At 71.5% G+C, this 56,337-nt stretch carries 53 protein-coding genes (2 of these 53 cut by a window edge); 23 read left to right on the top strand and 30 right to left on the bottom strand.

The features are described 5' to 3' along the window. Positions 1-1,025: the 5' portion of an ATP-dependent 6-phosphofructokinase gene (locus tag IF89_RS0118860; RefSeq protein ID WP_030769032.1), read on the bottom strand. 1 nt of this gene lie to the left of the window's left edge; only the first 1,025 of its 1,026 coding nucleotides appear in the window; its start codon is at positions 1,023-1,025; only part of the stop codon is in view: it crosses the left edge, with 2 bases visible at positions 1-2. A gap of 274 nt (positions 1,026-1,299) precedes the next feature. On the opposite strand from IF89_RS0118860, the gene pta reads away from it, so the two are divergent. From pta to pyk, 3 genes are all read left to right on the top strand, one after another. Further along, on the top strand, positions 1,300-3,390 hold the full coding sequence (gene pta, locus IF89_RS0118855) for a phosphate acetyltransferase (protein ID WP_030769029.1): 2,091 nt from the start codon (positions 1,300-1,302) through the stop codon (positions 3,388-3,390). Positions 3,391-3,453: 63 nt separating this feature from the next. Then, positions 3,454-4,668, top strand: coding sequence for an acetate kinase (locus tag IF89_RS0118850; RefSeq protein WP_030769028.1), 1,215 nt, complete (start codon positions 3,454-3,456; stop codon positions 4,666-4,668). A 61-nt stretch (positions 4,669-4,729) separates the two neighbouring features. After that, positions 4,730-6,160: a pyruvate kinase gene (gene pyk / locus IF89_RS0118845; protein ID WP_030769025.1), complete on the top strand. Its 1,431-nt coding sequence runs from the start codon at positions 4,730-4,732 to the stop codon at positions 6,158-6,160. 106 nt (positions 6,161-6,266) lie between these two features. Here pyk and IF89_RS0118840 read toward each other — a convergent pair whose 3' ends face one another. The 4 genes from IF89_RS0118840 to IF89_RS0118825 form a co-directional block, all read right to left on the bottom strand. Beyond that, on the bottom strand, positions 6,267-7,544 hold the full coding sequence (locus tag IF89_RS0118840) for a hypothetical protein (RefSeq protein WP_030769022.1): 1,278 nt from the start codon (positions 7,542-7,544) through the stop codon (positions 6,267-6,269). Then, positions 7,534-8,121, bottom strand: a complete 588-nt coding sequence (locus IF89_RS0118835) for a DUF6114 domain-containing protein (protein ID WP_030769018.1) — start codon at positions 8,119-8,121, stop codon at positions 7,534-7,536. The genes IF89_RS0118840 and IF89_RS0118835 overlap by 11 nt, the downstream gene beginning before the upstream one ends. Before the next feature lie 108 nt (positions 8,122-8,229). Continuing rightward, positions 8,230-8,871 (bottom strand): DUF6230 family protein, encoded by a 642-nt coding sequence (locus tag IF89_RS0118830; protein WP_030769015.1) that lies wholly within the window; start codon positions 8,869-8,871, stop codon positions 8,230-8,232. Positions 8,872-9,520: 649 nt separating this feature from the next. Next, complete coding sequence (locus tag IF89_RS0118825; RefSeq protein WP_078628390.1) at positions 9,521-10,519, bottom strand: tetratricopeptide repeat protein; 999 nt, start codon at positions 10,517-10,519, stop codon at positions 9,521-9,523. A 250-nt stretch (positions 10,520-10,769) separates the two neighbouring features. Between IF89_RS0118825 and IF89_RS0118820 the strand changes: the two genes are divergently transcribed. Then, positions 10,770-11,393, top strand: a complete 624-nt coding sequence (locus tag IF89_RS0118820) for a TetR/AcrR family transcriptional regulator (RefSeq protein ID WP_030769008.1) — start codon at positions 10,770-10,772, stop codon at positions 11,391-11,393. A 175-nt stretch (positions 11,394-11,568) separates the two neighbouring features. On the opposite strand, the gene IF89_RS0118815 is transcribed toward IF89_RS0118820, so the two are convergent. The 4 genes from IF89_RS0118815 to IF89_RS0118800 form a co-directional block, all read right to left on the bottom strand. Continuing rightward, complete coding sequence (locus tag IF89_RS0118815; RefSeq protein ID WP_030769005.1) at positions 11,569-13,269, bottom strand: acyl-CoA mutase large subunit family protein; 1,701 nt, start codon at positions 13,267-13,269, stop codon at positions 11,569-11,571. 87 nt (positions 13,270-13,356) lie between these two features. Beyond that, positions 13,357-13,686: a DUF3817 domain-containing protein gene (locus IF89_RS0118810; protein WP_030769001.1), complete on the bottom strand. Its 330-nt coding sequence runs from the start codon at positions 13,684-13,686 to the stop codon at positions 13,357-13,359. A gap of 72 nt (positions 13,687-13,758) precedes the next feature. Next, the gene (locus tag IF89_RS0118805) at positions 13,759-14,268 is read right to left on the bottom strand and encodes a MarR family winged helix-turn-helix transcriptional regulator (RefSeq protein ID WP_030768998.1); all 510 of its coding nucleotides are present in this window, start codon (positions 14,266-14,268) and stop codon (positions 13,759-13,761) included. 21 nt (positions 14,269-14,289) lie between these two features. Beyond that, entirely contained in the window at positions 14,290-15,543 is a 1,254-nt protein-coding gene (locus IF89_RS0118800; RefSeq protein ID WP_107047309.1) for an MFS transporter, read from the bottom strand. A 90-nt stretch (positions 15,544-15,633) separates the two neighbouring features. On the opposite strand from IF89_RS0118800, the gene IF89_RS0118795 reads away from it, so the two are divergent. Both IF89_RS0118795 and IF89_RS0118790 read left to right on the top strand, forming a co-directional pair. After that, positions 15,634-16,629: an ArsR/SmtB family transcription factor gene (locus IF89_RS0118795; RefSeq protein WP_030768986.1), complete on the top strand. Its 996-nt coding sequence runs from the start codon at positions 15,634-15,636 to the stop codon at positions 16,627-16,629. 100 nt (positions 16,630-16,729) lie between these two features. After that, on the top strand, positions 16,730-17,794 hold the full coding sequence (locus IF89_RS0118790) for a glycoside hydrolase family 6 protein (protein ID WP_051807242.1): 1,065 nt from the start codon (positions 16,730-16,732) through the stop codon (positions 17,792-17,794). A 58-nt stretch (positions 17,795-17,852) separates the two neighbouring features. On the opposite strand, the gene IF89_RS0118785 is transcribed toward IF89_RS0118790, so the two are convergent. Both IF89_RS0118785 and IF89_RS0118780 read right to left on the bottom strand, forming a co-directional pair. After that, complete coding sequence (locus tag IF89_RS0118785) at positions 17,853-18,149, bottom strand: MTH1187 family thiamine-binding protein (protein WP_030768980.1); 297 nt, start codon at positions 18,147-18,149, stop codon at positions 17,853-17,855. Beyond that, entirely contained in the window at positions 18,146-18,490 is a 345-nt protein-coding gene (locus IF89_RS0118780) for a DUF3817 domain-containing protein (RefSeq protein ID WP_030768977.1), read from the bottom strand. The genes IF89_RS0118785 and IF89_RS0118780 overlap by 4 nt, the downstream gene beginning before the upstream one ends. A 187-nt stretch (positions 18,491-18,677) precedes the next feature. Here IF89_RS0118780 and IF89_RS0118775 point away from each other — a divergent pair, with 187 nt between their 5' ends. From IF89_RS0118775 to IF89_RS0118760, 4 genes are all read left to right on the top strand, one after another. After that, complete coding sequence (locus IF89_RS0118775; protein WP_030768973.1) at positions 18,678-19,316, top strand: AIM24 family protein; 639 nt, start codon at positions 18,678-18,680, stop codon at positions 19,314-19,316. Continuing rightward, the gene (locus tag IF89_RS0118770) at positions 19,316-19,966 is read left to right on the top strand and encodes an AIM24 family protein (protein WP_030768970.1); all 651 of its coding nucleotides are present in this window, start codon (positions 19,316-19,318) and stop codon (positions 19,964-19,966) included. The genes IF89_RS0118775 and IF89_RS0118770 overlap by 1 nt, the downstream gene beginning before the upstream one ends. Next, the gene (locus tag IF89_RS0118765; RefSeq protein ID WP_420706934.1) at positions 19,963-20,781 is read left to right on the top strand and encodes an AIM24 family protein; all 819 of its coding nucleotides are present in this window, start codon (positions 19,963-19,965) and stop codon (positions 20,779-20,781) included. Before IF89_RS0118770 ends, IF89_RS0118765 begins: the two co-directional genes overlap by 4 nt. A gap of 63 nt (positions 20,782-20,844) precedes the next feature. Further along, positions 20,845-21,321 (top strand): MarR family winged helix-turn-helix transcriptional regulator, encoded by a 477-nt coding sequence (locus IF89_RS0118760; protein ID WP_030768965.1) that lies wholly within the window; start codon positions 20,845-20,847, stop codon positions 21,319-21,321. 200 nt (positions 21,322-21,521) lie between these two features. Here IF89_RS0118760 and meaB read toward each other — a convergent pair whose 3' ends face one another. After that, positions 21,522-22,484 carry a methylmalonyl Co-A mutase-associated GTPase MeaB gene (gene meaB, locus IF89_RS0118755; RefSeq protein ID WP_030768962.1) on the bottom strand — a complete coding sequence of 321 codons (963 nt, stop codon included), beginning with the start codon at positions 22,482-22,484 and terminating at the stop codon, positions 21,522-21,524. Between the two features lie 75 nt (positions 22,485-22,559). Beyond that, a complete protein-coding gene (locus tag IF89_RS0118750) occupies positions 22,560-23,759 on the bottom strand; it encodes an acetyl-CoA C-acetyltransferase (RefSeq protein WP_030768959.1) in 1,200 nt (399 codons plus the stop codon). A 135-nt stretch (positions 23,760-23,894) separates the two neighbouring features. Here IF89_RS0118750 and mce point away from each other — a divergent pair, with 135 nt between their 5' ends. From mce to IF89_RS0118715, 7 genes are all read left to right on the top strand, one after another. Beyond that, the gene (gene mce, locus IF89_RS0118745) at positions 23,895-24,323 is read left to right on the top strand and encodes a methylmalonyl-CoA epimerase (RefSeq protein ID WP_030768956.1); all 429 of its coding nucleotides are present in this window, start codon (positions 23,895-23,897) and stop codon (positions 24,321-24,323) included. Positions 24,324-24,502: 179 nt separating this feature from the next. Next, positions 24,503-29,059 carry a polarized growth protein Scy gene (gene scy / locus IF89_RS0118740; protein ID WP_030768953.1) on the top strand — a complete coding sequence of 1,519 codons (4,557 nt, stop codon included), beginning with the start codon at positions 24,503-24,505 and terminating at the stop codon, positions 29,057-29,059. Positions 29,060-29,255: 196 nt separating this feature from the next. Next, entirely contained in the window at positions 29,256-30,194 is a 939-nt protein-coding gene (locus IF89_RS0118735) for a cellulose-binding protein (protein WP_030660359.1), read from the top strand. 102 nt (positions 30,195-30,296) lie between these two features. Next, positions 30,297-31,316: an ABC transporter ATP-binding protein gene (locus IF89_RS0118730; protein ID WP_030768950.1), complete on the top strand. Its 1,020-nt coding sequence runs from the start codon at positions 30,297-30,299 to the stop codon at positions 31,314-31,316. A 2-nt stretch (positions 31,317-31,318) separates the two neighbouring features. Next, complete coding sequence (locus IF89_RS0118725) at positions 31,319-32,095, top strand: ABC transporter permease subunit (RefSeq protein ID WP_030768948.1); 777 nt, start codon at positions 31,319-31,321, stop codon at positions 32,093-32,095. Positions 32,096-32,247: 152 nt separating this feature from the next. Further along, complete coding sequence (locus IF89_RS0118720; protein WP_030768946.1) at positions 32,248-33,363, top strand: ABC transporter ATP-binding protein; 1,116 nt, start codon at positions 32,248-32,250, stop codon at positions 33,361-33,363. Next, on the top strand, positions 33,360-34,196 hold the full coding sequence (locus tag IF89_RS0118715) for an ABC transporter permease (RefSeq protein ID WP_030768942.1): 837 nt from the start codon (positions 33,360-33,362) through the stop codon (positions 34,194-34,196). The genes IF89_RS0118720 and IF89_RS0118715 overlap by 4 nt, the downstream gene beginning before the upstream one ends. 20 nt (positions 34,197-34,216) lie before the next feature. Here IF89_RS0118715 and IF89_RS0118710 read toward each other — a convergent pair whose 3' ends face one another. Further along, positions 34,217-34,543: a hypothetical protein gene (locus IF89_RS0118710; protein WP_030768939.1), complete on the bottom strand. Its 327-nt coding sequence runs from the start codon at positions 34,541-34,543 to the stop codon at positions 34,217-34,219. Between the two features lie 230 nt (positions 34,544-34,773). Here IF89_RS0118710 and IF89_RS0118705 point away from each other — a divergent pair, with 230 nt between their 5' ends. Further along, positions 34,774-35,805 carry an LLM class flavin-dependent oxidoreductase gene (locus tag IF89_RS0118705; RefSeq protein ID WP_030768937.1) on the top strand — a complete coding sequence of 344 codons (1,032 nt, stop codon included), beginning with the start codon at positions 34,774-34,776 and terminating at the stop codon, positions 35,803-35,805. Between the two features lie 22 nt (positions 35,806-35,827). Here the strand turns inward: IF89_RS0118705 and IF89_RS0118700 are convergent, their stop codons facing one another. Next, positions 35,828-36,220: an SCO5389 family protein gene (locus tag IF89_RS0118700; RefSeq protein WP_030660337.1), complete on the bottom strand. Its 393-nt coding sequence runs from the start codon at positions 36,218-36,220 to the stop codon at positions 35,828-35,830. Positions 36,221-36,439: 219 nt separating this feature from the next. Between IF89_RS0118700 and nucS the strand changes: the two genes are divergently transcribed. Then, positions 36,440-37,111, top strand: coding sequence for an endonuclease NucS (gene nucS / locus IF89_RS0118695; RefSeq protein WP_030768934.1), 672 nt, complete (start codon positions 36,440-36,442; stop codon positions 37,109-37,111). Between the two features lie 64 nt (positions 37,112-37,175). Here nucS and IF89_RS0118690 read toward each other — a convergent pair whose 3' ends face one another. The 3 genes from IF89_RS0118690 to IF89_RS0118680 all read right to left on the bottom strand — a co-directional run bounded on the left by IF89_RS0118690 (position 37,176) and on the right by IF89_RS0118680 (position 41,338). Further along, positions 37,176-39,803: an ATP-binding protein gene (locus IF89_RS0118690; protein ID WP_051807238.1), complete on the bottom strand. Its 2,628-nt coding sequence runs from the start codon at positions 39,801-39,803 to the stop codon at positions 37,176-37,178. A gap of 190 nt (positions 39,804-39,993) precedes the next feature. After that, complete coding sequence (locus IF89_RS0118685; RefSeq protein WP_030153791.1) at positions 39,994-40,317, bottom strand: STAS domain-containing protein; 324 nt, start codon at positions 40,315-40,317, stop codon at positions 39,994-39,996. A gap of 172 nt (positions 40,318-40,489) precedes the next feature. Then, positions 40,490-41,338 (bottom strand): 3-hydroxyacyl-CoA dehydrogenase family protein, encoded by an 849-nt coding sequence (locus IF89_RS0118680; RefSeq protein WP_030768929.1) that lies wholly within the window; start codon positions 41,336-41,338, stop codon positions 40,490-40,492. A 215-nt stretch (positions 41,339-41,553) separates the two neighbouring features. Between IF89_RS0118680 and IF89_RS0118675 the strand changes: the two genes are divergently transcribed. Further along, entirely contained in the window at positions 41,554-42,126 is a 573-nt protein-coding gene (locus IF89_RS0118675) for a cob(I)yrinic acid a,c-diamide adenosyltransferase (RefSeq protein ID WP_030768926.1), read from the top strand. Between the two features lie 38 nt (positions 42,127-42,164). On the opposite strand, the gene IF89_RS0118670 is transcribed toward IF89_RS0118675, so the two are convergent. Then, positions 42,165-42,734 (bottom strand): hypothetical protein, encoded by a 570-nt coding sequence (locus IF89_RS0118670; RefSeq protein ID WP_043194112.1) that lies wholly within the window; start codon positions 42,732-42,734, stop codon positions 42,165-42,167. A gap of 161 nt (positions 42,735-42,895) precedes the next feature. On the opposite strand from IF89_RS0118670, the gene IF89_RS0118665 reads away from it, so the two are divergent. From IF89_RS0118665 to IF89_RS0118655, 3 genes are all read left to right on the top strand, one after another. Beyond that, positions 42,896-44,080: a sensor histidine kinase gene (locus tag IF89_RS0118665; protein WP_043194111.1), complete on the top strand. Its 1,185-nt coding sequence runs from the start codon at positions 42,896-42,898 to the stop codon at positions 44,078-44,080. Next, the gene (locus IF89_RS0118660; protein WP_030768919.1) at positions 44,077-44,730 is read left to right on the top strand and encodes a response regulator; all 654 of its coding nucleotides are present in this window, start codon (positions 44,077-44,079) and stop codon (positions 44,728-44,730) included. The genes IF89_RS0118665 and IF89_RS0118660 overlap by 4 nt, the downstream gene beginning before the upstream one ends. Before the next feature lie 136 nt (positions 44,731-44,866). After that, a complete protein-coding gene (locus IF89_RS0118655; RefSeq protein WP_078628389.1) occupies positions 44,867-46,768 on the top strand; it encodes a glycoside hydrolase family 18 chitinase in 1,902 nt (633 codons plus the stop codon). Between the two features lie 55 nt (positions 46,769-46,823). Here IF89_RS0118655 and IF89_RS0118650 read toward each other — a convergent pair whose 3' ends face one another. From IF89_RS0118650 to IF89_RS0118600, 11 genes are all read right to left on the bottom strand, one after another. Next, the gene (locus IF89_RS0118650) at positions 46,824-47,270 is read right to left on the bottom strand and encodes a DUF2550 domain-containing protein (protein ID WP_030768915.1); all 447 of its coding nucleotides are present in this window, start codon (positions 47,268-47,270) and stop codon (positions 46,824-46,826) included. A 163-nt stretch (positions 47,271-47,433) separates the two neighbouring features. Continuing rightward, positions 47,434-47,805 (bottom strand): F0F1 ATP synthase subunit epsilon, encoded by a 372-nt coding sequence (locus IF89_RS0118645; protein WP_030027381.1) that lies wholly within the window; start codon positions 47,803-47,805, stop codon positions 47,434-47,436. 141 nt (positions 47,806-47,946) lie between these two features. Then, the gene (atpD, locus tag IF89_RS0118640; RefSeq protein WP_030768913.1) at positions 47,947-49,389 is read right to left on the bottom strand and encodes a F0F1 ATP synthase subunit beta; all 1,443 of its coding nucleotides are present in this window, start codon (positions 49,387-49,389) and stop codon (positions 47,947-47,949) included. After that, entirely contained in the window at positions 49,389-50,306 is a 918-nt protein-coding gene (locus IF89_RS0118635; RefSeq protein ID WP_030768911.1) for a F0F1 ATP synthase subunit gamma, read from the bottom strand. The genes atpD and IF89_RS0118635 overlap by 1 nt, the downstream gene beginning before the upstream one ends. 20 nt (positions 50,307-50,326) lie before the next feature. Next, on the bottom strand, positions 50,327-51,922 hold the full coding sequence (gene atpA / locus IF89_RS0118630; RefSeq protein WP_030768909.1) for a F0F1 ATP synthase subunit alpha: 1,596 nt from the start codon (positions 51,920-51,922) through the stop codon (positions 50,327-50,329). 129 nt (positions 51,923-52,051) lie between these two features. Further along, on the bottom strand, positions 52,052-52,867 hold the full coding sequence (locus IF89_RS0118625; RefSeq protein ID WP_030768906.1) for a F0F1 ATP synthase subunit delta: 816 nt from the start codon (positions 52,865-52,867) through the stop codon (positions 52,052-52,054). Then, positions 52,864-53,397 carry a F0F1 ATP synthase subunit B gene (locus IF89_RS0118620; RefSeq protein WP_030768904.1) on the bottom strand — a complete coding sequence of 178 codons (534 nt, stop codon included), beginning with the start codon at positions 53,395-53,397 and terminating at the stop codon, positions 52,864-52,866. Before IF89_RS0118620 ends, IF89_RS0118625 begins: the two co-directional genes overlap by 4 nt. A 51-nt stretch (positions 53,398-53,448) precedes the next feature. Beyond that, positions 53,449-53,679: an ATP synthase F0 subunit C gene (gene atpE / locus IF89_RS0118615; protein ID WP_030768902.1), complete on the bottom strand. Its 231-nt coding sequence runs from the start codon at positions 53,677-53,679 to the stop codon at positions 53,449-53,451. A gap of 71 nt (positions 53,680-53,750) precedes the next feature. Further along, the gene (gene atpB / locus IF89_RS0118610; protein WP_078096321.1) at positions 53,751-54,587 is read right to left on the bottom strand and encodes a F0F1 ATP synthase subunit A; all 837 of its coding nucleotides are present in this window, start codon (positions 54,585-54,587) and stop codon (positions 53,751-53,753) included. 210 nt (positions 54,588-54,797) lie between these two features. Beyond that, positions 54,798-55,235: a hypothetical protein gene (locus IF89_RS0118605; RefSeq protein WP_030768898.1), complete on the bottom strand. Its 438-nt coding sequence runs from the start codon at positions 55,233-55,235 to the stop codon at positions 54,798-54,800. Between the two features lie 274 nt (positions 55,236-55,509). Continuing rightward, positions 55,510-56,337 carry the 3' portion of an MraY family glycosyltransferase gene (locus tag IF89_RS0118600; protein WP_030768896.1) on the bottom strand. It continues 507 nt past the right edge of the window, so only the last 828 of its 1,335 coding nucleotides appear in the window; the start codon falls outside the window, past its right edge; it ends in the stop codon at positions 55,510-55,512.

The raw sequence follows: 56,337 nt of genomic DNA, 5'->3' as shown, positions 1-56,337 counted from the left end.
CAGAAGACCGACTCGGCCTCGTACACGCGGCCCGCGGGGACCGTCTTCAGTTCGGTGACGGCGTGGGCGAGCGGGGCCATCACGATGTCGGTGCCGCGCAGGGCGGTCATGTTGCCGAAGTCGCCGCGGTGCACCGCCTCCACGGCGTGCCAGCCGAAGCGGGTGGCGAGGACGCGGTCGTAGGCGGTGGGGGTGCCGCCGCGCTGGACGTGGCCGAGGATGACCGGACGGGCCTCCTTGCCGAGGCGGTGCTCCAGCTCGATGGCGAGGCGGTTGCCGATGCCGGCGAAGCGCTCGTGGCCGTAGGCGTCGATCTCGCCCTTCTCGTACGGCATCGAGCCCTCGGCCGGGTGCGCGCCCTCGGCGACGCAGACGACGGCGAACTTCTTGCCGCGGGCGAAGCGCTCCTCGACCATCTTCACCAGTGCGTCCACCTCGAAGGGGCGCTCGGGCAGACAGATCCCGTGGGCGCCGCCGGCCATGCCGGACTCCAGGGCGATCCAGCCGGCGTGGCGGCCCATGACCTCGACCACCATCACGCGCTGGTGGGACTCGGCGGTGGTCTTGAGGCGGTCGATGGCCTCGGTGGCGACCATGACGGCGGTGTCGAAGCCGAAGGTGCGGTCGGTGGAGGAGATGTCGTTGTCGATGGTCTTGGGCACGCCGACGACCGGCATGCCGGCGTCGGACAGCATCCGCGAAGCGGTGAGGGTGCCTTCGCCGCCGATCGGGATGAGGGCGTCGACGCCGTAGCGGGTGGCCAGCTCCTGCGCGTTCTCGGCGGCCTCGTGGAGCCGGGCCCGCTCCATGCGCGCCGAGCCGAGGATCGTGCCGCCGCGGGCGAGGATGCCGCTGACGGCATTGATGTCGAGGGGGCGGAAGTGACCGTCGAGGAGGCCCTTGAAGCCGTCCTCGAAGCCGATGACCTCGTCCCCGTGCCCGACCACTGCGCGGTGTACGACCGACCGGATGACAGCGTTGAGGCCGGGGCAGTCGCCGCCCGCGGTGAGAACTCCGATACGCATCGTGCTGTGTCTCCTGCTCCTGGTCGTACCTCGCCGCGCCCTAGGGCGTCCACGGCCGGTCCGTACGTATGAAGGGCGTATTGGTACCGCCTGTCCGATTGTTCCACGGCCGCCGGGTGGGGCGCGCCCCGCGCGACTCGCCCCGGAGGGCCTTCGGCCCCTCGGACCGGGCCTTCGGCCCATGCGGCGCCCTACCCATTGGCGGAGGTATTGTCAAGAGGGCAAGCCCTTGGCAACCGGGTCGATCGACGACACCGAGAGACGGAGAGCACGCGTGACGCGCAGCGTGTACGTGACCGGCATCGAGCGGGGGGACGGCCGGCAGGTCGTCGAACTCGGGATCATGGAGCTCCTGACCCGGCAGACGGGACGGGTCGGCGTCTACCGCCCCCTGCTCCACGACGCACCCGACCGCCTCTTCGACCTCCTCAAGGCCCGCTACCGGATCGAGCAGGACGCCTCGACGGCCTACGGGATGGAGTACCGCGAGGCCTCGGCGATCCTCGCCGAGAAGGGCACCGACGAACTGGTCTCGCAGCTCGTCGACCGCTACCACCGGCTGGCGCGGGACTACGAGGTCGTGCTCGTCCTCGGCACCGACTACGCGGACACCAACCTCCCCGACGAGCTGGCGCTCAACGCCCGCCTCGCCAACGAGCTGGGTGCGGTGGTCGTCCCCGTCGTGGGCGGCACCAAGCACCCCGCCGAGGAGGTGCGCGCCGAGGCCCGCAACGCCCACCGCGCGTACGAGAGCCTGGGCTGCCACGTCGTCGCCATGGTCGTCAACCGGGTGGCCGCCGAGGACCGCGACCTGATCGCCGAGCGGCTGGCGGCCCGGCTCCCCGTGCCCTGCTACGTCCTGCCGGACGACAAGTCGCTGTCCGCGCCGACCGTCGCCCAGATCACCCGGGCGCTCGGCGGCGAGGTGCTCCTCGGCGACGACGCGGGCCTGGCCCGCGACGCCCTGGACTTCGTCTTCGGCGGTGCCATGCTGCCGAACTTCCTGAACGCCCTGACCCCCGGCTGCCTCGTCGTGACCCCCGGCGACCGCGCCGACCTGGTCGTCGGCGCGCTGGCCGCGCACGCCTCGGGCACCCCGCCGATCGCCGGAGTGCTGCTCACCCTGAACGAGCGCCCGAGCGCGGAGGTCCTGACGCTGGCGTCGAAGCTGGCGCCGGGCACGCCCGTGGTGTCGGTGGCCGGCAACAGCTTCCCGACCGCGGCCGAACTCTTCTCGCTGCAGAGCCGGTTGAACTCCGCCACCCCGCGCAAGCTGGAGACGGCGCTCGGCCTGTTCGAGCGGCACGTGGACACCGGCGAACTGCGCGGGCTGCTCTCGGTGGCCCGCTCCGAGCGGGTCACGCCGATGATGTTCGAGCACGAGCTGCTGGAGCGGGCCCGCTCCGAGCGCCGCCGCGTCGTACTGCCCGAGGGCTCCGAGGAGCGCGTGCTGCGCGCCGCGGACGTGGTGCTGCGCCGGGGAGTGTGCGACCTGACCCTGCTGGGCGAGGAGCAGGCGATCCTGAAGAAGGCCGGGGACCTCGGCGTCGACATCTCCGGCGCGCAGCTCATCGACCCGGCGACCTCGCCGCTGCGGGAAGGTTTCGCCGAGTACTACGCGCAGGTCCGCGCCCACAGGGGCATGACCGTCGAGCTGGCCCACGACGTGGTCACCGACGTCAACTACTTCGGCACCCTGATGGTCCAGCGGGGCCTGGCCGACGGCATGGTCTCCGGCTCGGTGCACTCCACCGCCGCGACCATCCGCCCGGCCTTCGAGATCATCAAGACCAAGCCGGAGGCGTCCATCGTCTCCTCGGTCTTCTTCATGTGCCTGGCCGACCGGGTCCTGGTCTACGGCGACTGCGCGGTCAACCCGGACCCGGACGCCGAGCAACTGGCCGACATCGCCGTCCAGTCGGCCGCGACCGCCGCCGCCTTCGGCGTCGAGCCGCGGACCGCGATGCTCTCGTACTCGACCGGCACCTCCGGTTCGGGCGCGGACGTGGACAAGGTGCGCAAGGCCACCGAGATCGTCCGCGAGCAGCGCCCCGACCTGGCGATCGAGGGACCGATCCAGTACGACGCCGCCGTGGAGCCGTCGGTCGCCGCGACGAAGCTGCCGGGGTCCGAGGTGGCGGGCCGCGCGACGGTGCTGATCTTCCCGGACCTCAACACCGGCAACAACACCTACAAGGCGGTGCAGCGTTCGGCCGGCGCGGTGGCGGTCGGCCCGGTGCTGCAGGGCCTGCGCAAGCCCGTCAACGACCTCTCGCGCGGCGCGCTCGTCCAGGACATCGTCACCACCGTGGCCATCACGGCGATCCAGGCGCAGGGCGCGCCGGGCCCCGCCTCGACCGCCTGACCCCGGCCCTCCGCCGCCTCCCCCCTCCTCCCCCACCGCCCGCCACAAGGAAAGACCCGCACCGTGACCGCATCGCGCGTACTCGTCCTCAACTCCGGCTCCTCGTCCGTGAAGTACCAGCTCCTCGACATGGCGGACCGGTCGCGGCTGGCCGTCGGCCTGGTCGAACGCATCGGCGAGGAGACCTCCCGGCTGGTGCACGAGCCGCTCGCCGGCCCGGCGGCGGCGGGCGGCAAGCGCGAGCAGACCGGCCCGATCACCGACCACGAGGCCGCGCTGAAGGCGGTGGCCGCCGAGCTGGCCGCCGACGGGACGGGCCTGGACTCCCCGGAGCTGGCCGCGGTGGGGCACCGGGTGGTGCACGGCGGCACGCGCTTCACCCGGCCGACGGTGATCGACGACGAGGTGCTCGCCGAGATCCGGAAGCTGATCCCCCTGGCGCCGCTGCACAACCCGGCGAACGTCACGGGCATCGAGGTGGCCCGCTCGCTGCGCCCCGACATCCCCCAGGTCGCCGTCTTCGACACCGCATTCCACTCGACGATGCCGGAGTACGCGGCGCGGTACGCGATCGACGCCGCGACCGCAGAGGCGTACTCCGTCCGGCGGTACGGCTTCCACGGCACCTCGCACGCGTACGTCTCGCGGGCGACGGCCGCGCTGCTCGGCAGGCCGGTGGAGGACGTGAACGTGATCGTGCTGCACCTGGGCAACGGAGCCTCCGCCTCGGCCGTGCGGGGCGGGGTCTGCGTGGAGACGTCGATGGGCATGACACCGCTGGAGGGACTGGTCATGGGCACCCGCTCCGGGGATCTCGATCCGGCGGTCGTCTTCCACCTGGCACGGGTGGGGGGCCTCTCGGTGGACGAGATCGATTCGCTCCTCAACAAGAAGAGCGGTCTGCTGGGCATGTGCGGCGACAACGACATGCGCGAGGTGCTGCGGCGGGCCGGCGAGGGCGACGAGAGCGCCCGGCTGGCCTTCGACGCGTACGTCCACCGGCTGAAGAAGTACATCGGCGCCTACTCGGCGGTCCTGGGGCGGGTGGACGCGGTGGCGTTCACGGCCGGGGTGGGCGAGAACGCCCATCAGGTCCGGGAGGCCGCGCTGGACGGCCTGGACGAGCTGGGCCTGGCGCTGGATCTCGAAGCCAATGCGGCGCGTTCCCCGCAGCCGCGGCTGGTTTCGGCGGATTATGCCCGGGTGGCCGTGGCGGTGGTCCCGACGGATGAGGAACTAGAGATCGCCACCCAGGCGTACGCGCTGGTTACCGAGTAGTCACTTGGACTTTCCACCAGCCGGAATATTCCGCTACGAAACAAACCGATAGGATCCAGTCATGCGCCGTTCCAAAATCGTCTGCACGCTGGGCCCCGCCGTCGACTCGTATGAGCAGCTGAAAGCGCTCATCGAGGCAGGTATGAATGTGGCCCGATTCAACTTCAGCCACGGGTCCCAGGCAGAACACCAGGAGCGGTACGACCGCGTCCGGCAGGTCTCCGAGGACACCGGGCGCGCCGTCGGCGTCCTCGCCGACCTCCAGGGCCCGAAGATCCGTCTGGAGACCTTCGCCGAAGGTCCCGTCGAGCTGGTGCGCGGTGACGAGTTCACCATCACCACCGAGGACGTCCCGGGCGACAAGTCCATCTGCGGCACCACCTACAAGGGCCTCCCGGGCGACGTCTCCAAGGGTGACCAGGTCCTGATCAACGACGGCAACGTCGAGCTCCGGGTGACCGAGGTCGAGGGTCCGCGGGTCAAGACCATCGTCATCGAGGGCGGTGTGATCTCCGACCACAAGGGCATCAACCTGCCGGGTGCCGCCGTGAACGTCCCCGCCCTGTCGGAGAAGGACGTCGACGACCTGCGCTTCGCGCTGCGGATGGGCTGCGACATGGTCGCCCTGTCCTTCGTCCGCGACGCCAACGACGTCAAGGACGTCCACCGGGTCATGGACGAGGAGGGCCGCCGGGTCCCCGTCATCGCCAAGGTGGAGAAGCCGCAGGCCGTCGAGAACATGGAGGCCGTGGTCGCCGCCTTCGACGCGGTCATGGTGGCCCGCGGCGACCTCGCCGTCGAGTACCCGCTCGAGAAGGTCCCGATGGTCCAGAAGCGGCTCATCGAGATGTGCCGCCGCAACGCCAAGCCCGTGATCGTCGCGACCCAGATGATGGAGTCGATGATCACCAACTCCCGCCCGACCCGCGCGGAGGCGTCCGACGTCGCCAACGCGATCCTCGACGGCGCGGACGCGGTCATGCTCTCCGCCGAGTCCTCGGTCGGCCAGTACCCGATCGAGACCGTCAAGACGATGTCGAAGATCGTGGCGGCGGCCGAGGAGGAGCTGCTCTCCAAGGGCCTCCAGCCGCTGGTCCCGGGCAAGAAGCCGCGCACCCAGGGCGGCTCCGTGGCCCGCGCGGCCTGCGAGATCGCCGACTTCCTGAACGGCCAGGCACTCATCGCCTTCACCCAGTCCGGCGACACCGCCCGCCGTCTGTCGCGCTACCGCGCCACGCAGCCGATCCTGGCCTTCACCACCGACGTCAACACCCGCAACCAGCTCACGCTGAGCTGGGGCGTCGAGTCGTACATCGTCCCGCACGTGGACACCACCGACGCGATGGTCGACCTGGTCGACGGCGAGCTGCTCAAGCTGGGCCGCTACAACGACGGCGACACCATGATCATCACTGCGGGCTCGCCCCCCGGCGTCCCCGGCACCACCAACATGGTCCGCGTCCACCACCTGGGCGGCGTCGCCCGCGACTGACGTCGCCGCGCCGCACCCGACTCTGCCGCACAGAGACCGAGGGCGGCACCCCGCAGTGATGCGGGGTGCCGCCCTCGGTGCGTACGGCGCCGCGGCGCCACCGGGTCTACTCCGGCGGGCCGATGTAGTTCTTCAGGCCCGGGACCGTCAGGGTCCCGCCGAACTGGCCGGCCTGGACGACCTTGACGTCCGTGAAGAACGCGAAGGGGACGTTCAGCGGCGGCGGGGTGTTCGGGGAGAACTCGATCGGGATCAGGCCGAAGAGGTTCCCCTTGAGGCTCTCGGTGTACATCGTCACCGTGGCCCCGCGGATCTTGGACGTGGAGCCGGGGCGGGACTTCAGGTGGGCGATGTTCCCGCCCTTGCCGACCGTCTGGTAGAGGTCCTTGATGTCCAGCGAGTCGGCGGTGAACTTCAGGACCTTCTTGGTCTTCCCGCCCGCCGTCTTCACCTCGACGATGCCGTGGTAGTCCAGCCCGTACAGGGTCAGCAGCGAGCTGTCGAGGTACCAGGGCTCGTCGGGCAGGAGCGGGATGCCGGGCTCCAGCTCGGCGTTGGCGAGGGCCTCGGCGTCGTGGGTCGGGCAGGGGAAGGGTTCCTTCCCGTCCGGATCCTTGTCGGCGCCGTCCTTGTCGGAGGTGTCGCCGGCCTTGTCCTCGCCGTCCTTGTCCTTGTCGGCCCCGGAGGTCTCGTCCTTGGGCTTCTTGACGGTGTCCTTGACCGCGTCGGGCAGTTCCTCGACCTTGGCGCCGGCCTGCTTGGCGGCGTCCCGGATCGCGTCCGCGGCCGGGTCCGGAGCCGGGTCCGACTTCGGCGGCGGCGTCGTGGACGGCGAGGCCGTGGGCGCCGGGGTCGCCGCGGGGTCCCCCGGGGGCCGGGCGATCCCGTCGAAGAGGTCCTTGATCTTGTCGCCGACGCCCAGCGGGTCCAGCGGGTTCGCGGACGTGGTCGGCGACGGCGTGGTGGTCGGGGCCGGGGCGTCCGCCGAGGGGGACTTCGTCGCCGACGGGGAGGCACTGGGCTTCGGCTTCGCCGCCGTGGACGGTGCGGGCGACGCGCCGGCACTCGGTGAGGCGCTCGGCGAGGCCGTCTTCGAGGGCGTGGGGGACGGGGACTTCGACTCCGTCTCCGCGGGCTCGTCCGACCGCGTCACGCACGGTCCGGGCGCGAAGGGGATTTCCTTGTCGTCGGCCACGGCCAGTTTGGGCGCCATGCCCATCCCGACGAACACGGCCGTCGGCATCGCCGCCAGCGCCATCGTCTTGCCGACGGGTATCTGGATCTTGTTCAGCAGGGACTTCCTGGGCGCCGCGTGTCGCGGGCCCGTCCTCACACGGGACTCTGCGCCTGGGGTCGCGCCCCGCTGCGTCTCGTCACCCCGCACTGTTCCTCCCGCCATCGGCGTGGGCAGTCGTCTGGCTCGCGTGTGCCGTCTCCGTCTCGCGGGGCCCCGCAGCGTCCGGGTCGCCCGCTCCCGCATCCGTCTTGGCCAGGGCGACCGCGGCCGGCTGCTGGGCCGCCGGCTGCTGGTGCGCCGGCTGCTCGTCCGCCGGCTGTCCGGGCGCCCACGACAGTGCGAGTGCGCCGCCGACGAGGGACAGGATGAAGCCCATCCCGAAACCGCCCAGGTTGGACACCGGCAGGGACACCAGGGCCAGCAGGATCGAGGCGACTCCGGCGAAGACGCGGATGGTCTGCTGGAACCAGAGGGCCAGACCCAGCGTGATCAGCAGTACGCCGATGATCAGTGCGCCTGCGCCGCCCGTGGTGGCCATCGCGAGGCTGACGTTGCCCAACCGGAAGTCCGCGTACGGGAAGTACGCGATCGGGAAGCCACCGAGGAGCGTGAACAGCCCGGCCCAGAAGGGACGGCGACCGCTCCAGGCATGGAAGTGGTAGTACACCACGGTGAGCCAGGCGTCGTCTTCTGCGCGAACGTAAACCGGGGCCTGGGGGTTCATGGACAACAGCTCCCTGGAAACGGTGGTACGGAGAACTCTGTGGAGCCCGGACGGGCGGGCGGGGACGGCCGTCGCCACCCGCCCGTCCGGTCAGTCACCGGGACGGACTCAGTCCTTGATGTCCTGGTAGCAGGGCTGGTCGCCACCGAGCAGACGCAGCTTGAGGTCGGGCAGCTTGAACGTGCCGGCCGTGGTCGCCCACGCCTTCTGGCGCACGTTCGTCAGGATGGCCTTGTCGGCGCGCTGCGAGAACGCGTACGGGCTGCTGACGGTGCCCGCCTGCGGCTTCGTCTTGTGGCTCGGGTCGCCGACCGCGACACCGATGTCCAGGTTCTTGAACTCGGCGTCCGTGTCGAGCTCCGCAACATCCAGGTAGATGTTGTCGGCGACGGCCGGCTTGCCCTTGTGGCCGGTGCGCAGCTGCAGCGTGATGTTGCCCAGCGGCGTCGGGGTCACCAGCGACTGGCACATGTTGGTGATCTCGGCGTGGCTGAACCCGGAGATGGTGACCGGGTGGTGCTGCGCCTTGCCCTTGAGGTCGTGCCCCTCGGCAATGCCGCCGTACTGGATGAGGTTGTCACCGTCGAGCTTGTCGGCCGTGACCTTGAAGTCCTGGCCGGAGACGCTGAAGGACGCCGCGAGGGCACCCTGCGCCAGACCCACACCGACCGCGGCGGTGGCCGCGATGCTCGGCACCATGACGAGCGCGAAGCGCTTCCATCTGGTCCCGCCACGAACCTGAGAACTCATTTCGTTCCTCCTTCTCGGACGTACATCTCCGGTCCGGGCCGAGCCCGTCCTGGGATGGGAGAAGTGCTACGTCCTCGGGAAGGAGCGCAGGCGGCCGGGCCGCGGCCGTGCCACGTCCGATACACCGGCGTTCACCCCCGAGCGACAACCACTGGGCCACGCGTTCGCGCAACCTGGAGGACAGGCCCCGCCGTACGGCGGAGACCCCCCTGTCCCGCGGCCGGTGCCACTGCCACCGGCCGGCCCGGTGGGGACCCTCCACCGCGGCTCCGAGTGAGCGGCTCTGCGGGAAGGACCGAGCGTCGCCGATCGTGGTCCATTCCCGGCCGGGGCACAAGGGGGTTCGTTACTGGCGGGTAACGGCCAGATAACCTGAATGCGGCGCGTTACCGTCCGTCCGCAACGGAGGGTGCCACCGGCGGCCATGACAGAACGGGGGAATCGTGAACACACCGGACAGTTCACGGGGTTCGATTTACTGCGAGTAACAGCGGCCGCAATTCCCAAGTTTTGGCAAAGTGCGGCCGCTGTTTATCCACGTGTCAACAAATCGTCGGCGGCTCCAATACGTCCCGGACCCCTCCCGGGACCGGCACGGAGCGGCTGTGGAGCCGGTCCGGCACCGGCCGGGAGCGAGGCGCGAGCCCGTTCAGAACAGCACGCGCGCCAGCGCCGTCCGCGCCGCGGTCACCCTCGGATCGTCCGCGCCGATGACTTCGAACAGTTCGAGCAGACGCAGCCGCACCGCATCCCGATCGTCACCGAACGTCACCTTGACCGTATCCACCAGACGCCCGAAAGCGTCCTCCACGTGACCGCCCACCAGGTCGAGGTCGGCCGCGGCGATCTGCGCCGCCGGGTCCCGCGGGTTCTCGGCGGCCGCCGCACGCACCGCCTGGGGGTTCATGTGCTGGACCCGGGCGAGCAGTTCCGCCTGGGCGAGGCCCAACTTGGCCTCCGTGTTGGCCGGGTCGTCCGCGAGCACGTTCTTGTACGCCTGCACCGCGCCGCCCAGGTCGCCCGCGTCGAGGGCGACGACGGCCGCCTCCAGCAGGGCGTCGTGCGGGCCGGCCGGGGCCTCGGCCTCGGCGGGGCCGGCGGGGGCCGCGGCGTTCGGGTCCACCTCGAGGCCGATGATGCCGAAACGCTCCTCGGCGACCTGGACCAGCTGGGCGAGGGTGTCGCGGATCTGCTGCTCGGGGGCCACCCCCTGGAAGAGCGGCAGCACCTGACCGGCGACCACGGCGAAGACGGCCGGGATGCCCTGGATCTGGAACTGCTGCATCAGCATCTGGTTGGCGTCGACGTCCACCTTGGCCAGCACGAGGCGGCCGCCTGCCTCGGTGACCAGGCGCTCCAGGAGCGGGCTGAGCTGCTTGCACGGCTGGCACCACTCGGCCCAGAAGTCCAGGACGACCGGGACTTCCGCGGAGAGCTGGAGCACATCACGTTCGAAGCCGGCCTCGTCGACGTCGACGACGAGCGCGGACGGCGGAACGGCGCCGGCGGACGGGGCGGCCCCGCCGCCCTGGCTCGCCGCGCGTGCCGCCTCGGCGCGGGCCTGCTCGGCCTTGGCCTTGGCCTCGCCGGCCGCCTTCACCGCGGCGAGGTCGACGACGCCGCTCATGGACATGTTTCTGGGCTGCATGCGTACATCCTCCCCCGTATGCGCGCGCCGACGAAAAAGATCGCGCGAATTGGCCGTGCCGCCGCTCCGCCGCGATCGTGTTGCTGGTGCGGCGCCGGGTCCCCACCTGGCGCCTGTAGCCCTTCGCGTGGTTGTCGCTCTTACGCTACGAGCCGTAGCGTAACTCCCCCCGAGGCCCTACGCGCCCCCGCGGCGAGCGTGATCTGAACCACAGCAGCCCGTTCGGCTACCGACGGGTATGGTCTCGGCCATGCGCAATGCCAGCCCCGGCCGCACCGGTCGCCCCCGCAGCGCGGCCGCGGACGCCGCCATCCTCGCCGCCACCCGGGATGCGCTGGTCGAACTGGGCTGGTCGAAGCTGACGATGGGCGACGTCTCCGCCCGGGCAGGGGTCGCCAAGACCACGCTGTACCGGCGCTGGGCGGGCAAGAGCGAGCTGGTCGTGGACGCCGTGGCGGAGCTCTTCGACTCGCTGGAACTGCCGGACCGGGGCTCTCTGGAAGCCGACATCGAGTACGTGGTCCTGCGCTTCGCGGAGCTGCTGCGGCGCCCGGAGGCCCGCACCGCCCTGATGGCGGTGGTCTCCGAGTCCACCCGGGACGAGGCCCTGCGCGACCGGATCCGGTCGGCGATCGTGGACCGGCAGAAACGTCTCGTCGTACTGGGTCGCGAGCGGGCCCAGGCCCGCGGCGAACTCCCCCAGGAGGAGGACGAGTTCCTCGCGGGCCGCACGACCGACCTGATCTTCGACGTGATCGCCGGCACCGTCGTCCACCGCGCCCTGGTGAGCTCCGAGCCGGTGGACGAGCTGTGGGTGGCCGCCTTCACCGCGCTGCTGATGCACGGCCTGCGCGGCCCGGCCGCCGCCGCCTGAGACCCGCCGCCTGCGCACTCCTGCCACCGCACGCCCCTGCCGCCGGCCCGGCCGGTTCACCCGGACCTGCCGGCCGCGATCCGCGGGCGGCTCCCCCGGCGGAAACGGGAAGGCCGGTCATGCCCCCACCGTACGGGGACACGACCGGCCCGGTGCGAACCCGGGGCGTCGGGGATCAGAAGCCCGGCGGCTCGGTGTAGACGCCCCACTCGTCGCGGAGCGTGTTGCAGATCTCGCCCAGGGTGGCCTCGGCGCGCACCGCGTCCAGCATGGCGGGGATCATGTTCGAGCCGTCCCGGGCGGCGTCCAGCATGGCCTTCAGGGACTCGGCCACCTTGGCATCGTCGCGGCGCGCCTTGCGGTCGGCGAGCACGCGGACCTGCTCGCGCTCCACCTCGTGGCTCACCCGCAGGATCTCCAGGTCGCCGGTGACCGACCCGTGGTGGACGTTGACGCCGACGACCCGCTTGTCGCCCTTCTCCAGCGCCCGCTGGTACTGGAAGGCGGACTCGGCGATCTCGCCGGTGAACCAGCCGTCCTCGATGCCGCGCAGGATGCCCGAGGTGATCGGGCCGATGGGGTGCTGCCCGTCCGGGTGGGCGCGCAGGCCGCGCTCCTTGATCTGCTCGAAGATCCGCTCGGCGTCGGCCTCGATGCGGTCGGTGAGCTGCTCGACGTACCAGGAGCCGCCCAGCGGGTCCGCCACGTTGGCGACGCCGGTCTCCTCCATCAGGACCTGCTGGGTGCGCAGGGCGATCTCGGCCGCCTGCTCGCTCGGCAGCGCGAGGGTCTCGTCGAGGGCGTTGGTGTGCAGCGAGTTGGTGCCGCCGAGGACGGCCGCGAGGGCTTCCACGGCGGTGCGCACCACGTTGTTGTACGGCTGCTGCGCCGTGAGGGAGACGCCGGCGGTCTGCGTGTGGAAGCGCAGCCACATCGACTTCTCGCTCTTGGCCCCGTACACCTCCTTCATCCAGCGCGCCCAGATCCGGCGGGCGGCGCGGAACTTGGCGATCTCCTCGAAGAAGTCGAGGTGTGCGTCGAAGAAGAAGGAGAGGCCGGAGGCGAAGTGGTCCACGTCCAGGCCGCGGGAGAGGCCCAGCTCCACGTAGCCGAAGCCGTCGGCGAGGGTGTAGGCGAGCTCCTGCGCGGCCGTGGCCCCGGCCTCGCGGATGTGGTATCCGGACACGGAGAGCGGCTTGTAGGCCGGGATGCCCTTGGCGCAGTACTCCATCAGGTCGCCGATGAGGCGCAGGTGCGGCTCGGGTTCGAAGAGCCACTCCTTCTGGGCGATGTACTCCTTGAAGATGTCCGTCTGGAGCGTGCCGTTCAGGACGGCGGGGTCCACGCCCTGGCGCTCGGCGGCCACGAGGTACATGCAGAAGGCGGGCACGGCGGGGCCCGAGATGGTCATGGAGGTCGTGACGTCGCCGAGGGGGATGTCCTGGAAGAGGACCTCCATGTCGGCGGCGGAGTCGATGGCGACACCGCAGTGGCCGACCTCGCCGAGCGAGCGGGGGTCGTCGGAGTCGCGCCCCATGAGGGTCGGCATGTCGAAGGCGACCGAGAGGCCGCCGCCGCCCGCGGCCAGGATCATCTTGTAGCGCTCGTTCGTCTGCTCGGCATTGCCGAAGCCGGCGAACTGGCGGATGGTCCAGGTCCGCCCCCGGTAGCCGGTGGCGTGCAGGCCGCGGGTGTACGGGTACTCCCCGGGCCAGCCGATCCGCTCGAAGCCCTCGTAGGCGTCGCCGGGCCGCGGCCCGTAGACCGGCTCGACCTCGTCGCCGGAGAGCGTGGTGAAGTCTGCCTCGCGCTTGCGGGCCTTGTCATAACGGGCCTGCCAGCGGCGGCGGCCCTCCTCGATGGCTTCAGCGTCCATACCCACGAATTTACTAGGACGTCCTAGTAAATGTCGATGGCAAACCCCCGGGGACTCGCCCCGGGGGCGGGTGACGCTCGTCCCGTATCAGGCGCGGGCGGTCGTGAGGGAGTCGCTGACCAGCGGCTCGACCTCGGCGCGCACCCTCCGCTCGACGAAGAACGCCGCCAGCGGAATCGTGCCCGACACGAGCACCCAGAGCAGTTTGCCGAAGCTCCACCTGGCCTTGGAGCCCAGGTCGAAGGCGAAGACCAGGTAGATCATGAAGAGCACGCCGTGGGTCTGCGACACGAAGAAGGTCAGCTCGGCGCCGGTGTCGAAGCCGTACTTCGCCACCATGCAGGCACACAGGATCAGGAGCATGACCGCGGTCACGTAGGCCATGACGCGGTAGCGGGTCAGCACGCTTCGTTTCATGCGGACGAGCCTAACCGTCCGTTTTGCTCGATCTTGACGCGGCCCCGGCATCGCGGAACGGGGGTGCGGCCCTCAGGACTCCTCGAAGTCCGCAGCGGCCACCCGCAGGGGGCGGAGCAGGGCGAAGATCTCCGCGCACTCCTCCGCGTCGTAGGCGCCAAGTCCGAAGTCGATGGCCATCAGGTCCTTCGTGGCGGCCTCGACGACCTCCCGGCCCTTCTCCGTGATGGAGGCCAGGGTGCCGCGGCCGTCGTTCGGGTTGGGCCGCTTGGCGACCAGTCCCGACTTCACCAGCCGGTCCACGGTGTTGGTCACCGAGGTCGGGTGGACCATCAGCCTCTCGCCGATCTTCGACATGGGCAGCTCGCCCGCCTTGGAGAAGGTGAGCAGCACGAGGGCCTCGTAGCGCGCGAAGGTCAGCCCGTACGGCTTGACGACCGCGTCGACCTCGCCGAGCAGGATCTGGTGGGCGCGCATGATCGAGGTGATCGCGGCCATCGAGGGCACGGGCCCCCAGCGCTGCTGCCAGAGCTCGTCGGCACGGGCGATGGGGTCGAAGGGAAGGCTGAGCGGCTTGGGCACGCCTCCGACCCTACCGGGAGGTCACTTTCCGGCGGGGGCCGTCTCATCCCTCAGTCGCTCCTCCTGCCGGACGGCGCACCGCAGTTCGGCCAGGAGCGCCGCCACGACGGCCGTGCCGAGCACTCCTGCACCGGTGACGACCGTATGCACGGGGAAGAACTCGGCGGCGAGCCCGGCGAGGGCCATGCCCACCCCCTGGAGGGACATCAGGCCCGTGCTGAGCAGGGTCATCGCCCGGCCGCGCAGCTCGTCGGGGACGGCGTCCACGTACCACTGGTCGAGCCCGAGGGTGTACGCGTGGGCCAGCCCGGCGAGCAGCAGCGCGAGCAGTGCGAGGGGCACGCCGGGCCGGCCGGCGTAGAGGAGGAACGGCAGCAGCCCGGCGGCGGCCAGCGGGGCCACGATCCGCGAACGCGTCCGTGCGCTGAGCGCGGAGCCCGCCCACAGTTCTCCTGCGACGGTCCCGACGGGCATGGCGCACATCATCAGCCCGAGGACGGCGGTGGAGGCGCCGATGCCGTCGGCGTACGCGGCGAGGAGCGCCTCGGGGACGACGAGGAAGGCCGGGGGCAGCCAGAAGAGCAGGGTGAGCGCCCGCAGCCGGCGCCGCCCGAGGACGGCCCGCACGCCGGCGAACGGGGAGGTGCGGGCACCCGTGCGCGCGGGGCGGGCGCGGGTGCCCAGCCTCAGCAGCAGGGCCGAGCCGAGGAAGCCGGCGGCCGTCAGCGCGATGGCGCCGCGCGGGGCGAGCACGGTGAGCAGCAGCCCGCCCAGGCCGAAGCCGACGAGCTGCGCGCTCTGGGCGACCAGGCGCAGCAGCGAGCGGCCCAGGACATAGGCCTCGCCGGTGCCGAGGATGTCGGGGAGGGAGGCGTTGCGCGTGCCCTGGAAGAGGGGGGCGACGAAGGCCATGGCGCAGCGCAGGACGAGGAGCGCGGCGACGGGGGTGCCCGGCAGCACCATGGCCGCCGCGCACGCCGCGCAGACGAGGTCGCACGTGACGAGCACCCGCCGGGCGGGGTGGCGGTCGGCGATCCCGGCGAGCAGGGTGCCGCCGAGGGCGTACGGGAGGAAGCCGAGCGCGAAGGTGAGGGCGCTCAGCAGCGGTGATCCGGTGAGGCGGTGGACGAGGACGGAGAGCGAGATCTCGGCGACGACCAGACCGAGTACGGACATCAGGTGCGCGGCGAAGACGGCCGGGAACTGCGGGGTCCGCAGGACGGTGCGGTAGCCGGCGGGGCGCGCTGCGGCCGCGGCCGGGGTGACGGTTGCCATGAGGGCAGCGTCGGGGCCTAGGCTGGCCGGACGTAGGGATTCGGCCTGGGGCGAATGTCGGGCGCGGGGCCCGGGGAGCGGGAGCGCGGCATGGCACTGCATCACCGCTTCGGGCACGAGGACCTGCTGCGCTGCCGGTTCGCCCTGTCTCCGGCGTGGGAGACGCAGGAGGCGATCCGCACGCTGAGCCGACCCGACCGGCAGGGCTACCACCTGCCGTGGCTGCGCCGGATCCGGTCCGCCGCCGACGGGCTGGACCTGCGGCCGCTGTGGCTGCTGATGCCGCGCCGGGGGCACAGTACGGACTTCATCAGCCCGCCGCCGAGCGGACCCGGCGTCTCCTTCGAGGAGGAGCTCGCGGTGATCAGGGCGGCCGATCCGGCCGCGGCGCGCGAGGACATGCGCAGGTCGCTGGCGTGCACGCCCGGGGCGCTGGACAGCGACCTGGGCCGGGGCCTGCTCGCCGATCCGGCGCGGGCGGTGCGCGAGCTGGCGGACCTGCTGGAGCGGGCCTGGACCGTGCTGGTCGAGCCGCACTGGCCGCGGCTGCGGGCCCTGCTGGAGGCGGACGTCCTCTTTCACACGCGACGTCTGGCGGCGGGCGGGCTGGAGTCGCTCTTCGACGGTCTGCATCCCGGACTGTCCTGGGACGCGGCCTCGCTCACCCTGACCATCGAGCGGCCCAGTCACCACGACCGCGTCCTGGGGGGCCAGGGGCTGCTGCTCATGCCGAGCGCCTTCGTCTGGCCGCAGATCGCGGGCGGGTTCGACCCGCCCTGGCAGCCGACGGTCGTCTACCCGGCACGCGGCATCGGCGCCCTGTGGACCCCGGCGGGCGAGGACACGCCGACCGCCTTGGCCCGGCTGCTGGGCCGGGGCCGCGCGGACGTGCTGTGCGCGCTGGACGAACCGGCCTCGACGACGGCTCTCGCCCACCGCCTGGGCCTCGCCCCGTCCACCGTCTCGGCGCACCTGGGGGTGCTGCACGCGGCGGGTCTGCTGATCTCCGCCCGCCGCGGCCACCAGGTGCTCTACGAGCGCACCCCGCTGGCGATCGCCCTCACCACCGGGGACACCGCCGGCTGACCGGCGGGGCCGGTGTCGCAGGAGGGAGCCGACGGTCCGTCATGTCACCATATTCCGGTCTTGCGGTCTGCCACCCGACCCTTCGTCCCGAGGAAACCGGATGCCACCCGTCGTCCCCCGGCCGCACCCCGGGCCGCACCGCCCCCGGCGCGCCGCCGCCCTCGGCCTCCTGCTGCTGCTCACGGCGGTCCCCGCCTGCACCACGGATCCCCGGCCGCGGCCGGGCGGTCCTGCCGCCGGTGCCACGGCCTCCGCCGCGGCGCCCGCCCTCGACGGCGGGGCGGTGTTCTGGGTGGATCCCGGCAGCGAGGCCGCCCGGCAGGTGCTGGCCTGGGAGGCGCGGGGCCGCTACGGCGACGCCCAGGTGCTGCGCCGGATCGCCGACCGCCCGGTGGCGCTGTGGGGGCGGCCGGGCGATCCGGGCCCGGCGATCCGCCGGGCCCGCGCGGGGGCGAAGGCCGCCGGGCGCACCCTGGTGCTCGCCGCGCACCACATCCCGCACCGCGACTGCGGTCGGCAGCCGGCCGGGGGCGCCCCCGACGCCGCGGCCTACCGCCGCTGGATCGGTGCCTTCGCCGACGCGATCGGCGACGCCGACGCCCTCGTGGTCCTGGAACCGCACGCCGTCGCGCACGCCGTCGAGGGCTGCGTGCGCGACGGGCGGCGCACCGAGCGCTACCGGCTGCTGTCCGAGGCCGTCGACCGGCTCAAGCGCAACCCCCGCACGAAGGTCTACCTGGACGCGGGAGGTCCGGACCGGGTCCGCGATCCGGCGGACCTCGCCGGCCCCCTCCGCGAGGCGGGCCTCGACCGCGCCGACGGCTTCGCCCTCAACGTCTCCGGCTACCGGCCGGACGCGGAGGTGCGCGCCTACGGCGCGCAGTTGTCCCGGGCCACCGGGGGTCGGCACTACGTCGTCGACACCGGCCGCAACGGCGCGGGGACGCCGCCGGGCGACCGCGCCCGGGCCGGGTGCAACCCGCCGGGCCGCGCCCTGGGCACGCCGCCGACCGACCGGACCGGCGACCCGCTGGTCGACGCGTACCTGTGGGTGAGGCGGCCCGGCGAGTCGGACGGGACCTGCCGCGGCGGCCCGGAGGCCGGCACCTGGTGGCCCGAGCAGGCCCTCGGCCTGGCCCGCCGCGCCCGGGACACTCCCCCGTAGGCGGAAGCGCCCCCGGCCGGCTGGGCCAGGGGCGCTCGTGGCGTGCGGGGCGGGCGGTTCAGCTCTGGCCGAGGTGGCGCTCCACCGTCTCCACCTTCGAGGTGATCCCGTCGGTGACGCCGGGGCGGATGTCCGCCTTCAGGACGAAGGAGACGCGGGGCGCCCGCTCCTCGACGGCGGCGACCGCGCGCCGGATCACGTCCATGACCTCGTCCCACTCACCCTCGACGGTGGTGAACATGGCGTCGGTGCGGTTCGGCAGCCCGGACGCGCGCACCACGCGGACCGCGTCGGCGACGTACTCGCCGACCTCTTCACCGACGCCGAGCGGGGTCACCGAGAACGCGACGATCACGCCTGGGCCGCCTCAGGGGCACGGGCCGCGACCACGCTGTCGGCCTCTTCGCGCTTGAGCAGCTTGTCGCCGTAGAGACCGCCCAGCGGAACCACCGAGAGGACGAAGAAGAACAGGACCTTCTTGAAGGGCCACTTCGCCTTGTACCAGACGTCCAGCAGCAGCACCGAGTAGACCATGAACAGGAACGCGTGCAGCAGGCCCAGCGGCATCAGCAGGTAGTCGATGTCCGAGACCCGGCTCAGCAGCGAGCCGAAGATCAGCAGGGCCGGGAACGACAGCGCCTCCGGGACGGAGACGAGGCGCAGTCGGTGCAGGGCGGAGGCGGTCTTGATGTCCACGTGGAACCTTCGGGGTGGAGGCCAGGGTCGCCTCCCAGTGTCTCAGCCGCTTTGCGGGATCTTGACCCGGCCCCTGCCGCGCGGCGGGAGCCCGGATCGCACCGGTTTCGCGCCCAAACTGCCGAGGTGTGGCATGTCTCGGCCACGGGCCCTGTTCGGGTCCGCCCGGTGCCGATAACGTCTTCCCGTGGCTCAGTTCCGACTCCAAGGCAGCAAGGTGCTGGCCGTCGACCTGACCGGGGACGCCGTGAAAGCGAAGAACGGCTCCATGGTCGCGTACGACGGGCAGATGGCCTTCAAGAAGATGTCCGGCGGCGGCGAAGGCCTCCGCGGCATGGTGACCCGCCGGCTGACCGGCGAACAGATGACGGTGATGGAGGTACAGGGGCACGGCACCTGCTTCTTCGCCGACCGCGCGAGTGAGATCAACCTGGTCGATCTGCGCGGCGAGAAGCTCTACGTCGAGTCCAGCAACCTGCTGTGCACCGACGCCGGCCTGCGGACCGGCACCACCTTCACCGGACTGCGCGGCGCCTCCACGGGCAACGGGCTGTTCACCACGACGGTCGAGGGCTCGGGCCAGGCGGCCATCATCTCCGACGGGCCGGCCGTGGTGCTGCGCGTGAGCGCCCAGTACCCGCTGTCCGTCGACCCGGGGGCGTACATCGCGCACACCGGCAACCTCCAGCAGTCCTTCCAGTCCGGTGTGACCTTCCGCACGCTGATCGGCGAGGGCTCCGGCGAGGCGTTCCAGATCCGCTTCGAGGGCGAGGGCCTGGTGTACGTGCAGCCGAGCGAGCGCAACACCGTCGGGGGCGACATCTGATGCCGTTCCGCGAGATCAACTCGAAGATGGTCGAGGCCCAGGTGGTCCCGGGCCAGAGGATGTTCAGCCAGCGCGGCGCGATGCTCGCGTACCGCGGGGACGTCTCCTTCACCCCGAGCCTGACGGGCGGTCAGGGCGGGGTCATGGGCATGATCGGCCGTCGCGTGGCGAACGAGCAGACCCCGCTGATGACGGTCGAGGGCAGCGGCACCGTGATGTTCGGCCACGGCGGCCACCACATCCAGGTGATCAACCTGACCGGCGAGACCCTCTACGTCGAGGCCGACCGGCTGCTCGCCTTCGACGGCACCCTCCAGCAGGGCACCATGTTCATGGGCTCGCAGGGCGGCGTCATGGGCATGGTCCGCGGCCAGGTGACCGGCCAGGGCCTGTTCACCACCACCCTCAAGGGCCACGGCTCGGTCGCCGTCATGGCCCACGGCGGGGTCATCGAGCTCCCCATCACCCCGAACCGGCCGGTCCACGTGGACCCCCAGGCCTACGTGGCCCACCACGGGGACGTCAGGAACAAGCTCTCCACCGCCCTCGGCTGGCGGGACATGGTGGGGCGCGGCTCGGGCGAGGCGTTCCAGCTGGAACTGTCCGGCCAGGGCGCGGTGTACGTACAGGCCTCCGAGGAGAAGCTGTGAACTTTGGCCCCGTGCTGGGCGGACCGGGCGGCCCGACGGTCTTCGACCCGTACACGCTGCCGTCCGACGACAACGTCAACGCCTACACCTTCTGCGTGGAGCTCAAGGGGAGCCAGTGGTTCCTGCAGAAGGGCAAGATGATCTCGTACTACGGGCGCATCGAGTTCAACGGCATCGGCAACGGACGCTTCGACCGCCTGCTGCGCACCAGCTTCCACTCGCCGCTGCACGCGAGCGACTGGGTGGTCGCCGAGGGCCAGGGCAAGATGCTGCTGGCCGACCGGGCCTTCGACGTGAACTCGTACGACCTCGACGACGGCAACCTCACGATCCGCTCGGGCAACCTGCTGGCCTACCAGCCCTCGCTCGCCCTGAAGCAGTCGATCGTCCCGGGCTTCCTGACGCTGATCGGAACCGGCAAGTTCGTGGCGGCCTCCAACGGGCCGGTGGTGTTCATGGAGCCGCCGCTGCGCGTGGACCCGCAGGCGCTCGTCGGCTGGGCGGACTGCCCGTCCCCCTGCCACCATTACGATCACGGCTACATGTCCGGCGTGATGGGCGGACTGCGCTCGCTGGCCGGCATCGGGGGCACCTCGGGCGAGGAGCACCAGTTCGAGTTCGTCGGAGCCGGGACGGTGCTCCTGCAGTCCTCGGAGATGCTGATGGCCGAGCACGCGGTGGGCACGGTGGGCGCCGGAGCGGCCGCGGGCAACGCGCACGGCGTGCCGGGGGCCGGGCAGGGGTCCATGGGACAGCAGGGTGTGCCGCGGATGCCGGGGCAGCTGGGTGACCTCCAGCGCCGCCTCGGTCTGTGAGGTCGGGACTTCCGGCCTTTGTACGCAATTCAACTTTTTAGGTAGAGTTCATTCATGGAGACCATGGAGACCGAGACGGCCACGCGCTGGCTGACCGACGCGGAGCAGTGCGCCTGGCGCACGCACCTGGACGTCAGCAGGCTGCTCATGCACCAGCTGGAAAAGGATCTCCAGCCCTTCGGACTCACCAACAACGACTACGAGATCCTCGTGAACCTCTCGGAGTCGCAGGACCACCGGATGCGCATGAGCGACCTCGCGACCGCCACCCTGCAGTCCAAGAGCCGGCTGTCGCACCAGATCACCCGCATGGAGACGGCGGGCCTGGTCCGCCGGGTCAACTGCGAGTCCGACCGCCGCGGGCTGTACGCGGTGCTCACGGACGAGGGCATGGAGACCATGCGGAAGGTCGCCCCGCACCACGTGGCGTCCGTCCGACGGCACTTCATCGACCTGCTGCCGCCGGAGGCCCTGGCTGCGCTGCGCGCCTCGCTCACGCCGGTGGCGGAGCACCTGCGCGGCACCCGCGGCAAGGTCTGAGCCGGGGCGCTCGGCGCGCACCGCGGGGCGCCGGGCCGGACCGCGGGCGGCGTCCGCCCGCTGCCGGCGCCGCCGGGCACCACGCCCCCGCCCGGCGACCCGCGGGGGCGCCGGGGAGTGGCGCCCGGCCCCCGCGCCACCACCCACGCGACCTCGCCGCAGGAGGCAGACGCCGCGCGCCGTGCGTCCGGCGTCGGGCGTCAGGACTCCGTCAAGGTCGCCAGCAGGGCGTCGGCCGCCGCGTACGGGTCCAGGTCGCCCTCGGCGACCCGGGCGGCCAGCGCGCCCAGGTGCGCGTCCCCGTGGACGTCCGCCATCCGCGCCCGCAGCTCCGTCACCGCAATCGTCTCGACCTCGCGCGCGGCCCGCGCCGCCCGCCGCTCACCGAGCACCCCGCGCTCGTCCATCCACGCCCGGTGCTTCTCCAGCGCCTCGACGACCTCGTCGATGCCCTGGCCGCGGGCCGCGACCGTCTTGACGATCGGCGGCCGCCAGTCGTGGGGGCCGCGCGCCTCCCCCAGCCCCAGCATGTGGTTGAGCTCGCGGGCGGTGGCGTCCGCGCCGTCCCGGTCGGCCTTGTTCACCACGTACACGTCGCCGATCTCCAGGATGCCCGCCTTCGCGGCCTGGATCCCGTCGCCCATCCCGGGCGCGAGCAGCACCACCGAGGTGTCGGCCTGCGAGGCGATCTCCACCTCCGACTGCCCGACGCCGACCGTCTCGACCAGGACGACGTCGCAGCCGGCCGCGTCCAGCACCCGGATCGCCTGCGGCGCGGCCCAGGCCAGCCCCCCGAGGTGGCCGCGGGTGGCCATGGAGCGGATGTAGACCCCCGGGTCGGAGGCGTGGTCCGACATCCGCACCCGGTCACCGAGCAGCGCACCGCCCGAGAACGGCGAGGACGGGTCCACGGCGAGGACGCCGACGCGCTTGCCGGCCTTGCGGTAGGCGGACACCAGCGCCGAGGTCGAGGTCGACTTGCCGACACCCGGCGACCCCGTCAGCCCCACCACGTACGCCCCGCCCGTCAGCGGGGCCAGCGCGGCCATCACCTCGCGCAACTGCGGGGACGCCCCCTCGACCAGCGAGATCAGCCGGGCCACCGCTCTCGGTCGGCCCTCCCGTGCCTGGGCCACCAGCTGGGGGACGTCCACCGCCGTCATGCGTGCTGCGCTCCTCGGTTCTCGTACGGATTGCGTGGGGGCCGCCGGGCCGGTCGCGGCCCGGCGGCCGTGCGGCTACTTGGCGACGCGGAGGATCAGCGCGTCACCCTGGCCGCCGCCGCCGCACAGCGCGGCCGCGCCGACACCGCCGCCGCGGCGCTTGAGCTCCAGCGCCAGGTGCAGCACCACGCGGGCGCCGGACATGCCGATCGGGTGGCCCAGGGCGATGGCGCCACCGTTGACGTTCACCTTTTCCGGGGTCACGCCCAGGTCCTTCATTGACTGCACGGCGACCGCCGCGAAGGCCTCGTTGATCTCGATGAGGTCCAGGTCCGAGACGTCCAGGCCCTCCTTCTTCAGGGCGTGCAGGATCGCGTTGGACGGCTGGGACTGCAGGGAGTTGTCCGGGCCGGCGACGTTGCCGTGGGCGCCGATCTCCGCGATCCACTCCAGGCCCAGCTCCTCGGCCTTCGCCTTGCTCATCACGACCACGGCGGCCGCGCCGTCGCTGATCTGCGAGGAGGTGCCGGCGGTGATCGTGCCGTCCTTGGCGAAGGCCGGGCGCAGCTTGCCGAGCGACTCCACCGTGGTCTCCGGGCGGATGCCCTCGTCGGTGGAGAAGATCACCGGGTCGCCCTTGCGCTGCGGGATCTCGACCGGGGTGATCTCGGCCTCGAAGACGCCGTTCTTCTGGGCGGCGGCGGCGCGCTGGTGGGAGGCGGCGGCGAACTCGTCCTGCGGGCCGCGCTCGATGCCGAGGCGGGTGTTGTGCTTCTCGGTGGACTCGCCCATCGCGATGTTCTCGAAGGCGTCCGTGAGGCCGTCGTAGGCCATCGCGTCCAGCATCTCGACCGCGCCGTACTTGTAGCCCTCACGGGTCTTGGGCAGCAGGTGCGGGGCGTTGGTCATGGACTCCTGGCCGCCGGCGACCACGATGTCGAACTCACCGGCGCGGATCAGCTGGTCGGCCAGCGCGATCGCGTCCAGGCCGGAGAGGCAGACCTTGTTGACGGTCAGGGCCGGCACGTTCATCGGGATGCCGGCCTTGACCGCAGCCTGGCGGGCGGGGATCTGGCCCGCACCGGCCTGGAGCACCTGGCCCATGATCACGTACTGGACCTGGTCGCCGGAGATCCCGGCCCGCTCCAGCGCGGACTTGATGGCGAAGCCGCCGAGGTCGGCGCCCGAGAAGGACTTCAGCGAGCCGAGCAGCCGCCCCATGGGCGTGCGGGCCCCGGCGACGATCACGGAAGTGGTGTTGTTCGATCCGGACATGAGGCACAGCCCCTTGGATGAGGAGTGAACGAGGGTTTACGTGAATGTACTGGGCGGTACCGCAGCGGTCACCGGGCTGCCGGTGTGATCGCGCGCACGTTGCGTGACGACCCCCTTCGGCGGTGCACTGTCCCCATGCTGACAAGAATCGACCACATCGGGATCGCCTGCTTCGACCTGGACAAGACTGTCGAGTTCTACCGTGCCACGTACGGCTTCGAGGTGTTCCACACCGAGGTCAACGAGGAGCAGGGCGTCCGCGAGGCCATGTTGAAGATCAACGAAACCTCCGACGGCGGCGCCTCCTACCTCCAGCTCCTGGAGCCCACCCGCGAGGACTCCGCAGTGGGCAAGTGGCTCGCCAAGAACGGCGAGGGCGTGCACCACATCGCCTTCGGCACCGAGGACGTCCGCGGCGACGCGGAGGCCATCCGGGGCAAGGGCGTCCGCGTCCTGTACGACCAGCCCCGCACCGGTTCGATGGGGTCCTCCATCACCTTCCTGCACCCCAAGGACTGCCACGGCGTCCTGACCGAACTGGTCACCTCCAACCCCGACCACTGATGCCCCGATTCCCCGGCCGGTAGAGTGGCCATGGCTCGGCCGGGGTTCGGTGCGGAGAGGGTCGGGGCCTGTGACCCCTGCCCCGGTATCTGACACCATTCCCCCGGGGGCGTCGTTCAGCGGGCGAGCGATGCTCATTGGGAGTGAGCTTGCGACCAGGGGACGGATGGGACCGCGCTGTGCGGGGCTACGAAAGCCAGGAGAGCCATCAGGCCGAAGCCGACCATCTCTCGCGCTTCGAAGCCGAGATGGAGCGGCTGAAGAAGGAGCGCGGGAAAGCCGTCCAGCACGCTGAGGACCTGGGCTACCAGGTCGAGGTGCTGCGCGCCAAGCTCCACGAGGTACGCCGGGCCCTGGCGTCCCGTCCCGCCTACGACGGCGCGGACATGGGCTACCAGGCGGAGCAGTTGCTCCGCAACGCCCAGATCCAGGCCGACCAGATGCGCTCCGACGCCGAGCGCGAGCTGCGCGACGCGCGGGCGCAGACCCAGCGCATCCTCCAGGAGCACGCCGAGCACCAGGCGCGCCTGCAGGCCGAACTGCACACCGAGGCCGTCAACCGCCGCCAGCGCCTGGACCAGGAGCTCAACGAGCGCCGCCAGACCGTCGAGGCGCACGTCAACGAGAACGTGGCCTGGGCGGAGCAGCTGCGCGCCCGCACGGAGGCCCAGGCCCGCCGCCTCATGGAGGAGTCCCGCGCCGAGGCCGAGCAGTCGCTGAACGCGGCCCGCGCCGAGGCCGCCCGGGTCGCCGAGGAGACCCGGCGCCGGATGGCCGCCGACGCCGAGGCGGCCCGCGCGGAGGCCGAGTCCACCCTGCTGCGCGCCCGCAAGGAGGCCGAGCGCCTGCTGACGGCCGCCTCCGCGCAGGCGCAGGAGGCCACCCAGCACGCCGAACGGCTGCGGTCGACCACCTCGGCCGAGGCCGAGCAGACCCGGCAGCAGACCCTGGACCTCGGCCGCATCGCCGAATCCCGCGTGCAGGAGGCCGAGTCCGCGCTGCGCGAGGCCCGCGCCGAGGCCGAGAAGGTCCTCGCCGAGGCCAAGGAGAGCGCGTCCCGGCAGCTCGCGTCGGCGGAGTCCGTCAACGAGCAGCGCACCCGGACCGCCAAGGAACAGGTGGCCCGCCTGGTCGGCGAGGCGACCAAGGAGGCCGAACTCCTCAAGGCCGAGGCCGAGCAGGTCCTCGCCGACGCCCGGGCGGACGCCGAGCGGGTGCGTGCCGAGGCCGGCGACAGCGCCCGTACGGCCGCCGCCGAGGACATGGCGGCGCAGCTGGCGAAGGCGGCCCGCACGGCCGAGGACGTACTGAACAAGGCCTCCGAGGACGCCCGGGCCACCACCCGGGCCGCCTCCGAGGAGGCCGAGCGGATCCGCCGCGAGGCCGAGGCGGAGGCCGACCGGCTGCGCCTGCAGGCCGCGGCCACCGCCGACGAGCTCAAGGGCGCCGCGAAGGACGACACCGAGGAGTACCGGGCCCGCACGGTCGAACTCCAGGAGGAGGCCCGCCGGCTGCGCGGCGAGGCCGAGCAGCTGCGCGCGGAGGCCGTCGCCGAGGGCGAGCGGATCCGCGGCGAGGCCCGCCGCGAGGCGGTCCAGCAGATCGAGGAGGCGGCCAAGACCGCCGAGGAACTGCTCGGCAAGGCCAAGGCGGACGCGGACGAGCTGCGCTCGGGGGCGACCGCCGAGAGCGAGCGGGTCCGCGCCGAGGCCGTCGAGCGGGCCGGAACCCTGCGCAAGCAGGCCGAGGAGACCCTGGAGCGGACCCGCGCCGAGGCCGAGCGGCTGCGCGCCGAGGCCGAGGAGCAGGCCGAATCGGTCCGCGCCGAGGCGGATGCGGCGGCCCTCGCCCGGCGCGCGGAGACCGAGCAGGCGCTGGCCGCGAAGCGCGCGGAGGCCGACGAGGAGCTCGTACGGCTGCACACGGAGGCCGAGGGCCGGCTGGCCACGGCCGAGCAGACACTGCGCGACGCCCGTACGGCGGCGGAGAACATCCGCCGCGAGACGACGGAGGAGAACGACCGGCTGCGCGCCGAGTCGGCGGAACGCATCCGCACCCTGCAGACGCAGTCCGAGCAGGAGGCCGACCAGCTGCGCACGGAGGCCGCGCAGGACGCCGGCCGGGTGCGCGCCGAGGCCGAGCAGGTGGCCGTACGGCTGCGCGGCGAGGCCGAGGCCGAGGCCGAGCGCGTGCGCTCCGAGGCCCAGGAGACCGCGGACCGGCTGCGCGCCGAGGCCAAGGCGGCGGCCGAGCGGGTCGCCGAGGAGGCGGCCGAGGCGCTGTCCGCCGCGCAGGAGGAGGCCGCCCGGCGCCGCCGGGAGGCCGAGGAGACCCTGGCGGCGGCGCGGACCGACGCCGACCAGGAGCGGGCGCAGGCCCGCGAGCAGAGCGAGGAGCTGCTGGCGGCGGCGCGCCGCCGTTCGGAGGAGGCGCAGGCCGAGGCGGCCCGTCTGACCGAGGAGGCCGAGCGCCGCGCGTCCGAGCTGGTGTCGGCGGCCGAGGCCACCGCCCAGCAGGTGCGCGACGCCGTGGCCGGTCTGCACGAGCAGGCCGAGGAGGAGATCGCCGGGCTGCGCAGCGCCGCCGAGCACGTGGCGGAGCGTACGAGGACCGAGGCCGAGGAGGAGGCCGCCCGGGTCCGCGCCGACGCCCACGCGGAGCGGGAGCGGGCCACCGAGGACGCGGGCCGCATCCGCACCGAGGCGCGCGCGGAGACCGACGCGGCGAAGGCCCTGGCCGAGCGCACCGTCGCCGAGGCGATCGCCGAGGCGGAGCAGCTGCGCACCGACACCGCCGAATACGCCCAGCGGGTGCGGACCGAGGCCACGGACGCGCTGGCCGCGTCCGAGCGCGACGCCGCCCGGACCCGGGCCGACGCCCGTGACGACGCGAACCGCATCCGCGGCGAGGCGGCGGAGTCCCTGGAGGCCGCGCGCACCGAAGGCGCCCGGATCACCGCCGAGGCGGCGGCGGAGGCCGAGAGGCTCACCGCCGAGACCCTCGCGGCCAACGCTGCCACGGTGGCCGGCGCCGAGGCGGAGGCCGCACGCATCACCACCGGGGCGGCGGAGGCCGCCGAGGCCGCCCGCGCCGAGGCCGCGGCGACGCTGGACGAGGCCCGGGCCGAGGGCAACCGGCTGCGGACGGAGGCGGCGGAGCAGGTCGACCGGCTCATCACCGAGGCGTCGGCGGAGGCGGACCGCCTCATCGAGGAGACCCGGGCCGCGAACGCGGCCACCGTGGGCGAGGCGGCGGCGGAGGCCGAACGCCTCACCACGCAGGCGGCACGGCTGAAGTCGCAGGCGGCCGAGACCCTGGCGAGCGCCGAGCGGGACGCCGCGAAGATCATGGTCGACTCGCGTGCCGAGGGCGACCGGCTCATCGACGAGACGCGCGTGGCCAACGAGGTCACGATCGGCGAGGCCGCGGCGGAGGCCGACCGGCTGCGCGCGGACGCGGCCCGGGTGCTGGACGAGGCGCGCGCGGAGGGCGGCCGGATCATCGGCGAGGCCACCGCGGAGGCGGACCGCGTCACGGCCGCGGCGGGCGAGACGCTGGCCGGGGCCGAGCGCGACGCCGAGCAGGCACTGGACGAGGCGCGCGCCGAGGCCAACCGGCTGCGCACCGAGGCGGCCGAGCAGGCGGACCGGCTCATCACGGAGGCGGCGGCCGAGGCCGACAAGCTCGTCGAGCAGACCCGCAAGGACAACGAACGCACGGTCGGCGAGGCGGCGTCGGAGGCGGAGCGGCTGCGCGCCGACGCCTCGGAGGCGCTGTCCTCGGCGCAGGAGCACGCGGCCCGGACCCGCTCGGAGGCCGAGCGGGTCAAGGCGGAGGCCGCCGCTGCGGCGGAGCGCACCCGCGCGGAGGCCCGCACGGAGTCGGAGCGGCTGCTGGACGAGGCCCGCGAGGAGGCGAACAAGCGCCGCACCGAGGCCGCGGAGCAGGTCGACCGGCTCATCACGGAGGCGGCGGCCGAGGCCGACAAGCTGACCGCCGAGGCGCAGCAGCAGGCCCTCGCCGCCACCACGGCGGCCGAGGAGCAGGCCGACGCGATGGTCGACGCCGCCCGCAAGGAGGCGGCGCGGATCACGTCGGAGGCGACCGTCGAGGGCAACTCCCTGGTGGAGAAGGCCCGTACGGACGCCAACGAGCTGCTGGTCGGCGCCCGCGCGGACGCCGCCGCCATAAGGGAACGGGCGGAGGAGCTGCGCGGCCGCGTCGAGAGCGAGGTTGAGGAGCTCCACGAGCGGGCCCGCCGGGAGTCGGCCGAGCAGATGAAGTCGGCCGGCGAGCGCGTGGACAAGCTGGTGCGCGCGGCGACCGAGCAGAGCGTCGAGGCCGAGGCGAAGGCCAAGGAGCTGCTGTCGGACGCGAGCAGCGAGGCGAGCAAGGTGCGCATCGCGGCGGTCCGCAAGGCGGAGACGCTGCTCAAGGAGGCCGAGCAGAAGAAGGCCGAGCTGGCCCGGGAGGCCGAGAAGGCGCTGGCCGAGGCCAAGGCGGAGGCCGAGCGCCTCGTCGAGGAGGGCCGCCGTGAGCTGGAGGTCCTCGTCCGCAGGCGGCAGGACATTCAGGGGGAGATCTCCCGTGTCCAGGACGTTCTTGAGGCGTTGGAATCATTCGAGGCGCCTTCGGGCGGCGGAAAGTCCACGGTGGGCGGCCAGGGCGCGGGGGGCGCCAAGGCGGGAGTGACAGCAGGATCCACTCGTTCGGGTGGCAAGTCGTCGGAGGGCTAGCCAAGCGGTCCGGGATGTGCGCACCTGATGGGGGTTCAGGCGAACGGGTGACAAGCAATCCGCCGCCTTGCCACTCAAAAGGGGTGTCATTGTCCAGATCAAACGCGGATTGACTCGATGACACGCCGTCTGGGCGCCTAGGATTCCCCTTAACACCTCACGTAGCACCTCATCGGTCTCATTCGACAGGAACCCCATGAGCGACACTTCCTCCCCCTTCGGCTTCGAGCTCGTGCGGCGTGGTTATGACCGCGGTCAGGTGGACGACCGCATTACCAAGCTGGTCTCCGACCGCGACAGCGCCCTTGGACGTATCAACTCTCTGGAAAAGCGGATCGAGGAGCTGCACCTCGAGACGCAGAACGCCCAGGCCCAGGTGAACGACGCGGAGCCGTCGTACGCCGGTCTCGGCGCCCGGGTCGAGAAGATCCTCCGGCTGGCCGAGGAGGAGGCGAAGGACCTGCGCGAGGAGGCCCGTCGCGCGGCCGAGCAGCACCGTGAGCTCGCCGAGTCGGCGGCCCAGCAGGTGCGCAACGACGCGGAGTCGTTCGCGGCCGACCGGAAGTCGAAGGCGGAGGACGAGGGCGTCCGCATCGTCGAGAAGGCCAAGGGCGACGCCGCCACCCTGCGCGCCGAGGCCCAGAAGGACGCGGCCTCCAAGCGCGAGGAGGCCGACGCGCTGTTCGAGGAGACCCGCGCCAAGGCCGCCCAGGCCGCCGCGGACTTCGAGACCAACCTGGCCAAGCGCCGCGAGCAGTCGGAGCGCGACCTGGCCTCCCGCCAGGCCAAGGCCGAGAAGCGCCTCGCGGAGATCGAGCACCGCGCCGAGCAGCTGCGGCTGGAGGCCGAGAAGCTGCGTACGGACGCCGAGCGCCGGGCCCGCCAGACCGTGGAGACCGCGCAGCGCCAGGCCGAGGACATCGTGGCCGACGCGAACGCCAAGGCGGACCGCATCCGCAGCGAGTCGGAGCGCGAGCTGGCGGCGCTCACCAACCGCCGCGACTCCATCAACGCGCAGCTGACCAACGTGCGCGAGATGCTGGCGACGCTCACCGGTGCGGCCGTCGCGGCGGCCAACCCGATCGTGGACGACGAGCCGGTCACCCGCGGCGTCCCGGCGCAGCAGAGCCGCTAGTCCCGGGGCGACAACCCGGCGGTAGCGAAGAGAGCCTGATCGAGGGCCCTATGTCACTCTTTTGAGGTGGCGTAGGGCCCTCGGGCGTTCTAGCGTGGCCGCATGATCGAGCTCGAGGGCCTCACGAAACGATTCGGCGCGAAGACCGCCGTGGACCACCTCAGCTTCCAGGTCAGACCGGGGGTGGTGACCGGCTTCCTCGGCCCCAACGGGGCCGGCAAGTCGACGACCATGCGCATGATGCTGGATCTGGACAACCCGACCAGTGGTGCGGTCCGGATCTACGGGAAGCGCTACCGGGACCTCAAGGAACCGCTGAAGCACGTAGGGGCTCTGCTGGACGCGAAGGCCATGCACGGCGGCCGCAGCGCGTACAACAACCTCCTGTGCCTGGCCCAGTCGAACGGCATCCCGCAGCGCCGGGTCGGCGAGGTGCTGGACCTGGTCGGGCTGACCGCCGTGGCCAGGAAGAAGTCCAAAGGATTTTCGCTGGGCATGGGCCAACGGCTGGGTATCGCCTCCGCATTGCTGGGCGATCCGCAGATCCTCATGTTCGACGAGCCCGTCAACGGTCTTGATCCCGAGGGAATTCTGTGGATCCGCAATCTGATGAAGGGCCTGGCCGCAGAGGGGCGCACGATCTTCGTGTCGTCCCACCTGATGAGCGAAATGGCCCTGACCGCAGACCATTTGATCGTCATCGGACAGGGAAGACTACTGGCCGATACCACTATGGCTGATTTCATTCACCAGAACTCCCGCAGTTACGTCCGCGTGCGCTCTCCGCAGCAGGAGCAGCTCAAGGACCTGCTGCACGAGGCGGGGATCGAAGCGGTCGCCGTCCCCGCCACGGGTGCGCTGGAGATCGACGGTGCCGGCGCGGAGCAGCTCGGCGAACTGGCCGCACAGCACCGGATCGTGCTGCACGAACTCAGCCCGCAACGGGCTTCACTGGAGGAAGCGTTCATGCGCATGACGGCGGACTCCGTCGAGTACCACTCCCACGCACCGGGCGCTCCCGGTGCAGCCGGTTCACCCGGCGCGGCCGACAACCCGGCCCGCCCGGCCGACGTGCCCGCCTGGGGCGCCGGCTTCGACTCGGCGCGCAAGGGCGGGGAGTGACCATGGCCTTCTCCGCCGTCCTCACCTCCGAGTGGACCAAGATCCGTACAGTCGCCTCCACCAGCTGGACGCTCGCGCTCGTCCTGATCGTCACCGCCGGCTTCGGCGCCCTGATCTCCATGGCGGCCGCAGCGGGCTTCGACGACATGGACAGGCTCGCCCGGGCCACCTTCGACCCCACCCTGGTGAGCTTCTCCGGGATGCAGTTCGGCCAGCTCGCGATGATCGTCTTCGGTGTGCTGGTGGTCAGCACCGAATACAGCACGGGCATGATCCGCACCTCGCTGGCCGCCGTGCCCGCCCGCGGCGGGTTCCTGCTCGGCAAGCTCACCGTGGCCACCGCGCTGGCCCTGCTGGTCGGACTGCTGACGAGCTTCGTCTCGTTCTTCCTCGGCCAGGCGATCCTGGGCGACCACGGCACCGGCCTGGACGCGGAGAACGTCCTGCGCGCGGTCGTCGGCGCCGGGGTGTACATGGCGCTCCTCGCCCTGTTCTCCATGGGCGTCGCCGCCATGCTGCGCAGCTCGGTCGCCTCGATCAGCATCCTGATCCCGTTCTTCCTGATCGTCTCGAACCTCCTCAACGGTTTCGAGGCGACCCGCAGGTACGGCCAGTACCTGCCCGACGCGGCCGGATCCAAGATCATGCAGGTGGTGCCGAACGCCTTCGGCAGCACCGAGACGCCGTACGGGCCGTGGGGCGGGCTCGGCATCATGCTGCTGTGGGTGGCCGCCTCGGTACTCGGGGGCTACCTCGTCCTCAACAAGAGGGACGCCTGACGGCCCGGCCCGCCGGAAGGACTACGGGTCATGCCAGGGTCGGTCTCCGGGACGGGTCAGGGATCCGGCCCGGGACGGAACCGTAGGATCCTCGCTATCCTCTTAACCCTTACACGGGCGAGAGTCGTCCCGGCCTGGTAAGGGGCAGCACAATGATCGAGGCAGTCGGCCTGACCAAGCGCTACGGCGCCAAGACCGCCGTCGACCAGTTGTCCTTCCAGGTCAAGCCGGGTCACGTGACGGGCTTCCTGGGGCCCAACGGCTCCGGGAAGTCCACCACCATGCGCATGATCCTGGGCCTCGACCGGCCCACGTCCGGTCACGTCACGATCAACGGCCTGCCCTTCCGGGAGCTGCCGAACGCCCAGCGGCACGTCGGGGCCCTCCTCGACGCCAAGGCCGTCCACGGCGGCCGCCGGGCCCGCACCCACCTGCTGTCCATCGCCCAGCTCTCGGGGATCCCGGAGAAGCGGGTGGACGAGGTGCTGGCCGTCGTCGGCCTGCAGGACGCCGCCCGGCAGCGGACGAAGGGCTTCTCCCTCGGCATGGGCCAGCGCCTGGGCATCGCGACGGCGCTGCTCGGCGACCCCCAGGTGCTGCTGTTCGACGAGCCGGTCAACGGCCTCGACCCCGAAGGCATCCTCTGGGTCCGCAACCTCATGAGGCGGCTCGCCGCCGAGGGCCGCACCGTCTTCGTCTCCTCCCACCTGATGAGCGAGATGGCGCTGACCGCCGACCACCTGATCGTCATCGGTCGCGGACGGCTGCTGGCCGACATGGGGACACAGGAGTTCATCGCGCACAACTCGGCCGGATTCGCTCGGGTGCGTGCGGCCGACACCGATCCCGATGGCCGGGAGACGCTGGGCAACGCCCTCACCGAGGCGGGCGGCCGGGTCCTGCAGGAGCCCGGCGGAGCACTGCGCGTCACCGGGCTGGAGCTGCCCCGCATCAGCGACCTCGCGCACGCGGCCGGCGTACGGCTGTGGGAGCTGTCCCCGCACCGGGCCTCGCTGGAGGAGGCGTACATGCGGATGACGCAGTCCGCCGTCGAGTACACCTCCACCGAGGACCCGCGGGCCGAGCTGTGGGAGCAGGACCCGATGGCCCTCCCGGCCTGGGAGGACGGCCCCGCGGCCCCCGAAGTCCCGCAGGCGGGTTTCTTCGCGCCGCCGCCGCCCGGAGCGGGTGGCACTCCCTTCCTGATGCCCAGCAGTCCCGGCGAGCTCGCGAGCACCGCCAAGGAATCCGCAGAGGACACCCGATGACCGCGACGACGACGACGCCGGAACAGCCGCGGAGCTACAGCTCCCCGCTGCCCACGCCGCGGCCGCACCTGGGGCACGCCCTCGCCTCGGAGTGGACCAAGCTGATCTCGATCCGCTCCACCCTGTGGACACTGGGCGCCCTGGTGGTGACCGTCGTCGGTGTCGGGCTGCTCTTCGTCACGCAGACCCGGGACCAGGACTACGAGTCCATCTCCTTCACCACGCCCGCCCTCTTCGGGCTCATGGTCGGGCAGGTCGCGGTGATGGTCCTCGGTGTGCTGACCATCGCCTCGGAGCACGCCACCGGACTGGTGCGCACCACCTTCACGGCCGCGCCGGACCGCTTCCGGGTGCTCACCGCGAAGTACCTCGTCTTCAGCGCCACGGCCTTCGTCGCCACCACACTGTCCGTCTTCGTGGTCGGGATCGCCGCCGTGCTGGCCCACGGCGGGTCCGCGGCGGGCCCGCACGCGGCGCACGAGTGGCTGGGCGCCCTGGCCGGCTGCCTCTACGTCACCCTGCTCGGCGTGCTGGCGCTCGCGATCGGCGCACTGGTGCGGCACTCGGCGGGCGCGATCGCCGTCATGCTCGGCGTGGTCACCCTGCCCCCGGTCCTGGGCGCCATGCTCAGCGCCTGGGAGGCGGTGGCCCCCGTCGGACGGGAGATCCTCCAGCGCAACGTGCCGGTCGCGCTGAGCCAGTTGTTCGGCATGCGGGAGGGCGGCGACCTGGGCCCGGCGCCCAGCAACCTCTCACACCTGTTGATCCTCGTGCTGGTCACGGGAGCGACCGTGGCCGGCTCCTACGTCGTGGTCGGTCGCCGGGACGTCTGACCGGCCGGGTCGGGCCGCGGTCAGTACCGGGGCGCGTTGCGGGACCGCTGCACCTTCGTGGTGCGGCGGTCCTTCGCGTTCCAGCAGGCCTTGTGCCAGTGCCGGCGGTCGTCGACGCCGCCGTACTCGGGCCAGGCCACCAGGTGCGGGGTCCCCGAGGGGATCTCCTGGTCGCAGCCGGGGCAGCGGTACCGCTTGCCCGCGGCACTCGCGCCCGCGACGTGCCGCACCTTCCAGTCCTCGCCCTGGTACTCCTCGGTGCGCTCCAGTCCGAAGCGGTCCAGCCCGCCACCGGGACGCTCCTCCGGACTCTCGCCGCCCCTGCGGCGGTTGTTGCGCGGTGACACGTATACCTCACGGATGGGCTGACGGCAGTGACTTTCCTCCAGACTACGCGCAGCGAGGCCGGGTACCCGCAGGGTGTCCACGGGGGGACGGGCCGACGGCCGGTGCTGGCCGGACAATCCCAATAACTTCTGTGTCAGCCCGTGCCTTTGGCACGTGTCAGACGTTGTTGCCATAGGAAGAACCGGTCCACCTGGGGAAGGCCGCGTCAGCCGCGAGGAGGCTATAGGCGATGCGCGTAGGAGCGTTTGTACTGGCGGCCCAGTTCCCGGGTCAGGGACAGGGCGAGGCACTGCACCGGGCGGTGCGGACCGCGGAGGTGGCGGAGGAGGCCGGGCTCGACTCGGTCTGGCTGGCCGAGCACCACTTCGTCCCGTACGGGGTCTGCCCGTCGGCGGTGACCCTGGCCGGCCTGCTGCTCGGCCGGACCCGCCGGCTGCGGGTGGGCACGGCGGTGAGCGTGCTGCCGAGCACGCACCCGGTCGCCCTCGGGGAGCAGGCGGCGCTGCTGCACCTCGCGTCGGGCGGCCGGTTCACGCTCGGCGTGGGGCGCGGGGGGCCGTGGGTCGACCTGGAGGTGTTCGGCGGCGGCCTGGACGCCTACGAGAACGGCTTCCCGGAGTCCCTGGACCTGCTGCGGCGGTGGCTCACGCAGGCGCGGGTCGGTGCCGACGGGCCGCGGTACGCCTTCCGCGAGGTGGCCGTCGTACCGCGGCCGTCGGAGGCGCTGGACGGGGACGGGTCGGGTCCGGAGGTCATCGTCGCCTGCACCTCGCCGTCGTCGGTGCGGATGGCCGCGCTGCGGGGGCTGCCGATGCTGCTCGGCATGCACTGCGGGGACGAGAACAAGGCCGAGATGGTCGCGCTGTGGCGCAGTACGGCGCTCGCGGCGGGCCACTCCCCCGAGCACGTGGCCGCGGCCGGCCACGTCTCCGCCGGGGTGTGCCAGATCGCGGACGCCACGGCCGACGCCCGCGAGACGCTGCTGAAGTCCATGCCGGGCTGGCTGAGGACGGGCCTGGACGCGCACGTGACCGTCGACGGCCGCGTGCGCGCGATGCGGGATCCGGTCGCCTACACGGAGCTGCTGTGCGACCTGCACCCCGTGGGTACTCCCCGGCTGGCGGCGGACCGCCTGGCGGCCACCGCCGCGCGCACGGGCATCACGCGCTTCGCCCTCCTGACGGAGGGCTCCGGAGATCTCGCCGCGACGGAGGAGAACGTACGGCGACTCGGCGCCGAAGTCCTGCCCCGTCTCGGCTGAGACCTACGGGCTGCGGGGCTGCTCAGCAGTCCCGCAGTTCCGGCGACTGGTTGAGCAGCTGACCGCGGATCGAAGTGAACTTGGCCAGCCGGTCGTCCACCGAGGGATCCAGCGGGAAGACCGCCACCCGGTGGCAGTTCTGGAATGCAAGGCGCACTCCGAAGTGCCGCTGCAGCGCACCGCGTATCGCGTCACTCGCGAGTGCGCGCAGCAGCTGCCCACGCGCCTGCTCGTCGGGCGGCGGCGTCTGGTTGTCGGCGAACTGTCCGCCGTCGACCTTCAGCTGGGCCACCAGCGAGCTGATCATCTCCCATGCGTAGGGCAGGGAGGTCCGGACGCAGTCGACGAAAGCGGCTTCGTCGACCTCGCCTCGCTCGGCCTGTTCGAGTAGGGCCGGTGAGACGTCGAGCGACATGGGTTCTCCTCTCGCGACCCCGGTTGACTGGTTGCCGGAGTCTTACGGGCAGGGAAGGAGATCGCGACGCAGAGTGCACGCTCGACAACCTCCCGCTCACCACGGTAGGCGCCCCATGGGTGACGCACCAGGAGAATGCGCATACAACGCGCCATCGGCGAACGGGGCTTTCAGGGGCGAATCGCGTGGAGGGCCGTAGGTCGAGTAGCGTTGCCGACCATGCGTCTCGTGATTGCCCGCTGCTCCGTCGACTATGCGGGCCGGCTCACCGCCCACCTGCCCTCGGCACCCCGTCTGATCCTCGTGAAGGCCGACGGCAGTGTCTCGATCCACGCGGACGACCGGGCGTACAAACCGCTCAACTGGATGTCTCCGCCGTGCACCCTCAAAGAGGGGAGCGGTGACGACGCCGGTGTGTGGACGGTCGTCAACAAGGCGGGCGAGAAGCTCATCATCACCATGGAAGAAGTGCTCCACGACTCCTCCCACGAGCTCGGCACGGACCCGGGGCTCATCAAGGACGGTGTCGAGGCGCACCTGCAGGAGCTGCTCGCCGACCGGATCGACACGCTGGGCGAGGGCTACACGCTGATCCGGCGCGAGTACATGACGGCGATCGGCCCGGTGGACATCCTGTGCCGGGACTCCTCGGGCGCGACGGTGGCCGTGGAGATCAAGCGGCGCGGCGAGATCGACGGCGTCGAGCAGCTGACCCGCTACCTGGAGCTGCTCAACCGCGATCCGCATCTGGCCCCGGTGCGCGGCGTGTTCGCCGCGCAGGAGATCAAGCCGCAGGCGAGGGTGCTGGCGACGGACCGCGGGATGGACTGCGTGGTCCTGGACTACGACGCGCTGCGCGGCATCGAGGACGACAAGCTCCGCCTGTTCTGACCCCGGCCGGCGTTCGGCCGACCCACGACGGCTTCCGTCCGCGAGGACGGAAGCCGTCGTGCGTTCAGGGCGTGGTGACCGGCGAAGTGGCGGTGGCCGTGCCCGTCGTGGTGCCGGTCTCCGTGGGCGAGGGCGCGGCCGTCTCGGTCGGCTGCTGGGTCGGCGCCCCGGAGGTCGTCGGGGCCGAACTGGGCGTCGGAGCTTGGGAGTTCGGGGGCGTCGCGGAGGGGCGCCGGGAGGGGGTACGGCCGGGCGTGCGTCCGGGGGCCGGGGCGGCGCCCGTGCCGGCGGCCGGGACCGTGGGCTCCTGGGAGGGGGCCGTCCCGGGCGGCTGGGGTGCAGGATCGTTCCCGCCGGTCTGCTGGACCGCGGAGGGCGTCCTGGACGCTTCCGGGGTGGAGGACACGGCGGGGCCCTGCGCGGGCGGCTCGCTGTCGGAGGAGCTCAGCGCGAAGCTCACGACGGTGCCCAGGGCCACCGCGGCCAGTGCCCCCGCGGCGGCCAGCAGGACGAGCTTGCGGCGGCCGGCGTCCCGGGCGGGCGGCGCGGCCGGCACCGGGGCCGGGGTCGCGGCGGCGGGCCCGTGCTGCTTCGGCGCCGTCGGGAAGGCGTCCTCGAACACGGCCGACAGGGTCGTCGGCGGCTGCGCGTCCCGGTCCACCGGCACCACGGGCGTCATCCGCGTGACGGCCTCGGAGGGGACCGGGAGCGGGGGCCGGGCCGGGCCGGCCGGGCCCGTCCCGGCGGCGGGGGTGGTGCGGGCGTCCGGGGTCCTGCGCGAGTCGAGGGATGTGCGGGCGTCCGGGGTCCTGCGCGAGTCGAGGGACGTGCGGGCGTCGAGGGACGTGCGGACGGCCGGGGCTGCGAGCGCGGCCGGGGGCGCCGCCCCGGTGGCGGGGGTCCCCGTGACGGCCTCCGCAGCCCCCTCGGCCTCCGAGGGCGCCGCGGGCGCCTCCAGGCGCAGCGGCGGCGACGCGGCCGCTCCGGCGGCCTCCCGGTCCACGACCAGCGCCAGCGCACGGCGGCCGGCCACGGTGCCGCGCTTGTCCGCCAGGGCGCCCCGCAGCCCGATGGAGGTCTCCAGCTCGGCGCGGGCGCGGTCCAGCCGCCCTTCGCACAGGGCGAGCACGCCCAGCTCGTGGTGGAAGTAGGCCTGCTCGGCGACCTCTCCCGCCTTGCGCGCGGCCTCGGCTCCCGAGCGCAGCACCCGCTCCCAGGCCTCCCAGTGCAGCGAGGCCGCGAAGGCGGGGGCGGCCGTGCGGGCCAGCACCGCCGCGGCGACGACGTCCGCGCCGGCCAGCGCCGCGAGCACCGCGTCCGCCTCGGCCGCCACCCGCTCCGGCACCACGGAGGCGTGGCCGGTCCACCAGGCGTAGTGCCGGGCGGCCGTACGGGCCTCCTCCGACGCGGTGTCGCCGTAGCCGACCTCCTCCAGCTGCCGGGCGACGCCGCCGGCCAGCCGGTAGCGGGCCCCGACACGGGTGAGCAGCCCGCAGTCGAGCAGCTCCGCCACCGCCGTGTCGGCGTGGGTGTCCCCCACGAGCGCCGGCAGGTGGGCGTGGTGCGGCAGCTCGCCGCCGAGCGCACACGCGATCCGCAGGGCCGCCCGCGCGGACTCGCTGACCCGCGAGGCGAGAAGCTCCGCGGGGGCCGCGGCCTCGGCGAGCGTCGGCAGCGGGACCACACCGCTGTCACGGGGGCGCTCCTCGAAGACGCCGGGCTCCTCCTCGTCGTCGTCCTCGTCGCCGCGGTTGAGCTCGTCGCGCTGCCGCAGCATCGCGGCGGCCTGCACGAAGCGCAGCGGCAGCCCTTCGGAGGCGAAGCCCAGGTCGCCCGCCCAGGCGGTCTCCTCGTCCGTCAGCGGCCGTCCCAGGCCCGCTTCGAGGAGTGCGGCGCAGTCGGCCCGGCCGAGGCCGGTGAGGAAGACCTCCTCGACGTGGGAGTCGTCGGAGGGGGCCTTGGTGTCGGGGGTGGCCGCCAGCAGGTAGGCGCATTCGGGGGTCGCCCGCAGCAGCTCGTCGAGGGCGCTCCCGCCCATCTCCAGGTCGTCGAGGAGGACGACGGCTGCGATGTCGCGCACGCGGGCGAGGAGCTCGTCGTGTTCGGGGCGCTCGTGGGGGGCGTCGTAGACGGTGGCGCAGAGGGCGTGGAGCAGCTCGCCGGGCTGCTGGTGCCCGTGGCCGCTGAGCCGGACGAGACCGTCGGGCGCGAGGCCCGCGCAGCGGGCGGCGACCGCGTCGAGCAGCGCGCTGCGCCCGGAACCGGAGGGTCCGGTCAGGCGGACGGACCGGCCGCGGCCCAGGAGCCGGACCAGCCGTTCCAGCTCCTCCTCGCGGCCGAGCAGGGGCCGGGCGGATATCGGGGGGCCCGGCAGGACGGGCGGCTCGGCGGCGGCGTCCAGGGCCGCGCGGCCGGCGGCGTCGCGCTTGGCGGGGCGGCGGCGCTCGGTGCCGGGTCGCAGCGGTTCGATCTCGCTGCCGTCGACGGGGTTGACCGTGAGGGAGAAGTCGCCGGCGGTCAGGGTGACGACCCGTGCGGGGCCGGCGGGCGCCGGCCCCGGCGCGGAGGACGCCCGAGGGGACGCGGGCACGGCGGCGGAGGCGGGGGAAGTGGAGGAAGCGGAGGCGGCGGGTGACGCCGGGCTGCCCGCGCCCTGCTCGTCGCGCCCGGTCTGCCCCTGTGTACGGTCCATGACCCAGTCCCCCGATCGCGGGCCGTGCGCCTCGCCGTCGTACCGCCCGGCCGTCGCGCACCCGCTGTCGCCACGGTCCGGTTTCCGCCCGAACCCTAGACCGTGGCCGGTCGTGCGGGAAACCGTAGGGGCTGGATCACCACCGGACCGTTACTTTCCGCAGGAAATGCGAAGGTCAGCGGCTTGCGGTTCAGACCCGGGGCAGGGACTCCGCTTCCAGGCCGCCCTCGATCGCGAGGATCCGGTGCAGGCGGGTCGCCACCAGCAGCCGCTGCATCTGCGGAGGCACCCCGCGCAGGACGAGGCGTCGTCCCGTCCGGCCGGCCCTCCGGTGCGCCCCCATGATCACGCCGAGGCCGGTCGCGTCCCAGGAGTCGAGCCCGGTGAGGTCGAGCACGAGGTCGCCGTGGCCGTCGTCGAGGGCGGTGTGGAGGGCCGTACGGGCGTCCGCCGCGCTGCGCACGTCGAGGCGGCCCCCGACAGCGAGTTCGGCGTGGTCGCCCCTGATGTGCATGTGTACTCCCGGCAGTACTGCGTACGTATGGCAACTGGTCCGTGGTCGGCAACTCTCACTGCAACTGACTGCCGCGCGGGCAGGGAAGTTGCCGACCGTGAGCGAACCGATACCTAAATCACCCTGACGGGTGAAGGCTTTCGAACGATGGCGCTCAGTGGGGGGACCGCGGTCAGTGCTTGTAGAAGCCCTGGCCGCTCTTGCGGCCGATGTCCCCTGCGTCCACCATGCGGCGCATGAGCTCCGGCGGCGCGAACTTCTCGTCCTGGGACTCGGTGTAGATGTTGCTGGTGGCGTGCAGCAGGATGTCGACGCCCGTGAGGTCGGCGGTGGCCAGCGGGCCCATCGCGTGCCCGAAGCCCAGCTTGCAGGCGATGTCGATGTCCTCGGCGGTGGCGACGCCCGATTCGTACAGCTTCGCGGCCTCGACGACGAGCGCGGAGATCAGACGGGTCGTCACGAATCCGGCGACGTCGCGGTTGACGACGATGCAGGTCTTGCCGACGGACTCGGCGAACGCCCGGGTCGCGGCGAGGGTTTCGTCGCTCGTCTTGTAGCCGCGGACCAGTTCGCACAGCTGCATCATCGGGACGGGCGAGAAGAAGTGCGCGCCGACGACCCGCTCCGGACGCTCCGTCACGGCCGCGATCTTGGTGATCGGGATGGCGGAGGTGTTGGAGGCGAGGATGGCGTCCTCACGCACGATCTTGTCGAGCGCGCGGAAGATCTCGTGCTTGATCTCGATCTTCTCGAAGGCGGCTTCCACGACGATGTCGACGTCGGCGGCCGCGTCCAGGTCGGTGGTCGTCGTGATGCGCGCGAGCGCCGCCTCGGCGTCCTCGGCGGTCAGCCGGCCCTTGGAGACGAACTTGTCGTACGAGGCCTTGATCCCGTCCGTGCCCCGGGTCAGCGCGGCGTCGGTGACATCGCGCAGCACGACCTCCCATCCCGCCTGGGCGGAGACCTGAGCGATCCCGGAACCCATGAGTCCGGCACCGATGACGGCGAGCTTCCCAGCCACTGCACACCCCTCGTTGTTCTCGCATACGGCACGGCTTCGTAGCCACTCCGGCGGAGACTAGCGTCCGGGGGGTGCGGTGTGACCGTGAAGTAACACGCGTCACGTCTCAGATGACGGACATCACACCGGTACGGCCCATGACCGGTGCGCTGCCTCACAGTTCACGCACTGCCACGGGCCGCCACCCGCCCGGCGGGCCCGTCTACCCTGGCCGCATGGTGAACCTCACGCGCATCTACACCCGTACCGGCGACAAGGGCACGACCGCCCTGGGCGACATGAGCCGCACGGCCAAGACGGACCTCCGCATCTCCGCGTACGCGGACGCCAACGAGGCCAACGCGGCCATCGGGACCGCCGTCGCGCTCGGCAGCCTGCCGCCGGAGGTCGTGAAGGTCCTGGTCCGGGTGCAGAACGACCTGTTCGACGTGGGCGCGGACCTGTGCACACCGGTCGTGGAGAACCCGGAGTACCCGCCGCTGCGCGTGGAGCAGTTCTACATCGACAAGCTGGAGGCCGACTGCGACCTCTTCCTGGAGCAGGTGGAGAAGCTGCGCAGCTTCATCCTGCCCGGCGGCGCCCCCGGCGCGGCCCTGCTGCACCAGGCCTGCACGGTGGTCCGGCGCGCCGAGCGGTCGACGTGGGCGGCGCTGGAGGTGCACGGGGAGACGATGAACCCGCTCACCGCCACCTATCTGAACCGCCTCTCCGACCTCCTGTTCATCCTGGCCCGGGTGGCCAACAAGGAGGTCGGGGACGTGCTGTGGGTGCCGGGGGGCGAGCGGTAGGGGCGGCAGGCCCTTCTCACGGGGCCGGCAGGCCCTCCTCACCGGGACTTCGCCAAGGAGGGCCGCTCCTCCTCGGCGGCGGGGGCCTTTTTCGGCCACACGGTGTAGGCGGCGGCGACCAGGGCGTGGATGCCGACAACCCGCAGGGCGCCGGACTGCCACGCCCGCAGCGAGCTGACGTCGCCGGCGTCGCCGACGTACCAGATCGCCCCCTGGAGCAGCGTCAGGGCGACGGCGGCGGCGATCACCGTACGGACCCAGAGCTTCCACTCGTGCCGGGCCCGCTCCTTGCCGTACCCGGCGCCCGCCGGCCTGGGCCCTCCGGCGAACCGGTGCGCGGCGTGCCGGTCGAGCCAGGTGATCGTGTAGTGCCCGTAGGCGACGGTGTAGCCGATGTAGAGCGCGGCGAGACCGTGCTTCCAGTCGGGCGCGGCGCCGTTCTTCAGGTCGATCGTCGTGACGACGAGCAGGACCAGCTCCATCAGCGGCTCGCAGAGCAGGACCGCCGCGCCCAGCCGGGGCTTCCCGGCGAGGTAGCGCAGGGCGAGTCCCGCCGCCAGCAGGACCCAGAAGCCGACCTCACAGGCGATGATCAGCGCGACGATCACGGGATTCTCCCTCCGCTCGGGTGCGTCGTACTCCAAGGCTCCCGGCCGTCGGAGCCCGATGCGTCGTCGCGAGTGACCATGTGCGGCTGCATCCTTCGATGTAGCCGCGGCTCGGCCGCTCCGCCGACGTGCGGCCGCCGCACACCCTGTTGGATGGGACCGTGACCGAGAAGAGCCTGCGCCCCCATCGTGACGACGTCCTCCTCGCGGTGGTCAGCGTGGCCGCGGGCCTCGCCTTCTGGTCGCTCGGCGTGTACAGCAGCCCGGGGCGGGATTTCCTGCCCGCCTGGGCCGCCCTGGTGCCCCTGGTGGTGCTGGGCGCGATGGAGCTGCTGCGCCGCACCGTGCCGCAGGTGACGCTGATCGTCGGCACCGCGGGAGTGGTCGCGGACCAGTTCACCGTCGGCAGCCTCGCCACGGTCGTGATCTTCACCGACCTGATGTACGCCGCCGTCGTGTACGGAAAGCCGGCCATGGCGCGGCGGCTGCCGGTCACCACGGGCCTGATCACCGTCGTCGTCACCATCGCCTCGGTGGCCTGGCTGCGCACCCCGCAGGCCCTGCTGATCGGCGCGATCACCGGCATCGTGAGCTTCGCCCCGGCCCTGACCGGAGCCACCCTGCGCAACCACCGCGAAGCCGCAGAGGCCGCCCGGCTGCGCGCGGAGCAGACGGCGCTGCTGGCCGAGATGGACCGCAGTCAGGCCGTGGCCGCCGAGCGTGCCCGGATGGCCCGGGAGCTGCACGACATGGTGGCCAACCACCTGTCGGCCATCGCCATCCACTCCACCGCCGCGCTCTCCATCGACTCGCCCGCGACCAGCCGCGACGCGCTCGGCGTGATCCGCGAGAACAGCGTGCAGGGGCTGGCCGAAATGCGTCGTCTGATCGGCCTGCTGCGGGACGCCGGCGCCGGACAGGAGGCGGTAGCGGTCCCGTCCCTGGACGGTCTGGACGCCCTGATCAGACAGGCATCGACCAACGGCTCCGCCAGCGGGCTGGCCTTCGTCCTGCACGACGACCGGCCCTCCGGGGAGCCGGCCGCCGCCCCCGTGGAGCTGGCTGCGTACCGGATCGTCCAGGAGTCCTTGACCAATGCCCTCAAGCACGCCGCCCCCGGCACCGTCACGGTCCGCGTGGCGCACGAGAACGGCCTGCTGCACGTGGCGGTGGACTCGCCCTACGGCGACCGCCCCGGGCCCCGCGCCCCGGGCTCGGGGGCCGGGCTGATCGGCATGAGGGAGCGGACGGAACTGCTGGGCGGGCAATTCATGGCGGGCCGGAACGGCACCGTGTGGCGAGTGCGGGCGATGCTGCCCGCCGAGGAGAAGGCGGTGGAGGCATGACCATCCGGGTGGTGGTGGCCGAGGACCAGGCCGCGGTGCGGGCCGGGCTGGTGCTCATCCTGCGCAGCGCGGGCGACATCGAGGTGGCGGGTGAGGCGGCCGACGGGGAGGAGGCGGTGCACCTGGCGCGGGAGCTGCGGCCCGATCTCGTCCTCATGGACGTGCAGATGCCCCGGCTCGACGGGGTGTCCGCGACCCGCCAGGTGGTCGAGGAGGGGCTGGCGGACGTCCTGGTGCTGACCACCTTCGACCTGGACGAGTACGTCTTCGGGGCGCTGCGGGCGGGCGCTGCCGGGTTCCTGCTGAAGAACGCGGACGCGTCGGAGCTGCTGGAGGCGGTGCGGACGGTCGCCCGCGGGGAGGGCCTGATCGCCCCGGCGGTGACCCGGCGGCTGATCGCCGAGTTCGCGGCGCCGCGTCCGGCGCGGACCGCCCCGGCGCCGGAGCGGGCGGCGGCGGTCGCCTCCCTGACGCCCCGCGAGCGCGAGGTGCTGGGCGCTCTGGGCGAGGGCCTGTCGAACGCGGAGATCGCCGAACGGCTGGAAATGGCGGACGCCACGGCGAAGACCCACGTCAGCAGGCTGCTGGGCAAGCTTGAGCTGCGCAGCCGGCTCCAAGCGGCGGTCCTGGCACAGGAGTTGGGGCTCTAGGTCCGGGCGGGGGCCGCACCCCCCGGTACCGGTCTGGACCTCTTGACGGTTGGTCCAGACCTTTCTACGCTCGGGCCACACTGTGGTGAGCGTGCCATGACAAAGCGTGCTCACGGGCGGCGCAGGTCCCACCCCCATGTCGCAGCCGGCCCCACGGCCGCGACGGACCTCCGGAGGAGCACCCTTGAGCACAGCATCCCCACCCCCCACCCGACGCACCCGGTTCTTCACCCGAGTCGCGGCGGTCGTCGCCGTGCTCGCCCTGCCCGTCACCGGGCTCGTGGCCCTGGCCGGTCCGGCCCAGGCGGCCGCCTCGGCGACCGCGACCTACACCAAGGTCTCCGACTGGGGTTCCGGCTTCGAGGGCAAGTGGGTGGTGAAGAACACCGGCACCACCACCCTGAGCAGCTGGACCGTGGAGTGGGACTACCCGGCGGGCACCTCGGTCACCTCCGCCTGGGACGCCACCGTCACCGGTTCCGGGACCCACTGGACGGCCAAGAACGTCGGCTGGAACGGCACCCTCGCCCCCGGCGCCACCGCCAGCTTCGGCTTCAACGGCACCGGATCCGGCGCCCCCACCGGCTGCAGGATCAACGGCGCGTCCTGCGACGGCGGCACCCAGCCCGGCGACGCTCCCCCCACGGCTCCCGGCGCCCCCAGCGCGAGCAACGTCGCCGACACCTCGCTGACCCTGACCTGGACCTCGGCCACCGACGACAAGGGCGTCAAGAACTACGACGTCTACCGGGGCTCCGCCAGGATCGCCACCGTCACCGGCACGAGCTACGCGGACTCCGGCCTGACCAAGGGCACGACGTACACCTACAGCGTCACCGCCCGCGACACCGCCGACCAGACCGGCCCCTCCTCCGGCTCCACCGCGGTCACCACGACCGGCGGGACCGTCCCCCCGGACCCGGGCGACAAGGTCAAGCTCGGCTACTTCACCAACTGGGGCGTCTACGGACGCAACTACCACGTGAAGAACCTGGTCACCTCCGGCACGGCCGGCAGGATCACGCACATCAACTACGCCTTCGGCAACGTCCAGAACGGCCAGTGCACGATCGGTGACGCCTACGCCGACTACGACAAGGCCTACACCGCCGACCAGAGCGTCGACGGCGTCGCCGACACCTGGGACCAGCCGCTGCGCGGCAACTTCAACCAGTTGCGCAAGCTGAAGAAGCAGTTCCCGAACATCAAGGTGCTGTGGTCCTTCGGCGGCTGGACCTGGTCCGGCGGCTTCCCGCAGGCCGCCGCCAACCCGACCGCCTTCGCCCAGTCCTGCTACAACCTGGTCGAGGACCCGCGCTGGGCCGACGTCTTCGACGGCATCGACCTGGACTGGGAGTACCCGAACGCCTGCGGCCTGTCCTGCGACACCAGCGGCCCGGCCGCCTTCAAGAACCTGATGCAGGCCGTGAAGGCCCGGTTCGGTGCGAACAACCTGGTCACCGCGGCCATCACCGCCGACGCCTCGGACGGCGGCAAGATCGACAAGGCGGACTACGCGGGCGCCGCACAGTACACCGACTTCTACAACGTCATGACGTACGACTTCTTCGGCGCGTGGGCGGCCCAGGGACCGACGGCCCCGCACTCCCCGCTCACCTCCTACGCGGGCATCCCGCAGGCCGGCTTCAACTCGGCCGACGCCATCGCCAAGCTCAAGGCCAAGGGCGTGCCCGGTTCGAAGCTCAACCTCGGCATCGGCTTCTACGGGCGCGGCTGGACCGGCGTCACCCAGGCCGCGCCCGGCGGCACCGCCACCGGCCCGGCACCGGGCACGTACGAGCAGGGCATCGAGGACTACAAGGTGCTCAAGAACAGCTGCCCGGCCACCGGCACCGTCGCCGGCACCGCCTACGCCAAGTGCGGCAGCAACTGGTGGAGCTACGACACCCCCGCCACCATCGCCGGGAAGATGGCCTGGGCCAAGCAGCAGGGCCTCAGGGGAGCCTTCTACTGGGAGTTCAGCGGCGACACCGCGGGCGGTGAGCTCGCGAACGCGGTCCACACCGGGCTCCAGTAACGAGACGGAAGCCGGGGAGACGGGTCCGCCCCCGTCCCCCCGGCTTCTCCATGCCCTAGGCCACGTTCACCCGCTGGCCGGGCGGCGCCGCCTCCAGCCAGGCCAGGAAGCCCGTCAGCGCGTCCTCGCTCATCGCCAGCTCCAGGCGCGTCCCCCGGTGGAGACAGCCGAGCACGACGGCGTCGGAGAGCAGCGCCAGCTCCTCCTCGCCCTCCGGGGCGCGGCGCGCCAGGACCTCGATGGAGGACCGCTCCAGCAGCCGGCGCGGACGCGGCGAGTACGAGAACACCCGGAACCAGTCGATCCGGTCACCGCTGTAGCGCGCGACCCCGTACACCCAGCCCTTGCCGGAGACGTCGGGCTCCTCGGCCACGCCCCAGCGCATGCTGCAGTCGAAGGTCCCGCCGGACCGCTGGATCAGTCTGCGGCGCAGTCCGAAGACGAAGAGCCCGATCACCACCAGGGCTACGACCAGGCCGCTCACAAGCAGAGCGAGGAGCATCTTCACCGACCTCCTCGCTCATCGAATACGCATGAGAAAAAACGGACCTGCATCGCCTCAGCCGCGACCCGGTCTGGAAGATTCCAGAACGGACCGCGGCTGAGGTCTGCCGGGGCCCGGAGGTCGCCCTCCGGGGCCCAGCGGTTGAAACTCCGACGGGCGATCAGCCCGTTACGGCGCGCAGCCGGACATCCGCACGACGCTCGGCGGCCGCGTCGGCCTCCGCCTTCGCGCGCTCCAGTGCCCGCTCCGCACGCTGGACATCGATCTCGTCCGCGAGCTCGGCGATCTCGGCCAGCAGGGACAGCTTGTTGTCCGCGAACGAGATGAATCCGCCGTGCACCGCGGCGATGACAGTGTTGCCCTCGCTCGTGCGGATGGTCACCGGGCCCGATTCCAGCACACCGAGAAGCGGCTGGTGACCGGGCATGACGCCGATGTCGCCGGACGTGGTGCGGGCGACAACAAGGGTGGCCTCGCCGGACCAGACATTGCGGTCCGCCGCGACCAGCTCGACGTGCAGCTCAGCAGCCAAGGTGGCTCCTCGGGTCACCACCCGGCGGGTCTGCCGGGTGTTGGGTCAAATTCTAATGGGCGTGGGGAGAGGGACGGGACACACCCGCCCCTCTCCGACGAAACCTGCGAACCGGAAGCGCTCCTCGCGGAGCGCGCCGGATCAGGAGACGCCCAGCTCCTTGGCGTTGGCCTTCAGGTCCTCGATGCCACCGCACATAAAGAACGCCTGCTCGGGGAAGTGGTCGTACTCACCGTCGCAGATCGCGTTGAACGCGGTGATCGACTCGTCGAGCGGAACGTCCGAACCGTCCACGCCGGTGAACTGCTTGGCGACGTGGGTGTTCTGCGACAGGAAGCGCTCGACACGGCGGGCACGGTGGACAACGAGCTTGTCCTCCTCGCCCAGCTCGTCGATACCGAGGATCGCGATGATGTCCTGGAGGTCCTTGTACTTCTGCAGGATCCCCTTGACACGCATGGCGGCCGCGTAGTGGTCCGCCGCGATGTACCGCGGGTCGAGGATGCGGGACGTGGAGTCCAGCGGGTCCACGGCCGGGTAGATGCCCTTCTCGGAGATCGGACGGGAGAGAACCGTCGTCGCGTCGAGGTGGGCGAAGGTGGTCGCCGGCGCCGGGTCGGTCAGGTCGTCCGCGGGGACGTAGATCGCCTGCATCGAGGTGATCGAGTGACCGCGGGTCGAGGTGATGCGCTCCTGCAGGAGACCCATCTCGTCGGCCAGGTTCGGCTGGTAACCCACCGCGGAGGGCATACGGCCGAGCAGGGTCGACACCTCGGAACCGGCCTGGGTGTACCGGAAGATGTTGTCGATGAAGAAGAGCACGTCCTGCTTCTGCACATCGCGGAAGTACTCCGCCATGGTCAGACCGGCCAGGGCGACGCGCAGACGGGTGCCCGGGGGCTCGTCCATCTGGCCGAAGACGAGCGCCGTCTTGTCGATGACGCCGGAGTCGCCCATCTCCTCGATGAGGTCGTTGCCCTCACGGGTACGCTCACCGACGCCCGCGAAGACCGACACACCGTCGTGGTTGTTGGCGACGCGGTAGATCATTTCCTGGATCAGAACGGTCTTGCCGACACCGGCACCACCGAACAGACCGATCTTTCCACCCTTGACGTACGGGGTGAGAAGGTCGATGACCTTGACGCCGGTCTCGAACATCTCGGTCTTCGACTCGAGCTCGTCGAACGAAGGCGCCTTGCGGTGGATCGGCCAGCGCTCGGTGACCTCGGCGTTCGCCTCGGGGTAGTTCAGCACCTCACCCAGGGTGTTGAACACCTTGCCCTTGGTGAAGTCACCGACGGGGACGGTGATGCCCTCGCCCGTGTCGGTCACCGGGGCCTGGCGGACCAGGCCGTCGGTGGGCTGCATGGAGATGGTGCGGACCAGGCCGTCACCCAGGTGCTGGGCGACCTCGAGGGTCAGCGTCTTGAGCGCGCCGTCCTCGGCCGGGTCGGCGACCTGGACCTTCAGCGCGTTGTAGATCTCGGGCATCGCGTCGACGGGGAACTCCACGTCGACGACCGGGCCGATGACCCGGGCGATGCGGCCCGTGGCAGCGGCCGTCTCAACAGAGGTCGTCATTACTTGTCACTCCCCGCGGTCGCGTCGGCCATGGCGCTGGCGCCACCGACGATCTCGCTGATTTCCTGGGTGATTTCGGCCTGGCGGGCCGCGTTGGCAAGTCGGGAGAGGCTCTTGATGAGGTCTCCGGCGTTGTCGGTGGCCGACTTCATCGCGCGGCGGCGGGCGGCGTGCTCGGAAGCGGCCGACTGCAGCAGTGCGTTGTAGATCCGGCTCTCGACGTAGCGCGGCAGAAGGGCGTCGAGGACGTCCTCCGCCGACGGCTCGAACTCGAACAGCGGAAGGATCTCGCCCTTCGCACCGTCCTCCTCCGCAGCCTTCTCGAGGCTGAGCGGCAGCATCCGGCCGTCCACCGCGTTCTGCGTCATCATCGACACGAATTCCGTGTAGACGATGTGCAGCTCGTCGACGCCGCCCTCGGCCGTTTCCAGCTGGATGGCCTCGATCAGCGGCTCGGCGACGCGCTTGGCGTCGGCGTAGGCCGGGCTGTCGGTGAAGCCGGTCCACGAGTCCGTGACCTTGCGCTCACGGAAGCCGTAGTAGGCGACACCCTTGCGGCCGACGATGTAGCTGTCGACCTCCTTGCCCTCGGCGCGCAGCCGCTCGCTGAGCCGCTCCGCCTGCTTGATGGCGTTCGAGGAGTAGCCGCCGGCCAGACCGCGGTCGCTCGTGATGAGCAGGACCGCGGCGCGGGTCGGCGCCTCGACCTCGGTGGTCAGGGCGTGCTTGGTGTTCGAACCGGTCGCCACCGCGGTCACCGCACGGGTGAGCTCGGTCGCGTACGGCATCGACGCCGCCACCTTGCGCTGCGCCTTGACGATGCGCGAGGCGGCGATCATCTCCATCGCCTTGGTGATCTTCTTGGTCGCCGTGATGGCACGGATGCGACGCTTGTAGACCCGGAGCTGCGCTCCCATGAGTCAGGTCCCTTCCGTCGTCACTTGGAGACGTTGACGGCCGGCACGTCCTCGCCCAGGAGCTTGCCGTCCGAGGTCTCGAACTGGCGCTTGAAGGCCGCGATGGCGTCAGCGATCGAGCCGAGGGTGTCGTCCGACATCTTGCCGCCGTCGGCGATGGAGGTCAGGAGGTCCTTGCGCTCGCGGCGCAGGTACTCCAGCAGCTCCGACTCGAAGCGACGGATGTCGGCGACCGGGACGTCGTCCATCTTGCCGGTGGTGCCGGCCCAGACGGAGACGACCTGCTCCTCGACGGGCATGGGCTGGTACTGGCCCTGCTTGAGCAGCTCGACCATGCGCTTGCCGCGCTCCAGCGAGGCCTTCGACGCGGCGTCCAGGTCGGAACCGAAGGCGGCGAACGCCTCCAGCTCGCGGTACTGGGCCAGGTCGACGCGCAGACGACCCGAAACCTGCTTCATGGCCTTGTGCTGGGCGGAGCCACCGACGCGGGAGACCGAGATACCGACGTTCAGCGCCGGGCGCTGGCCCGCGTTGAACAGGTCGGACTCCAGGAAGCACTGGCCGTCGGTGATGGAGATGACGTTGGTCGGGATGAACGCCGACACGTCGTTCGCCTTGGTCTCGACGATCGGCAGACCGGTCATCGAACCGGCGCCCATCTCGTCGGACAGCTTCGCGCAGCGCTCCAGCAGACGGGAGTGCAGGTAGAAGACGTCACCCGGGTAGGCCTCACGGCCCGGCGGGCGGCGCAGCAGCAGCGACACGGCGCGGTAGGCGTCGGCCTGCTTCGACAGGTCGTCGAAGATGATCAGGACGTGCTTGCCGGCGTACATCCAGTGCTGGCCGATGGCGGAACCGGTGTACGGCGCCAGGTACTTGAAGCCGGCCGGGTCGGACGCCGGGGCGGCGACGATCGTCGTGTACTCGAGCGCGCCGGCCTCTTCCAGGGCGCCGCGGACGGACGCGATGGTCGAGCCCTTCTGGCCGATGGCGACGTAGATGCAGCGGACCTGCTTGTTCACGTCGCCGGAGCGCCAGTTGTCGCGCTGGTTGATGATCGTGTCGACGGCCAGAGCGGTCTTGCCGGTCTGACGGTCACCAATGATCAGCTGACGCTGGCCACGGCCGATCGGCACCATCGCGTCGACGGCCTTGTAGCCGGTCTGCATGGGCTCGTGCACCGACTTACGGACCATGACGCCCGGGGCCTGCAGCTCGAGGGCGCGGCGGCCTTCGGTCGCGATCTCGCCGAGGCCGTCGATCGGGTTGCCGAGCGGGTCGACAACGCGGCCGAGGTAGCCCTCGCCGACACCTACGGAGAGAACCTCACCGGTGCGCTGCACCGGCTGGCCCTCCTCGATACCGCTGAACTCGCCGAGGACGATCGCACCGATCTCGCGCTCCTCGAGGTTGAGGGCGAGACCGAGGGTGCCGTCCTCGAACTTCAGCAGCTCGTTCGCCATGGCGGAGGGCAGGCCCTCCACCTTCGCGATGCCGTCGCCGGCAACGCTGACCGTTCCGACCTCCTCGCGCGAGGCCGCGTCCGGCTGGTACGACTGGACAAAGTTCTCCAGTGCGTCCCGGATCTCCTCCGGCCGGATCGTGAGCTCCGCCATCTGGGTTCCCTGCTCTCCTTGTTGGGCCTGAAGCTTCTTAGGGGTCTGGGGGCGACCCCCAGGAATCTTCTGCAAGTTCTGCACGGCCCAACCGGGCCGCTAGGAATGCTTTGTACTTGTGGTGGCTGGTCAGCCGGCCATGCGGCGGGACGCCTCGGCGAGACGCTCCGCAATGGTGCCGTCGATGACCTCGTCGCCGACTCGCACCGAGATCCCGCCGAGGACCTCGGGGTCCACGTCGAGGTTCAGGTGCATCTGACGGCCGTACAGCTTGGCCAGCACCGCGCCGAGACGCTGCTTCTGCACGTCGCTGAGCGGAACCGCGCTGGTCACGGTGGCGACCATGCGGTCACGGCGCTCGGCGGCGAGCTTGGAAAGGGACTCCAGTCCCGCTTCCAGGCTACGTCCACGCGGGTGCGTGACAAGACGGGTCACCAGGCGCTCGGTGGCGGCGTTCACCTTGCCGCCGAGCAGGCTGCGCAGCAGCTGGCTCTTGGCGGCGGCGGTCGCCGCGCGGTCGGTCAGCGCGGCACGCAGCTCGGTGTTCGAGGACACGATCCGGCCGAAGCGGAAGATCTCGTCCTCGACGTTGTCGAGTGCGCCGGCCTGCTGGGCCGCCGTGAGGTCGGCGGTGGCCGCCAGCTCCTCCAGCGAGTCCACCAGGTCGCGGGACTGCGACCAGCGGGACCGGGCCATGCCGGACACCAGGTCGAGGGTCTCCCCGCCGACCTGACCGCCGAGCAGCCGAGCGACGAGCTCGGCCCTGGCCTCGCCGGCCTGCGCCGGGTCCGTGATGACCCGACGCAGCGAGACCTCACGGTCGAGCAGCGCGGTGACAGCGGCCAGCTCACCGGCGAGCTTCGCCGCGTCGACGGACGTGCTGTCCGTCAGCGCGTCGAGACGCTCGCGCGCGGAGGCCAGCGCCTCGCGGCTCGCTCCGTTCATCGGGCCGCCTCGGCCTTCTCCTCAAGCTCGCTGAGGAAGCGGTCGATGGTGCGGCTCTGCCGGGCGTGGTCCTCAAGGGACTCACCGACGAGCTTGCCGGCCAGGTCGGTGGCGAGCTTGCCCACGTCCTGGCGCAGCGCCTGAGAGGCGGCCTTGCGGTCTGCCGCGATCTGGGCGTGACCGGCAGCGATGATCTCCTCACGCTGCCGCTGGCCCTCTGCGCGCAGTTCTTCCTTCAGCGCAGTGCCCTGCTCCAGCGCTTCCTGGCGCAGGCGCGCGGCCTCGTGCCGGGCCTCGGCGAGCTGGGCCTTGTACTGCTCCAGGACGCTCTGGGCCTCGGTCTGAGCGGCTTCCGCCTTCTCGATACCGCCCTCGATGGCCTCACGGCGCTCATCCAGAACCTTGTTGATGTTCGGGAGGAGCTTCTTCGCGAGGAAACCGAAGACGATGACGAAGGCGATCAGACCGATGACGAGCTCGGGGAGCGGCGGGATGAGAGGACTCTGAACTTCCTCGGCCGCGAGAACCATGAGGTTCACATCAGTGCCTTTCGTCTAGTGGACTGGTCGTGAGTCCGAAGATCACGGACCGTAGACGAACGGCATGACCAGACCGATGAGGGCGAGCGCCTCACAGAAGGCGAAGCCGAGGATCTGGTTGGCGCGGATCAGACCGGCCGCCTCGGGCTGACGAGCAAGAGCCTGGGTGCCGTTACCGAAGATGATGCCGACGCCGACGCCGGGGCCGATGGCGGCGAGGCCGTAACCGATGGAGCCGAGGGAGCCGGTGACGGCAGCAAGGGTCTGGGACATGCCAGTTCTTCCTTCTCTTTCACGGACCGGTGGGGGTTGGCCACCGGACGACTAAGGGTTCAGGGGGTTGGTCAGTGGTGCTCGGCGAGCGCGCCCTGAATGAAGCTGCAGGCCAGGAGGACGAAGACGTACGCCTGGACGGCCTGGATGAAGAGCTCGAAGGCGGTCATCACGATGACCATGACGAACGAGACGCCGGCGTAGGCGATGCCGATCCCGTTCAGCAGGTACCAGCTGGCGATCGTGAAGAGCAGCAGCAGGGTGTGACCGGCGAACATGTTCGCGAACAGTCGGACCGCGTGGGTGAAGGGGCGGACCAGGACGTTCGAGAAGAACTCGATGACCATGACCATCGGGAGAACCGGGCCGAGCGACTTGTCGTAGCCGGTCAGGTTCTTGAAGCCGCCGACGAAGCCGTGACGCTTGAAGGTCACGCTCATCCAGATCACGTACACGATGGCCGCGAGGGCCGCGGGGTACGCGATGATCGCGGTCACCGGGAACTGGGCCAGCGGGATGATGGACCAGAGGTTCATCATCCAGACGAAGAAGAAGATCGAGACCATCAGGGGGACGTACTTCTCGCCCTCCTTCTTGCCCAGCGTCTCGTAGACGATGCCGCGGCGCACGAAGTCGTAGCCGGCCTCGGCGACCATCTGCAGCTTGCCCGGAACGACCTTCGGCTTCCGGAACGCGGCCCAGAAGAAGCCGACGATGACGATCGAGCCCAGCAGGGCCAGGAGCATCGTCTTGTTGAAGTACAGGCTGCTGTCCGCGTCACCGAAGATCGGCTCGAACAGGAACGAGTGCAGGCCGGGAGCCGGGAAACCACAACCGTCGAAGATGTGGCAGTCGGTCTCGAAGGCGAGCACCGTCGTCGGGTCAGCACTCACCGCGGGCTCCTTCAGCGTGGCGCATAGGTACGGCAACCTCGTTGTGTCGGCGCGGCGCACAGCCGCTGTTCGGCACTGGACTGGTGTTACGGATGATGGGGCGGCGATCAGGCATCGAGCCTCGCGATGGGACAGGCGTCAGCTCAGATGCCCGCGCCCGCAATGCCGCAGTTGGCACCGGACGATAGCAGGATCTCGAACGCCCACTTATCCCGGCCCTACCCTTCACGTCTTCGGTCCCGGATTTTCGGGCTTGCCGCCCGTCGTCGAGTCCGGTTCGACGTAAAGGATCTTGGCCTTCATATGCGCGCGGGCCTGCGCGGCGATCCACACGAGGGTGGTCGCCACGAGCGTGATCGCGAACGCCTTGTGGTTGAACAGGGTGGTGTTCTTGAACGCCGCGACAAACACGAAAAGCAGCAGGATCTGGGCCGTGTAGAGCATGAGCCCCATGGCCTGGAAGAGGTGCGGAAGCGATTTCGCAGTGCGCTGCAGAACCACGAACCCGATGCCCATGAACACGATCACGACCAGCGTCGCGACGACCGCTCCGACCGCGCCCTTGCCACCGACGACAAGCCCGCAGACCAACGCGGCGAGTGCGCCGGCGACGGCCGTGGGCACGGCGGCTTGCAGAAGGGATCGGACGTCATCTGACCGCATGGCGGTTTGCTCCGCGTGGTGGTGGGGGCACGGGACTCGTACGGGACGAGCGTAAGCCCGGTCCGAGAGAGAACCTCGGGCCGAGGAACCGTCGCACTACGGTCCTTCGGCTCTGTCGCCGGGTTTAGTGAACGGTATCACAAACTATTTGATGAGAGCTTTACCTGCGAAGTGTGCCAACTGTCACACATGAGAGTGACCCTGCGCGTGTGTGCGCGACAGACATGCCTTCTGTCTGCTAATGAGCGCCCATGTCGGACATGTGGCCGCGCGGTCAGCGGGTGGATTCAGCCTTACGCCGCTCGGGGAAGCGCGAACGGGGGCCCACGGCGGTCGCGCCGTTGACGCCCGAGACGCCCGCGGCGATCGGCCTGGCGGGCGCCGGCTCCGTGCCTGAGGCGGCCTGTGCGGCCGCCTCCGCTGCCGCCTCGGCCGCCCGCGAGGCGTGCCGGTAGCGCGGCGGCACCAGACCCTCCGCCCACTTCGGGGTGCGCGGGGTGAAGCGCGGCAGGAGCAGCAGGATCAGGCCGACCGCGCTCAGCGCGACGATCAGCAGCACGATCCACATGGCGGTGGAGTGCACCGAGTAGGCGACGGTGCCGAAGGCGATCAGGCCCGACCAGAAGTACATGATGAGGACGGCCCGGCTGTGCGAGTGGCCGAGTTCCAACAGCCGGTGGTGGAGGTGGCCGCGGTCGGCCGCGAACGGCGACTGGCCCTTCCACGTACGCCGCACGATGGCCAGGACCAGGTCCGCCATCGGGATCGCGATCACCGTCAGCGGCAGGATCAGCGGGATGTAGGCGGGGAGCATCGCGTGCGTCGCGTTGCGCTCACCACCGGCGAACAGCGCCAGCGCGTCCGGGTCCACCTGTCCCGTCAGGGAGATGGCCGCGGCGGCCAGGACCAGGCCGATGAGCATCGAGCCGGAGTCGCCCATGAAGATCCGGGCAGGGTGCATGTTGTGCGGCAGGAAGCCCAGGCACATGCCCATCAGGATGGCCGCGAAGAGGGTGGCGGGGGCCGCGGACTCGATCCCGTAGCCGAACCAGATCCGGTAGGCGTACAGGAACAGCGCGGCGGCGGCGATGCAGACCATGCC

The sequence above is a fragment of the Streptomyces sp. NRRL F-2664 genome (genome assembly GCF_000719345.1).
Lineage (GTDB): Bacteria > Actinomycetota > Actinomycetes > Streptomycetales > Streptomycetaceae > Streptomyces.
This window is presented reverse-complemented; position numbering and strand designations above follow the sequence as displayed.

What these genes read in the sequence shown, in the direction of transcription:
- IF89_RS0118655 (WP_078628389.1), top strand. Translation starts at nt 44,867, where the DNA reads ATGTCGCAGCCGGCCCCACGGCCGCGACGGACCTCCGGAGGAGCACCC.
- atpE (WP_030768902.1), bottom strand. Translation starts at nt 53,679, where the DNA reads ATGTCCCAGACCCTTGCTGCCGTCACCGGCTCCCTCGGCTCCATCGGT.
- IF89_RS0118625 (WP_030768906.1), bottom strand. Translation starts at nt 52,867, where the DNA reads ATGAACGGAGCGAGCCGCGAGGCGCTGGCCTCCGCGCGCGAGCGTCTC.
- pyk (WP_030769025.1), top strand. Translation starts at nt 4,730, where the DNA reads ATGCGCCGTTCCAAAATCGTCTGCACGCTGGGCCCCGCCGTCGACTCG.
- atpD (WP_030768913.1), bottom strand. Translation starts at nt 49,389, where the DNA reads ATGACGACCTCTGTTGAGACGGCCGCTGCCACGGGCCGCATCGCCCGG.
- IF89_RS0118810 (WP_030769001.1), bottom strand. Translation starts at nt 13,686, where the DNA reads ATGAAACGAAGCGTGCTGACCCGCTACCGCGTCATGGCCTACGTGACC.
- IF89_RS0118770 (WP_030768970.1), top strand. Translation starts at nt 19,316, where the DNA reads ATGCCGTTCCGCGAGATCAACTCGAAGATGGTCGAGGCCCAGGTGGTC.
- atpA (WP_030768909.1), bottom strand. Translation starts at nt 51,922, where the DNA reads ATGGCGGAGCTCACGATCCGGCCGGAGGAGATCCGGGACGCACTGGAG.
- IF89_RS0118820 (WP_030769008.1), top strand. Translation starts at nt 10,770, where the DNA reads ATGCGCAATGCCAGCCCCGGCCGCACCGGTCGCCCCCGCAGCGCGGCC.
- IF89_RS0118715 (WP_030768942.1), top strand. Translation starts at nt 33,360, where the DNA reads ATGACCGCGACGACGACGACGCCGGAACAGCCGCGGAGCTACAGCTCC.
- IF89_RS0118650 (WP_030768915.1), bottom strand. Translation starts at nt 47,270, where the DNA reads ATGCTCCTCGCTCTGCTTGTGAGCGGCCTGGTCGTAGCCCTGGTGGTG.
- IF89_RS0118835 (WP_030769018.1), bottom strand. Translation starts at nt 8,121, where the DNA reads ATGAACCCCCAGGCCCCGGTTTACGTTCGCGCAGAAGACGACGCCTGG.
- IF89_RS0118635 (WP_030768911.1), bottom strand. Translation starts at nt 50,306, where the DNA reads ATGGGAGCGCAGCTCCGGGTCTACAAGCGTCGCATCCGTGCCATCACG.
- IF89_RS0118800 (WP_107047309.1), bottom strand. Translation starts at nt 15,543, where the DNA reads ATGGCAACCGTCACCCCGGCCGCGGCCGCAGCGCGCCCCGCCGGCTAC.
- IF89_RS0118790 (WP_051807242.1), top strand. Translation starts at nt 16,730, where the DNA reads ATGCCACCCGTCGTCCCCCGGCCGCACCCCGGGCCGCACCGCCCCCGG.
- mce (WP_030768956.1), top strand. Translation starts at nt 23,895, where the DNA reads ATGCTGACAAGAATCGACCACATCGGGATCGCCTGCTTCGACCTGGAC.
- meaB (WP_030768962.1), bottom strand. Translation starts at nt 22,484, where the DNA reads ATGACGGCGGTGGACGTCCCCCAGCTGGTGGCCCAGGCACGGGAGGGC.
- IF89_RS0118685 (WP_030153791.1), bottom strand. Translation starts at nt 40,317, where the DNA reads ATGCACATCAGGGGCGACCACGCCGAACTCGCTGTCGGGGGCCGCCTC.
- IF89_RS0118690 (WP_051807238.1), bottom strand. Translation starts at nt 39,803, where the DNA reads ATGGACCGTACACAGGGGCAGACCGGGCGCGACGAGCAGGGCGCGGGC.
- IF89_RS0118605 (WP_030768898.1), bottom strand. Translation starts at nt 55,235, where the DNA reads ATGCGGTCAGATGACGTCCGATCCCTTCTGCAAGCCGCCGTGCCCACG.
- IF89_RS0118830 (WP_030769015.1), bottom strand. Translation starts at nt 8,871, where the DNA reads ATGAGTTCTCAGGTTCGTGGCGGGACCAGATGGAAGCGCTTCGCGCTC.
- IF89_RS0118760 (WP_030768965.1), top strand. Translation starts at nt 20,845, where the DNA reads ATGGAGACCGAGACGGCCACGCGCTGGCTGACCGACGCGGAGCAGTGC.
- IF89_RS0118795 (WP_030768986.1), top strand. Translation starts at nt 15,634, where the DNA reads ATGGCACTGCATCACCGCTTCGGGCACGAGGACCTGCTGCGCTGCCGG.
- IF89_RS0118720 (WP_030768946.1), top strand. Translation starts at nt 32,248, where the DNA reads ATGATCGAGGCAGTCGGCCTGACCAAGCGCTACGGCGCCAAGACCGCC.
- IF89_RS0118725 (WP_030768948.1), top strand. Translation starts at nt 31,319, where the DNA reads ATGGCCTTCTCCGCCGTCCTCACCTCCGAGTGGACCAAGATCCGTACA.
- IF89_RS0118735 (WP_030660359.1), top strand. Translation starts at nt 29,256, where the DNA reads ATGAGCGACACTTCCTCCCCCTTCGGCTTCGAGCTCGTGCGGCGTGGT.
- IF89_RS0118705 (WP_030768937.1), top strand. Translation starts at nt 34,774, where the DNA reads ATGCGCGTAGGAGCGTTTGTACTGGCGGCCCAGTTCCCGGGTCAGGGA.
- nucS (WP_030768934.1), top strand. Translation starts at nt 36,440, where the DNA reads ATGCGTCTCGTGATTGCCCGCTGCTCCGTCGACTATGCGGGCCGGCTC.
- IF89_RS0118750 (WP_030768959.1), bottom strand. Translation starts at nt 23,759, where the DNA reads ATGTCCGGATCGAACAACACCACTTCCGTGATCGTCGCCGGGGCCCGC.
- IF89_RS0118730 (WP_030768950.1), top strand. Translation starts at nt 30,297, where the DNA reads ATGATCGAGCTCGAGGGCCTCACGAAACGATTCGGCGCGAAGACCGCC.
- IF89_RS0118675 (WP_030768926.1), top strand. Translation starts at nt 41,554, where the DNA reads ATGGTGAACCTCACGCGCATCTACACCCGTACCGGCGACAAGGGCACG.
- IF89_RS0118825 (WP_078628390.1), bottom strand. Translation starts at nt 10,519, where the DNA reads ATGCAGCCCAGAAACATGTCCATGAGCGGCGTCGTCGACCTCGCCGCG.
- IF89_RS0118660 (WP_030768919.1), top strand. Translation starts at nt 44,077, where the DNA reads ATGACCATCCGGGTGGTGGTGGCCGAGGACCAGGCCGCGGTGCGGGCC.
- IF89_RS0118815 (WP_030769005.1), bottom strand. Translation starts at nt 13,269, where the DNA reads ATGGACGCTGAAGCCATCGAGGAGGGCCGCCGCCGCTGGCAGGCCCGT.
- IF89_RS0118620 (WP_030768904.1), bottom strand. Translation starts at nt 53,397, where the DNA reads ATGGTTCTCGCGGCCGAGGAAGTTCAGAGTCCTCTCATCCCGCCGCTC.
- IF89_RS0118700 (WP_030660337.1), bottom strand. Translation starts at nt 36,220, where the DNA reads ATGTCGCTCGACGTCTCACCGGCCCTACTCGAACAGGCCGAGCGAGGC.